The sequence below is a fragment of the Arthrobacter sp. AK01 genome, assembly GCF_021109375.1.
GTDB lineage: Bacteria > Actinomycetota > Actinomycetes > Actinomycetales > Micrococcaceae > Arthrobacter.
The window spans coordinates 1-57,671 of record NZ_JAJOHP010000018.1; the positions used below are offsets into that span (position 1 = coordinate 1).

Genomic DNA, 57,671 nt, shown 5'->3' on the forward strand with positions numbered 1-57,671 from the left:
CCCCCCCCCCGCGGGGGCGCCGGCGGGCCCCCGGGGGGGGGGGGGGGGGCCCCCCCCCGCTGTCCTACCCCGTTTCGTCGGTTGTGCCCCCCCCCCCCCCGCGGCCGGGGCCCACCCCCCCCCCCCCCCCCCGCTTCAGAAGCTCTTCAGTTGAAGACATCCTTTGTCAGCCTGTACGGCAGATTAGGCGTCTGCGACCTTGCGGCCCTTGTATTCAAGGAACAGCGCGGTGCCGGCAGAGTCAGTAACGACCTTTGCCTGGTGCGGCAGGCTGTAGGTAACCTGACCGTTTTCGATGGTCTTGACCAAGTTGGGGGCAGTTGCCTTCCACTGGGCACGGCGGGCGCGTGTATTTGCGCGAGACATTTTCCGCTTGGGAACAGCCACGGCTATCTCATTTCTCTCTTAGACGAACACTTACTAATCGGTTTGCCGGTCAGTCTTAGCCAGATCAGCTAGGGCAGCCCAGCGAGGGTCAATGACCTCGTGGTGGTGCCCCGGCTCGTCTTCCAGGCGCGCTCCGCATTCGGAACACAGACCCTGGCAGTCTTCCCGGCACACCGGCTGGAACGGCAGCATAGTGACAACTGCGTCCCGCAACACCGGCTCAAGATCGATCAGATCGTACTCGACTCGACGTTGCTCTTCATCGTCTCCTTCACCCGAAAGCTCAACGCCTTCGTAGAAGAAAAGTTCTTGCACATTGACCTCAAGGTCATACGCAAGGGGATCCAGGCATCGACCGCATTCGCCAGTTACTTCGACGTCCACGGTTCCAGATACCAGAATTCCTTCGTGTACGGCCTCAAGACGAAGATCCAGCTCGATATCCGAGCCTTCCTTTACGCCAATGAGCGCCACACCAAGGTCACTTGGCGCAGGTACATGCTCGTTGAGTGTCCGCATGGTCCCTGGACTGCGTCCAAGGTCCTTGACTACCAGCGCCAAGGGCGAACTTGCATCTCGCTTAATGAGAACTCCTGTAGAACATATGACCGACGTACCATCTTAGCCTGATCACGCTTGAGGACTCAAACCGACGCCGGGCGCGCGCAAATGCACGTGGTTTCAGCTTGGGGCACTCCGCATAAGGGCGCGAGGTACCCGTCAAGCTTACCCTTTGCGCGGGTGTTCCGTTGGCGGCTCGCCAGCGAGCAGCCGCTTCAGCACGGATTTGGGGACAAAATCAGAGATATCCCCTCCCAGAACGTTGACCTCTTTGATGAGGGTGGAGGACAGGTGGACGTAGTGTGCTTCCGCCGGGAGGAAGACGGTCTCCACTCCGGCCAACTGGCGGTTCATCGTGGCCATCGGCAACTCGTAGTCGAAATCCGAGGACGAACGGAGGCCCTTGACGATGGCCGAGACGCCCCTGTGCCGGCAGTATTCCGCCAACAGTCCTTCACCCATCGGCTCGACGATTATCCCGCGAAGCGAGGCCAGCGTTTCGCGGGCCATCTCCATCCGGTCTTCGAGGCTGAACCGGTACTTCTTGGCGTAATTGGTGGACACGGCCACAATGACTTCGTCAAACAAGCCCGCGGCCCGGGCAATGACTTCGAGGTGTCCATTGTGGATAGGGTCAAAGGATCCAGGGCAAACCGCGCGTCTCATGAGACGAACCTACCCCATAGCTTCACCGGGATACCATGGCTGACATGGCATCCGCAGGCAGCAGCCCCTCCCTAGATATCAGCGCAGGCACCACCCCGGACGCCGGTCCAGCACCCTGGCAACGGGCTGCCATCGGAGCCAACCTGCTCTCGCCTGAGGGAGGGCTGGGAGTGACCATCTTCGAGGAGATGACCACGCTGGCACTCTCCACCGGCGCCATCAACCTGGGCCAAGGCTTCCCCGATGAAGACGGACCCGACGAGATCAAGGCAGCAGCCCGGACTGCCATTGAATCCGGGGCAAACCAGTACGCACCCGGCAAAGGCGTTCCCGCCCTCAGGGAGGCCATCGCGGCACACCAGCAGCGCTTTTACGGGCTGACCCCGGATCCGGACACTGAAGTCCTTGTCACCACCGGCGCCACGGAAGCGATCGCCGCCACTCTGCTTGCCTTCGCCCAGCCTGGCGACGAAGTACTGACCTTCGAACCCTTCTACGACTCCTACGGGGCCATTATCGGGATGGCAGGTGCCACCCACGTCACCGCTCCCCTTCTGGCCCCGGATTTCCTTCCTGACCTTCCGGCATTGGAAAGCGCCTTCAGCAGCCGCACCAAAATCGTCCTGCTGAACAACCCGCATAACCCCACAGGTGCCGTTTTCCCCGAAGGCGTCCTGTCCAGGATCGTGGAACTGGCCGCCAAATACGGCGCCATCATTGTCAGCGATGAAGTCTACGAGCACCTGACGTTTGGCGTGGCCCACATCCCCATTGCGTCCCTGCCGGGGGCATCGGAACGGACCATCACCATCTCCTCCGCCGGAAAGACCTTCTCCTTCACGGGCTGGAAAATAGGCTGGCTCAGCGGACCGGAACACCTGGTCTCGGCCGTACGTACCGTGAAGCAATTCCTGACTTACAGCTCCGGCACGCCCTTCCAGAGCGCCATTGCCGTGGGCCTCGGCCTTCCCGATGAGTTCTACACGGGTATCGCCACGACGCTCCACCACAAACGCGACATCCTGGCCGAAGGGCTGCGCGCAGCAGGGTTCGGTGTGTACACCCCCAGCGGTACCTACTTCATCAACGTGGACACAGCACCGCTGGGCATCCGTGATTCCGTGGACCTAGCACGGCGCCTGCCGGGCCTTGTTGGCGTGGCAGCCATTCCCGTTCCCGTCTTCTGCCACCCTGAAGGAGCCGAGCGGACACGGAGCCTGCTCCGGTTTGCCTTCTGCAAGAAGACTGATGTCCTGGAAGAAGCCGCCAGCCGCCTGGCAACGCTCAAGGACCGGCTCTGAATCCCGCAGGCTCCGGCCAGCACTACGCCAGGCGCTTCCTCCGGACGACGGGGCAACACGCCACCATCGAACCTGACTCCCTCATTGAGGGCAGCTTCGTCCTCAGCATCGGCGGCGCCGAGCAATCACACGTGAATCTCACGGAACCAAGCGAGATCTTCTACGAGTACTTGCGGAGGATCGGCCATGTGGTGGACCTGGCCGCTGAACCAGGAACATCCATCAGAGCCCTGCATTTGGGCGCAGGCGCGCTCACACTTGCCCGCTATATCGAGGCCACGCGCCCGGGCTCTGAACAGTACGCGGTTGAACTCGAACGCGAACTCCTGGACTTCGTGCTGCAAAAACTGCCCATGCCTGAGGGCACCACACTGCACACCCATATTGGCGACGCACGCGATGCCTTGGCGGAGCTTCCCGCCAAGGTGCTGTTCGACGTCGTGATTCTCGACATCTTTTCCGGGCCTGAGGCCCCGGCGCACATTGCCTGCAGGGAGTTCTACGAAGAAGCTGCGGCGCGGCTGCAGCCCCATGGGGTGTTGATCATCAACGTGGGCGATGAACCTGCGCTGACACTGGTACGCAGCCAGGTGGCGGCCATGCGCGAATCCATGCCTGACGTCGCCGCCTTTGCTGAAACGGGAATGTTCGCAGGCCGTTATCCGGGCAACATCATCCTGGTAGGCACCCGCGGGCAGTGGCCGCCGGAGTGGACAACAGAGCTTCTGGCGCGGGGTCCGCATCCAGCCACCGTCCTCACCGGCATGGACCTGGACCGGATAACCGGCTAGCGGGGTTGCTTGGCCTGTCAGGCCGGTTCAGCGAACCAGAGTTTGGTCTCGCCATACTTCTTGTCCGCGAAGCATTCCAAGGACTCAGGCCACTCTGGTTCGGGGCTGCGTGAACTTCGTTCCACCACAATGACGGCGCCCTCATCCACGTGGGGCGCCAATTTTGCGAGCACCGCGCTCAGGGCCGGTTCGTCCAAGGGGTAGGGCGGATCAAGGAAGACCAGATCCCACACGTCAGCGTCCCCCGCGCGTTCCAGGAAGGATTCCACCTTGGAGCGATGGACCGAGACCTTCCTGCCGCCCAAAAGCTGGTTGACCAAATCGGCATTGCGCTGGCACACGTCGCTTGCCTTGGCATCGAACTCCACGAGATCCACGGTGCGGGCACCCCGGCTGGCGCTTTCAATCCCCAAGGCACCCGAGCCCGCATAAAGGTCCAGGACCCGGGCGTCGTCAATGGCCGCCAAGGATTCCAAACGCGAAAACAGCGCTTCCTTCACCCTGTCCGTGGTGGGCCGGGTAGCGGTTCCGGGGACGCTGGTGAGCGGGTTTCCGCCGCCCACCCCGGCAATGATCCGGCTCACAGGCACACTCCATGAATGGGGTCCACGTGGCTGTGGACGGCCCTTGGATGACTAACCGCGTTCAAGGAACGCCTCCTTTTCGGGGTTCAAGTATTCGTCGATTGCCGCAGCAAGTGCCAGCTGGTGTTGCAGGGCAGGGTCCTCTGCCACAAGGCTTTGGGCATCCGAACGCGCGCGGGCAATGATGTCCTCGTGGTCAAGGACGCGGAGCAACTTGAGCGTGGAGCGCCCACCGGATTGCGAAGCACCCAGGATGTCGCCTTCGCGGCGGAGCTTCAAGTCTTCCTGTGAGAGTTCAAAGCCGTCAGTGGTCGAGGCAACTGCTTCAAGCCGCCGGCGGCTCGGGTGTCCGGGTTCCAGCGTGGTCACCAACAGGCAGGTACCCGGCAGTCCTCCACGGCCCACCCGGCCGCGGAGCTGGTGAAGTTGCGAAATTCCAAAGCGATCGGCGTCCAGGATCACCATCAAAGTGGCGTTATGCACATCCACACCCACCTCAATCACAGTGGTGGAAACGAGCACCTTGGTCTGGTTGGCTGCGAACGATGCCATGGTCTCGGACTTCAGTTGCGGGTCCTGCCGGCCATGGAGCGGAGCCACTGGAACACCCGCCAGCGCCGGCTCCTGCAGCAAACTTTCGACGACGGCCGTCACCGACGCCAGCTCCCGCGCCGACCCTTCGTCTGCGAGGTCGGCGTCGCTGGGTTCCGCTTCGCCCGGGCTGAAGTCACCGTCGTCGTCGTCTCCGATTTTGGGACACACCACGTACACCTGGTGGCCCGATTCGACTTCTTCGCGCGACCGCTTCCAAATGCGGTCCACCCACCCGGGATTCTCCACGAGTCCCACCACGTGCGTGGAAATGGGTGCGCGCCCGGCAGGAAGCTCATCGAGGATGGAGGTCTCAAGGTCACCGAAAACCGTCATCGCCACCGTGCGCGGAATAGGGGTGGCAGTCATGACCAGCAGATGGGGTGGCCTCTGCGCTTTGGCCCGGAGGGCATCACGTTGCTCCACGCCGAAACGGTGTTGTTCATCAACCACGATCAAACCGAGGTCCTGGAAGCTCGTCTTATCGCTCAGCAACGCGTGGGTGCCGATCACGATTCCGGCATTTCCGGAGGCCGCATCCAACATTGCCTGCTTGCGCGCCGCAGTGGGCATGGAGCCCGTCAAGAGTGTCACTTGCACGGAGTCCGGCGACGAGTCCCCGCCGAGCATCCCTGCGCCACCGAAAACATGATCGCCCGCCAACGACCCCAAAGTCCTGCGGATGGACTGGAAGTGTTGGGCCGCCAACACCTCGGTAGGCGCCAGGAGCGCAGCCTGGCCGCCTGCGTCAACCACCTGCAACATGGCGCGCAAAGCAACAATGGTCTTGCCGGAACCCACTTCGCCCTGCAGCAGCCGGTTCATGGGTGCGTCCCTGGCAAGTTCTTCAGCAAGTGTCTTTCCGACGGCGGATTGGCCGGCGGTCAGCGTAAAGGGCACGTTCTGATCAAACTTGTTGAGCAAACCACCCACTCTGGGCCGGCGTGCGGTGGCTTCCTCCGCTGCAAGCTGAGCGCGGCGGCGGGCCAGGGCCGTTTGCAGCACGAGGGCTTCCTGGTACCGAAAGCGCTCCTGGGCCCGTTGCCAATCCTTGGAGGTCTCAGGTGAATGGATCAAGCGGTACGCCTCAGCGACGCTGAGCAACCCGTCCCTCTGGACGATGCTCGAAGGAAGAGGGTCCGCCAATGCATCAAGGTCCACAGTCTGGAGCAAGGCAGTAATCACTTTGTGGATGGACCAACTGGTCAGCTTGGCCGTTGCCGGATAGACCGGGATGGGCATCGCTGCAAGCTTTTCGGGGTCCACGGAGCCATCCGCCGCCGGATCCTCGTCCAGCAGCAGGAAGTCCGGGTTGGTCAGGCCGAGCGCTCCGCCATAGCGGCTTACCTTGCCCGAGAACATTGCGCGTCGGCCGGGAAGGAGTTCTGCCTTGGCCCGGAATCCATTGAAGAAGCTGACCTTCAAAGTGCCAGGAACGCCGCTTCCCCCGGCCTCGTCCGTCACCACCACGTCCGTGATGGAACCACGGCGGGCCCGCATTTGGCGCGTGCTGTTGGACAGGACACGTGCAATGAGGGTGACTTCTTCATCCAGCGGCAGATTGCTGATAGGGGTCAGCTCACCGCGGCTCAGATACCGGCGCGGAAAGTAGTTCAGCAGGGCACCTGTGGTCTTGAGGTCCAGGTGCTTTTCGATGACCGCTGCCGAACGCTTGCCGATTCTCCGCTCGAGGGGTAGTTCCAGCTCAGTAATCATGCCGTGACTGGCCTGTAATGCTGGGCTCGTGATCCTCGGCTGGATCCTGTGCAGCCGAATCCTGCGTGTTGCCGCGGGCCAGGGCCAACTGGCTGACGGCGATGTCCGTGGGCTCGCCCAGCGAGCGGATAAGGGCTACTGCCGGCTCCGGGTCAGGGACGTGGACATGGACCCTCCACCGGTAGCTGACTTCCACCGTCGATTCGTCGTCGTCATCCTGGTTTTGGGCACCTCCCACCTGGCTCATGATGACCGAATCGCCCATCTCATCCAACCGCTGCCGCAAAATAGCTGCATTCAACGGAGAGAGGTTGATGGTACACATGACTTCCACGCCGTCATCGGCCGGCATGTGCTCATGGATGTGGGGATCCTGCAGTTTGTAGCCATGGAGGCCGTCCAGGAGTTCGTCCTGGAGCTCCTCACCCAGGACCGCTGACCGGAGGCAGTCCAGGACAAGCAGCATGCCAACGCCACCAGCGTCAACGACGTGGGCTTCGTGCAGTTGTGCGAGCTCGTCCTCAGTGCGAACCACGGCCTGGAAGGCAGCTTCCACTACGGCATCGAGTGCCAGGCCCAGTGCATGGTTGCTGTCGTCGGCGTTGTGGGATGCGTCCACGGCCTGTGCAGCATGGGCAGCTGCCTCCAGGACCGAGAGCATGGTCCCGGCTACAGGTTCGCTCAACGCGGACCAGGCCCGGATCTGGGCCCTGTTCAGGGCAGTGGCGAGAAGCGGCGCGCTAAGGCGTGATTTGCCAGCCAACGGCTCAGCGGCGGCACACAGGAAGACAGCAAAGAGAGTGCCCGAGTTTCCCCGGGCCTGCTCCATGGCTGCCTGCCCGGCACGCGACAAAACCGCGCCGACGTCGTGTCCGGTTTCGCTCGTTTCCGGCCCATCGCCGTCAAGGGCGGATACAGCCGCCCGAACCGTGAGATACAGGTTGGTGCCGGTATCACCGTCAGCCACCGGAAAGATGTTGATCGCATTGAGGCGGTCGCTGTGGTTGCCAAGAACCACTTCCGCCTTGCCGAGCCAACGTTTCATGGCGTGCGCATTCGCGGCGATCTTAGTCTGCAAAGTGATCCCATCCAACGGTGTCAGCAGCTTGCCCGGCAACCCGGACGCCGCTGCCTGGCGGCCCGACAACGGCTTGAACTGAGCCTATCGCAGTGAACCCCTGCGGCAGCTGAATTCCTGCTGGGAACGTAGCGAGCAATCCGTGGTCCTCTCCCCCGCCGAGGACCCAAGGCATGGCGTCCCGGCCCAGCAATGCTGCTGCCGGTTCCAAGGGCAGCGCGTGGATCCTTAAGGCCTCCGGATCAAAATCCAGGACCACCTGACTTGCCGCAGCCAACCTGCTGCCGTCGCGGAGAAGGCCGTCTGAAATATCCAACATTGCGGTGGCACCGCCCTGCGCAGCCAGTGGTCCGGCGGCAAGTGGTGGCTGCGGACGGCACTGGTTGTCCACCAATCCGCGCAGCTCCGGCGTCAGGCTTTCCAAGGGGACATTACTTTCCAGCAGCGCCCAGCCGGCCCCTGCACGTCCCAACGTCCCTGCGACCGCGACGACGTCACCCGGCGTGGCCCCGGACCTCAGCACCGGTGCCATTCCGCCCAGTGTTCCCATGACGGCTACAGTCACCGTAAGTTCACGCCCCCTTCCGAGGTCTCCCCCGGCGACAGAGCAGTCAGGAGCGCCCAAGCCGATAATCGCCGCCGTGAGGCCATCGGCGAACGCCTCCACCCATTCCACCGGCGTCGATGGTGGCATGGTCAGGCTCACTACCAGGGACGTAGCCCGGCCGCCCATGGCATTGATGTCACTGAGGTTTTGCGCTGCAGCCTTCCAGCCGACGTCGAACCCGGTGGTCCGGTAACCGTTGTTCCACTCCAGCCTGAAGTCCTGGTCCTGGGTTTGGGTATCGATGGAGATCAGCGTTCGGCCGTCCGGGGCCGCGATCAGGGCAGCATCGTCTCCCGGACCCAACAAGACGCCGGGACTACGGTTCAGGCGCGGAAAAATCCTGGCAAGGAGCTCGGATTCCGAAAGGTCTTGGACGGTCAACTGTTCTGCGGGCACTGCACTCAACTGTTCTGCGGGCACTGCACTACGCTATCGCGATCCGCTGACAGAATAACGCCGCGCCCCCATCTCCAGGGGAGGATCTTCAATGTGACCACGGATACACGAAATCCGGTGGACAGTGCCCGCGGGATAGGCTGGATGGATGCATCAAATGACCCTCCGCCGGACTGCGCTGGCTGTTTCCGTGGCCTCAGCTTCCGTCCTCGCTTTGTCGGCTTGTTCACCCGCAGTTGACGTCACGGCTGCTACAGACGCCGCCAATCCTGCCTGTGCCCCCATGATGGTCGCCCTGCCGGACCAGATCGGGGATGCAGCACTCCGCAAGACCAACAGCCAGGCCACCGCGGCATGGGGTGACCCTTCGCAGGTCATCCTCCGGTGCGGCGTGAACGTACCGGGTCCCACCACAGACCGTTGCGTCAGTGTCAATGACATCGACTGGGTCATCAAGGAAGGCGATCCGGTCTACACCCTGACCACTTTCGGCCGCGAGCCCGCCACCGAGATCCTGATTGATCCGGCCAAGTTGGAGACCGCCAACATCAGCTCCGCAACAGTCCTGACCGAACTCGCAGCAGCCGTCGGCAAGATCAAGGCCACGGGAAAGTGCGTAGGCCAGGAAGACCTGCAGAACCTGCCCACCAGCAAGTAGCAGCAGTTCCGCAGGCCGCCTGGCTGCTAGCGAAGACCCGTCTTGCGGGTCAGTGCCAGATAAATCAGTTCATCGATCAACTCGCCGTAGGCGAGGCCTGATGCCGCCCACATTTGCGGGTACATGCTCTTGGGTGTGAAGCCCGGCATGGTATTGATCTCATTGATGATCAGTTCACCGGCAGGGGTGTAGAAGAAGTCCACCCGGCTGAGGCCCTCGGCTCCCACGGCGTCGAAAGCCACGGCGGCAAGTTCGCGCACACGGCTGATCGCTTCGTCCGGCATGTCGGCCGGGCAGCTCAGCGCAGCGGCGCCGTCCTCCACGTACTTGGCCGCGAAGTCATAGAACTGGTGCTCGCCGGCGGCCACCGCAATTTCACCGGGCATTGACGTCCGGGGTGCCTCCGTGCCGCGTCCTTGCAGGACTGCGCATTCGATCTCGCGGCCAACAATTCCGGCTTCGATGACCAGCTTCAGGTCATGGCGGCGGGCTTCTTCAATGGCGGAGTCGAGACCCTCCATCGAATCGACCTTGGAGATTCCCATGGACGACCCCGCCCGGGCCGGCTTGACGAAGACAGGGAATCCGAGCTTGTCGACGCGCTTCCGGACGGCCTCCGCATCCGTCAGCCATTCACGGTCCGTGACGGCAATGTACGGTCCAACGCCCAGTCCGGCAGATTCGAACACCACCTTCATGAAGTGCTTGTCCATGCCAACAGCCGACGCCAGGACACCTGCGCCCACATAGCGGGTATCGGAGAGTTCCAGGAGGCCTTGGATGGTCCCGTCTTCTCCCCAGGGCCCGTGAAGAAGGGGAAACACAACGTCCACGGAACCCAATTCCTGCGGAACGGCATTGGGCTCGGTCACGATGAGCTGGTGTTCGCCACCAACTTCGGCCAAGGTGACGGTCTTGCCCGAAGGCGCCACCTCGGGAAGCGCTGTGGAACTCAACGACCATTGGCTGGTATCTCCCGAAGCAAGGACCCATTGTCCCGACTTGGCGATTCCAATGGGTATGACCTCGTATTTGTCCTTGTCGATGGCCCCCATGACACCGGCCGCGGTGACGCAGCTGACGGCGTGTTCGCTGGAGCGCCCGCCAAAGAGAATTGCTACGCGGGGGCGGCCCGCAGGGGTGGAGTTATCTGTCACCATCAGTAGTCGCCTTCGGACTTCAGGGCCCGGGCCAGCAAGCGTGGTCCCAGGTCGTCAACGGACATTCTGCCTTCCAGCACCGCTACCACGGCCGCTGTGATGGGCATTTCAACGTTCAGTTTGCCAGCCAGCTCGTGCACGGCCGGGCCGGATTTGATGCCTTCGGCAGTCTGCGTCATCTGCTCGGCCACCTGCTCCAGGCTGAGACCCTCGCCGAGCAAACGGCCAGCGGTGTGGTTGCGTGACAGGGCCGAAGAACATGTTGCCACCAAATCGCCAAGCCCGGCCAGTCCGGCCATGGTGTGGGCTTCTCCGCCAAGGGCCAGCGCAAGCCGGGAGGTCTCAGCGAGTCCTCGCGTAATCACCGAAGCCTTGGTGTTGTCACCCATTTGCCGGCCCTCGCAAATGCCCACGGCAAGCGCGATCACATTCTTGACGATCCCGCCGATCTCAACACCCACCACGTCGGTGCTGGTGTATGGACGGAAATAGGGAGCGGTGCAGCACAGGGCAATCGCAGCGGCCGTATCGGCGTCGCTGCAGGCAACCACGGACGCTGTGGGTTGCTCCCGGGCGATCTCCATCGCGAGGTTGGGGCCTGAAACCACTGCCACCCTGGAGGCAGGAAGCCCCAGCTCCTGGGCAATGACTTCACTCATCCGGGCGTCAGTGCCCAGTTCCAAACCCTTCATCAGGGATACGACCACGGCATCTGGGGCCAGCAACGGCTTCCACTCACCCAGTTGCGGGCGCAGTGATTGGGCCGGCACCGCCAGGACCACCAGGGTGGCGCCTTTGAGGACCTCGGCCACATCCGTGGATGCGGAGACGGAGCCTGGAAGCTCGATGTCTTTCAAGTACTGCTCGTTGCGATGCAGGGAATTGATCTGCTCCACGACTTCTGGGCGACGGCCCCAGATCCGGATGCTTCGTTCGGTACCCGTGGCTGCTGCAGCGTCCGCCAGGATCTTGGCAAACGTGGTGCCCCATGATCCGGCACCCAAAACCGCCACAACGTCCGGCGCTTGGACAGTGCCTTGGAGAATGGTCATTTACCTTCCTCAGGTTCCGGCGCCTCTGATCCACGTTCAACGAAGCGGCCGTGCTTGGACTGTTTGTGGACAGCCGGATCCCAGCGTTCAGCTGGGGCGGCCTCGTTGCGCAGTGTGGCCAGAAGTCCAGTGATGGCTGCCATGATGACTTCTGTGGCCTCGGTCAGGGTGGCGCGGTCCATCGGCCGGTCGCTGAAGGCGCTGAGGTCCACCGGCTTCCCGATCAGGACACGTACGGTTTTGCGCGGGAGAATGTGAAAACGCTTGGCATAGCGCGGGAAGACTTCGTGGGCACCCCAGTGCGCCATAGGCACCACAGGGGCACCTGTTTGCAGGGCAAGCCGGGCAGCCCCGGTGTGTCCCTTCATAGGCCAAAGGTCGGGGTCGCGGGTCAGGGTTCCCTCGGGATAGATGATGATGGCACCGCCGGCATCCACCACCTCTTTGGCAACTTGAAGCGAACGGTTCGCTCCCGCCGTCGAGCGTTCAACCGGAATCTGCCGGGTGGCATGCAGCAGGGCTCCCAGGACAGGGACCTTGAAGAGGCCGGTCTTCGCCAGGAAGTGCGGCGGACGCTTCTGGTTGTACACCATGTGTCCGATCACGATGGGATCGATCTCGGTGCAGTGGTTCGGCACAGCGATGAAACCACCCCGTGGAAGGTTCTCGATTCCCTCCCACTTCTTGGCCATCAGGATGTTCATCAACGGACGCGCGAGGCCCGCCAGGAAAATGAACGTGGCACGGCTCTTGGCCGATTCCTTCAAAGGATCCCCCGCTACTTGGTGGTGGTGATATCGAAATCGGCGCCGAGGCCGGCCAGCTTCTCGGTAAAACGCTCGTAACCGCGGTTGATGATGTCGATGCCTGTGACCCTGGAGGTTCCGGTGGCGGCAAGAGCCGCTATGAGGTGGCTGAAACCGCCGCGAAGATCAGGAATGTCGATGTCGGTGCCACGGAGGGGTGTAGGGCCCGAGATCACGGCTGAGTGAAGGAAGTTCCGCTGCCCGAAGCGGCAGGGCACGCTGCCCAAGCACTCACGGTGCACCTGGATGTTGGCACCCATCCGGGCCAGGGCATCAGTAAATCCGAACCGGTTCTCATAAACGGTCTCGTGGACGATCGACACACCCTCGGCCTGCGTCAAGGCCACCACCAGGGGCTGCTGCCAGTCCGTCATGAAGCCGGGGTGAACATCCGTCTCAAGGACGAGCGGGGAGAGCTTGCCGCCTTGATGGTAGAAGCGGATGCCGTCGTCGCCGATGTCCATCCCGCCGCCTACTTTGCGGTACGTGTTCAAGAACGTCATCATGTCGCGCTGGGACGCACCTTCGACGAAGATGTCACCCCGGGTGACCAAGGCAGCTGATGCCCAGGAAGCGGACTCATTGCGGTCCGGGAGTGCGCGGTGGTTGTACCCGCGCAGGTCCTTGACGCCCTCAATCCTGATGGTCCGGTCAGTCTGGACGCTGATGATGGCGCCCATTTTCTGCAGGACCGCAATGAGGTCGATGATCTCGGGCTCAGTGGCGGCCCCAATGAGTTCGGTAATGCCCTCCGCGCGCGTTGCGCTGAGCAGGACCTGTTCGGTGGCGCCAACCGAGGGATACGGCAGGGAGATCTTGGCTCCGTGCAGACCATGCGGGGCGGAGATGTGGATACCACCAGGGCGCTTTTCCACTACTGCACCGAACTGGCGCAGAACATTCAAGTGGTAGTCAATGGGCCGGTCGCCAATCTTGCAGCCACCCAGATCCGGGATGAAGGCCTCGCCAATGGCGTGGATCAGGGGTCCACACAACAGGATGGGAATCCTGGAATCGCCGGCATGGGCATCAATGGCTGTGCTGGAGGCCGTCTTGGCATCCTTTGGATCCAAGGTGAGATCACCCGTTACCGGGTCCTTCGCGACGGTCACGCCGTGCAACTGCAGCAGGCTGGTGACAACCTCTACATCCTTGATTTCCGGCACGTTCCTCAGCACCGATGGTTCACTGCCCAGCAACGCCGCCACCATGGCCTTGGGCACCAGGTTCTTGGCACCGCGAACGGTCACTCGTCCTGTTAACGGGACGCCACCGCGGATTGTCAGAACACTACTCATCTATACCGGTTTCCTCACGACTACTCGCCCCCCAAACTTACAAAGGCTCCAGCTAAGCATAGAAGCTCGCGTTACCGAACCGAAATGGACGCACCCTGCGGCAAAGGTCTCAGGTATCAGTTGAACGTTGACGAAAAAGGACCGGCGGGCAGTCCCCAAGGGTGCCCACCGGTCCGATAGCCACAGAGCTGCGGCCTCACAACAACAAGCTATCCAGCGTCAACCTTCGCGGGAAGCGTCTTCGGCTTGAAGGAAGGACGCGTGGCCTCGTAGGCGGTGATGTCCTCTTCGTGCTGCAGCGTCAGGCCGATGTCGTCGAGGCCTTCCAGGAGGCGCCAACGGGTGTAGTCATCGATGTCGAACGGCGCCACAATGTTGCCGCACTCCACGGTCTTGCTGACCAAGTCAACCTTGACCTCTGTGCCCGGATGATTTTCCAGGACCTTCCAGATCAGTTCGACGTCGTCCTGTGCCACCTGGGCTGCGAGGAGCCCCTGCTTTCCGGAGTTACCCCGGAAAATATCGGCGAAACGGGAGGACAGGACGGCTTTGAAGCCATAGTCCTTCAGGGCCCAGACCGCGTGCTCGCGGGACGATCCCGTGCCGAAATCGGGTCCGGCCACCAGCACGGAGCCGGCGTTGAACGGAGCTTGGTTGAGGATGAAGGACTCGTCCTTGCGCCACGCGGCAAACAGGGCGTCTTCGAAGCCTGTGCGCGTGATGCGCTTGAGGTAGACGGCGGGGATGATCTGGTCGGTGTCCACGTTGCTCTGGCGCAGCGGAACTCCGATGCCGGTGTGGGTAGTGAATGCTTCCATGATGATCCTCCTAGACTGCGATTCCGGTCAGGGTGCCTGCAGCAGCGGACTCAAGGTCCGACGGCGAGCTCAGCGTGCCACGGACGGCCGTGGCTGCGGCCACTACAGGAGAGACCAGGTGGGTTCGGCCACCCTTGCCCTGGCGACCCTCAAAGTTGCGGTTGGACGTTGATGCGCACCGTTCACCCGGCTCAAGCTGGTCAGGGTTCATGCCCAGGCACATGGAGCAGCCGGCAAAGCGCCATTCAGCACCGAATTCCTTGAAGACCTTGTCCAGGCCTTCAGCTTCGGCTTCCAGGCGGACACGGGCTGAGCCGGGAACAACCAGCATGCGGATGTTGGGGTCCTTTTCACGGCCGCGGATGATGTCCGCGGCAACGCGGAGGTCCTCAATCCGGGAGTTGGTGCAGGACCCCAGGAAGACCGTGTCCACACGGATGTCCTTCATGGGAGTGCCGGCTTCCAGGCCCATGTACTGGAGTGCGCGCTCGGCGGCGGCCTTGGCGTTCTCGTCACCGAAATCTTCCGGGGAGGGAACCTTCGCTGAAAGGGAGACGCCCTGGCCGGGGTTGGTACCCCAGGTCACGAATGGCTCCAGTGTGTCCGCGTCCAGGTCCACCTCAACATCAAAGGTGGCGTCGGCGTCGGTGTGGAGCGTGTTCCAATACTCGACGGCTGCATCCCAATCAGCGCCTTCGGGCGCATGCGGGCGGCCCTGCATGTAGTCGTACGTGGTCTGGTCCGGAGCCACCATACCGGCGCGGGCACCGGCTTCGATGGACATGTTGCAGATGGTCATGCGGGCATCCATGGACAGCGCCCGAATGGCGGAGCCACGGTATTCGAGCACGTACCCCTGGCCACCACCGGTGCCGATCTTGGCGATGACGGCAAGGATGATGTCCTTGGCCGTGACCCCGGGACGCAGGGTGCCTTCAACGTTGATGGCCATGGTCTTGAACGGCTTCAAGGACAGTGTCTGCGTGGCCATGACGTGCTCCACCTCGGAGGTGCCAATACCCATGGCCAGCGCACCAAAGGCGCCGTGGGTAGAGGTGTGGGAATCGCCACATACCACCGTCATGCCCGGCTGGGTCAGTCCCAGCTGCGGGCCCACGACGTGCACAATGCCCTGTTCCTTGTCACCCAGGGAGTGGAGGCGGACGCCGAATTCCTTGCAGTTGGCGCGCAGGGTTTCAATCTGGGTGCGGCTGGTCAGATCGGCAATGGGCTTATCGATATCCAGCGTGGGAGTGTTGTGGTCCTCAGTGGCAATGGTGAGGTCAACGCGGCGTAAGGGCCGGCCTGCCAGCCGGAGGCCTTCAAATGCCTGCGGGGACGTCACTTCATGGACGAGGTGCAGGTCGATGAAGAGAAGGTCGGGCTGGGCATTGGCTCCTTCGCCCTCGCCTTTGCGCACGACGTGCGCATCCCAGACTTTCTCGGCCAGTGTCTTTCCCACGGCCTTGCTCCCTTCACTGCGGTTGGATGGAGGCCATCCACTTGAACTGTTCTTCATCTACTGAAGCAGCAGGCTCGTGAAATAGGCCAGTGAAACAACTTGCATCTCAGATAATGAGACGGCAATATCATTACATGGACAATTCTAGTGGAGTCGGTGTCATTGATAAAGCGGCCCAGGTACTCGATGCACTCGAGGCCGGGCCCACGACACTCGCGCAACTTGTAGCGGCCACGGGCCTTGCCCGTCCCACGGTTCACCGGCTCGCGCTGGCACTGGTTCATCACCGGCTGGTGAGCCGCGACATCCAGGGACGTTTTGTCCTCGGCAGCCGTCTGGTGGAGCTCGCATCCGCCGCCGGTGAAGACCGCCTCATCGCCTCGGCAGGCCCGGTCCTCATCCAGCTGCGTGACGCAACCGGTGAAAGCGCCCAGATCTTCCGCCGGCAGGGCGACTGGCGTGTTTGCGTGGCCTCGGCAGAACGCCCCATCGGCCTGCGCGACACCATTCCGGTAGGCACCCAACTCTCCATGAAGGCCGGCTCCGCCGCCCAGGTACTGCTGGCCTGGGAAGATCACGACCGCCTCCTGGAGGGGCTGCAGAACGCCCGCTTTACGCCCACCGTCCTGGCAGGAGTACGACGCCGGGGCTGGGGTCAGAGCCTCGGCGAACGCGAGCCTGGGGTCGCCTCGGTTTCCGCTCCCGTTCGAGGCCCGTCCGGCAGGGTCATCGCGGCCGTGTCCATTTCAGGTCCGATCGAGCGCCTCACCCGCCAGCCGGGCCGACTGCATGCCGAAGTGGTCTGTAACGCCGCCCGGGTGCTGACCGAGGCCCTCCGAAAGAACAACGACTAGGTTCACCATGAACAGCTACGCGGTGTTCCTTCGCGGCATTAATGTGGGCGGCATCAACATCAAGATGGCTGACCTCAGGACAGCGCTTAATGACTATCCGTTTGCCAAGGTCAAAACCCTGCTGGCCAGCGGAAACGTTGTGCTGCAGAGTGCTCTCAGCGCCGAGGACGTCAAGGCCCGGTTCGAAGAGTGCCTCCGGAAGACGTTCGGCTACGACGCATGGGTGGTGGTGCTCACGGCCGCCAGGGTTGCCGAACTGGTCCACGCCTGCCCCTACCCTGCCGACGACAAATCCACGCATAGCTACGTCACACTTGCTTCCGATACCGCAATGCTTGACGACCTTTTCGAGGCCGGCGCGGCCCTTGGCGGGGTGGAACAAGTGCGCCTGGGCCCCGAAGCCTCCGCCTGGCTGGCACCGGCAGGCGGAACCTTGGACAGCCCGTTCAGCAAGCTCTCCGCCAAGGCACGCTACAAAGCCAGCACCACTACCAGGAACCTTCGCACGCTCATCAAAGTCCGGGACGCCGCAGCAGCACTCTAGGCCGAACGTGCCGCTTTCAACGCCGCATTGAAGGCCTTCAAGCGCGTGATCTCCACGTCGACAGGCTCCACAATGCGCTGCTCGGCAACACGTGCCACTGCGGACTTCAAACGTTTCGCTGCCCCTGATGCCCGCGCCCTCGCAGCCCAACCGCCTACGATGCGGCCAGCAATGGCCAGCACAATGCCCAGCAGTACTCCCCCGGCCACCATCAATGTCGGCCAGGGCCAGCCCTCCGTCCGTGGCACCTCCGGCACAGGCATCTGGAAGTACCCAAGGGCAGCCAGGACGCCGAGCCAGCCCAGCCCGCCAACGGCGAGGAGTAGTGCCAGCCATTGGAGGGTATTGAACAGCACCCACCATAAGGGACGCTTCATCGCTTTCAGGTCCGTTCCGGCAATGGCCTGATCCAAAGCATCAGACAGTTGTTCCCTGCCATCACGTGCCACACTCCGAATGGCTGCCCGCCAGGGTCCCGGCGCTCCGGTGGATGCCTCGTCCACAAAATCCCGGACAGCCGCATCCGTCCGCGCGCGCTCCGGTGCGCCGGCAGGCGGTAATGAGGTCCGGCTGAGCTCAGGCCTGGTATCCGGCTTGCCCAGGTTCAGTCGCCGAAGCGGGTCCGGTCGAAAGCGCAACAGCCACCGGGTCACAGGCCAACCCGTCCTGCGGGCCGATTCCCTCCGGAACGACCGCTGCACGGCGTCCACCACGACAGGTACGTTGGCCGCCGTCGCCAGTTCAGATGCGAGCCGGGATTTTGCCCGTCCGTTGATGCCCCGGGCTTCACCTTCGCCGGAGGCACGAGCGAGTTCCGCGGCGGCCTTGGCTACATCGGCTGCAAGGCGCTGGGTTGTTGCCTCCCGCTGTACTACGACGTTCCTGATGGCCCCGCGGACGGCCGGGACGCCGTCGCCAGTTACGGCCGACGCGCCCAGAACGCGGACCTTTCCCAGTCCATCACGCTGAAGGATTCCCTCCAGTGACTCCATGACGGCGGAGGCGTCGGCGGCGCTGAGCTTGTCCACCTGGTTCAGGACAACCAAGGTAACGGCGCCGTGGGAGGCCATGGGCCGAAGGAAGTCATTGTGCACGGCGGCGTCGGCGTACTTTTGCGGATCCAGGACCCAAACCAGGACATCCACCATGCCAACCATGCGTTCGGTGATCTCACGGTTTTCCACCCGGGTGGAGTCGAAGTCGGGCAGGTCCAGGAGCACCAGGCCAGTGCCCTCATCAGCCAACCCCGGAACCGGCGGCAGTGTGTGGCGTTCCTTGACGTCCAACCAATCGAGCAGCGGCCCGCTGCCGTCTTCACCCCAGATTCCTGCCAACGGCGCGGATGTCGTGGGTCGTCGGGCCGTCGCGGTGGCGAGCCCGCTTCCAGACACGGCGTTGAACAAGGACGATTTTCCGCTGCCGGTTGCACCGAAAAAGCCCACCACAGTGTGTCCGGCGGACAATGACCGCCGCGCCGTTGCCCGATCCAGGACGTCATAGACAGACTGCAGGTCCGCGTCCGGGAGCACGCCTTCGGCGAGTTCGCGGGCTGTGTTCAGCGATTCGAGGCGGCGCTGCAACTGGGAAGATTCACGGACCTGGCTGTGGCGGCTCATGCGGCTCCCGCCAGGCGGCCGAGTGCCTTGGCGTGCCGGGCCAGGTCATTACCGGAGCTTGGATGGGCGGCCTCAAGCCTGTTCAGGAACCGCTGTTTCTCATCGTCCAGAAGCCTTTGGCACTGCGTGTGCAGGTCATCCCGTGCCTGTTGGGCAAGGCGCCGCACCGCGTCCTCGCCGAACACTGCCTCCAACAGCTTCTGGCCAACCACAGCCGTTCCACCTGCGATGCCGATCTCCAAACCACTCAGGCCGGCCGTCATGGAGAACACCACCACCATCAGCGCTGCGCCAAGCCCGTTGACGCCAAAGGACAACCACCGGGCTTGGGTTCGCTTTCCTTGGCCCTGTGTACGGATCATCTCCATCAGACCCACCTGCCAGGACCGGATCGCAGCAGCAGCCTTTGCATCAAAGTCGTCGCTGGTTCCGGACAGGTCATGGGCGCCGAGGAGTTGTCGGCCTGCGGGGTCCGAACGCCATCGCCTGTCCACGTTCTCTGCTGCGTTGGCAGCTTCATCCAGGATGACGGCCTGCAGCCCGGTTTCGATGGCGGTCTCAACCTTCACCGCCGGGGCGGGTTCGCCGCGGAAGAAAGCCCCCACACGGTCCCGGAAGCGGCCAATGTTCTGCTCGACAGCCCTAAAGAACTCGCCGGTGCCTACGAAATCCTGCCACCTGGCCAGCACTTCCCCGCGCAGCAATGCTCCATCCTTGGTCGCATCAAGAATGCGCAAAAGTGCCTGCTCATACTCCGCGGTGCACACTGTCTGGAGTTCATGCGCAGCGGCATCCTGTTCCGCGGCAGCGTTGGCAATTCCTTCCAAACGGACGCTGACTGCCTTGACGGCACCGTTGAATGTCCTGCGGGCCACGTCCGCCCTTCCCGCCGCATTGGCGGCGAGGGCGGCCAACCACTGCCCCAGTGGCGCCACCGATTCCGTGGGGAGCATCCCGAGCCCGTCCAGGTCGCTTTCCGGAACGACGAAGAGCTTCGCTGCCCCGAGCCCCTGCCGGTCAAGCATTGACTGAAGGTCGGCCTTGACTTCGTCTTCAGCGGCAGCCGGCACCCGGTCCAGCACCACGGCTACGGTGATATCCCGCGAAGCCGCGTCCAGGAGCAGGCGCCAGGGTACGGCGTCGGCGTAGCGGTTCGCTGTGGTGACGAAAACCCAGAGGTCAGCGGCAGCAAGCAGCTGTCCAGCCAGCCTGCGGTTGTCATCGGAAATCGAGTCGACGTCAGGCGCGTCCAGGAGGGCGATTCCCTGGGGCACCGCAGCATGGGCGACCAGCACCAACGACGTGATGGCCTGCGCATCGGGGGCGGCACCTGCCTGGTTTGCCGGCAAAGGACTCGTTGAGACAGTGCCCTTGATGCGGTCCAGGCTCGGAAGAATCCTGTGGCCTTCAAACCACCCCGCATCCCCGGGATGGTGGAGCAAGATGGGCTGGCGCGTGGTTGGCCTGATGGCGCCCGCCCGGGTCACCGGGTAACCCACCAGCGCGTTGACCAACGTGGATTTGCCCGCACCCGTTGAACCTCCGACGACGGCCAACAGCGGAGCCTCCAGGCTTCTGTAGCGGGGAATCACGTAGTCGTCGAGCTGCGCAAGGGACTCGCGAATCCATTGGCGGGCTTCCTCGGCTTCCGGCACGGCGAGCGGAAGGGTGGTGGCCGCCAGTTCAGCACGGGCCGACTCCAAAGTTTCGACGGCGGCCGCCGCACCTTGGGCTACGGATTGGTGCCGGCTCGATGCCGGGTCTTGGTTTGCGGTCACAGCATCATCATGCCAGCCGGATCCACCTTGCAAGCGCGAGGCTGGCACAGCAGGTGGAAAACGGGCAAAAAGAAATCCCCCGGAACGTGAGTTCCGGGGGATTCGGTGGTGACCCCAGCGGGATTCGAACCCGCGTTACCGCCGTGAGAGGGCGGCGTACTAGGCCGCTATACGATGGGGCCTTGCACTTTTTATCACCGTTTCCGGCGATCAAGCTGAATGAGTATTTCATACTTTCAGCCTCGCTCCAAATCGCTTCAGCGGCTTGGAGGTTCCGAATTTCCAGCGTGTTGACGCGGATTTTCAGAGCTGGGATACCAGGACTCGAACCTAGAATGACGGTACCAGAAACCGTAGTGTTGCCAATTACACCATATCCCAAAGTGACTTTCGGACCGGAGTTCCGCGCTTCGGTTTCCCTCAGCTTTTCCCTCCGTGCCCCTCAGCACGAGTAATGACTCTACCGGAGTCTTGCCACCTGCACAAATCGAGAAGCCGTTACCTGCATCACATGAATCTCACGCCGCAGTAGGGGCTTTAGCGAGCAGCCGCGACAGTGAGTCCACCTGGCGTCCTGTGAACTCTTCCACCACTTCCCCGGTCCTGTTGAGCCAGACGCCAATGAGTCCGGCCGCCGTCGCACCATCGGCGTCGAGCAGCCTGTTGTCACCGACGTAGAGGGTCTCCTCCGCGGCGGTACCCAGCAGGCGGACACCCTCAAGGTAGATGGCAGGCTCCGGCTTGGCCGCGCCCACAGTGTCTGTGCCCACGAGGACCTTGATCCTGGAAAGGCCCGCACCGTCCAGCTTGGCGCGCTGGTAGTCATGAACGTTGTTGCTGACGGCTCCATAGGGAATGCCGGCGGCATCGAGTGCGTCCAGGACCTGTTCGACGTCGTCGAAAGCCCTCACGTACGCCGTCTGGCGTTGGTGGTACTCGCTCACCCACGCCTGTGATTCGTCACCATCGCCAAGCTCCACGCCAAAATGGCCAAGGGCAGCCCGGCCGCGAAGCAGTCGCTGCTCGTTGAAGGTCAGCTCGCCAGCCAGGTAACGGTCGTAGAAGTGCGTGGTTTCGTGGGTGAAAATGCGCCCGAACTTCACCCACCCGGCCTGGTCGAGGCCGGGCAGGAGATGTTCACTGACATCACGCAACGCTGTCGTCATGGCGTACTCAAGGTCCACCAAGGTGTCGTCGATGTCGAAGAGGACACCGCGGATGGTGCCGAATGAGCTTGCAATAGCCATGACGTGGCTGCTCTTAGCCGCGGAACGCGCGAACGCGGCCCAGGGACGAGTCCTTACCCAGGATCACCATGGACTCAAACAACGGCGGGGAAATGCGGCGGCCCGAGATGGCGGTGCGGACAGGCCCGAACGCTGCACGCGGCTTGATGCCCAGGTCCTCGACCAGCGCCTGCTTCAGGGCGCTCTGGATGTTCTCGGCCGTCCATTCTTCGATGGGCTCCAGGGCCGCCAGGGCAGCGTCAAGGACTTCCTCAAGGTTGGCCGGCAGGCCCTTACGCGCGTCATCGGCAACGTCGATCGCGTCGTCGGCCTTGAACAGGAAGGCCAGCATCTCGGGAGCCTCGCCCAGAAGGGTGATGCGTTCCTGGACCAGCGGGGCTGCCTCTGCGAGGATCTCTTCCTGCCGCGGAGTGAGGATCTCACCTACGAAACCTGCTGTACGAAGGTACGGGACCAACCGCTCTTTGAAGTCTTCCGGCGAGAGCATCCGGACGTGGGTTCCATTGATGGCTTCGGCCTTCTTGATGTCGAAGCGGGCAGGGTTGCCCAGGACATCGTGGATGTCGAAGTTCGCCACGAGCTGCTCCACCGTGAAGATGTCCTCATCCGCGCTCAGGGACCAGCCCAGCAGCGAGAGGTAATTGAGCAGGCCCTCGGGAATGAACCCACGTTCGCGGTGCAGGAACAGGCTGGACTCCGGGTCACGCTTGGAAAGCTTCTTGTTGCCCTGGCCCATGACATACGGCAGGTGGCCGAACTCCGGCATGTACTCGGCCACACCGATGGCGTAGAGCGCGCGGTACAGTGCGATCTGGCGCGGGGTGGAGCTCAGCAGGTCCTCGCCGCGCAGGACGTGGGTGATACCCATCAACGCGTCATCCACCGGGTTCACCAGGGTGTAGAGCGGGGCACCGTTTGCGCGGACCACGGCAAAGTCGGGGACGGAGCCGGCTTTGAAGGTGATCTCGCCGCGGACGAGGTCGTTGAACGTGAGGTCCTCGTCCGGCATGCGCAGACGCAGGACGGCCTCGCGGCCTTCGGCCTTGAACTGTGCCAGCTGCTCCTCCGTCAGGTGGCGGTCGAAGCCGTCGTAGCCCAGCTTCGGGTCGCGGCCGGCAGCCTTGTGGCGGGCTTCGATCTCATCAGGCGTGGAGTAGGACTCGTAAACGTGTCCTCCGGCCTTGAGCTTGGCGATGACGTCCTGGTAGATGTCGCCCCGCTGCGACTGGCGGTAAGGCTCGTGCGGTCCGCCAACCTCCACGCCCTCATCCCAGTTGATGCCGAGCCACTTGAGCGCATCCAGAAGCTGGTGGTAGCTCTCCTCGCTGTCACGGGCAGAGTCCGTGTCCTCGATACGGAAGATCAGCTTTCCACCGGTGTGGCGCGCATAGGCCCAGTTGAACAGGGCGGTGCGGATCAGGCCAACGTGCGGTGTTCCCGTCGGTGACGGGCAAAAACGGACGCGGACCGGAGTCTCGGCGTTAACGGCAGGGATGGCGCTGGGGGCAGCGTTCGACGCAGAAGCAGTAGTCATAGTGGTTCCAACTTTACCGCTTGGCGCAGCTTGGGTTTCCCGGTCGAAAGTGCTCGACGGCGGCACTTACCTTTCGTGTCAACGGCGCGGGCCGCCGTCGGCGTGTGGCATTTTGAGGTTTAGCCGGGAGCCTAGCGGCGAACCACCGGGTTGGAGAGGCGGCCGATGCCCTCAATCTCCACTTCGAAGCGGTCGCCCTCGCTGACCAGGCCAACACCGGCCGGGGTGCCGGTCATGATGACGTCACCCGGAAGGAGGGTGAAGGCATGCGAAACGATCGAGACGAGTTCGCGTACGCCTCGGATCATCTGGTTGGTGCTGCCGTCCTGGCGGAGTTCACCGTTGAGGCGGCCTTGGATGGAGAGGTCCTCGTGGTCGAGTTCGGTTTCGATCCACGGACCCAGCGGCGCAGAGGTGTCGAAGCCCTTGGCACGGGCCCATTGAAGGTCCGTTTTCTGCACATCGCGGGCGGTGAGGTCATTGCCACAGGTATAGCCGAAGATGACGTCGTCCGCCCGCTCTTCGGGGACGTCCTTGCAGATGCGGCCAATGACCACGCACAGCTCGGCTTCGAAGGAGACTTCCTCCGAGAACTCGGGAAGGATGATGGGGTCGTTCGGCCCGATCACCGAAGTATTGGGCTTCAGGAACAACAACGGCTGCTGGGGAACTTCATTTCCCAGTTCCGCTGCGTGCTCGGCGAAGTTCCGGCCGACACCAATCACCTTGCTGCGGGGAATGATGGGCGCCAGGAGCCGCACGTCCTCGAGCTTGTGCTTCACATGGGTACGTTCGACGCCGTTGAAGAACGGGTCACCATTGATGACAGTGATTTCCTCACTGCCGGGCTCACCTTCGACAACGCCGTAAAGGGGATCAGAATCAACTACAAACCGGGCGATACGCATGGGCTCAAGCCTACCGTCCGGGCTTAGCTCCGGAGGTAATCCACTTGGGCCGCAACCGAAGTCTCAGCGGCCCACCTGACGGAGGGGTCGACGTCGGGATAGACGGCATCGGTGACCGCAGGGATCGAGGCGTCCGCGCCCAACTGGTTCAGCGCCGCCCTGATTTGATCAAGCCGTTGTTCCCGGTGTTCGCGGTATTCACGGCATTTCGCGTCCAGGGCTGGAAGCACGGGTCCATGGGCTGGGAGGAGCGTTGCGGGGCCGAGCGCTTCCAAGCGGTCCAAGCTGGCAAGGTAGTCGCCCAGCCTGCCATCCGGGTAGTCCAGCACCGTGGTGCCGCGGCCCAGGATGGTGTCCCCCGTCAGTACTGAGCCATGGGGACCGTCGGCGGGGAGATGGAAGCACACTGAGTCGGAAGTGTGGCCCGGGGTTGCCACGACGCGGATTTCGATGCCGCCTGCGTTCAGGACTTCGCCATCGTGGAGTGGCTCGCCGCCAAGGCAGTGTTCCGGGGATACAGCCCGGACCGGGGCTCCCGTTAGTTCGTGGAAGCGCGCGGAGGCTTCCGTGTGGTCTGCGTGCCGGTGCGTGATGAGCACGACGTCCACTGCGCCGGCCGCCGCCAACTCCGCCAGGTGCTGCTCGTCTTCCGGACCCGGGTCAACTACAGCCACGTGGCCCGATCCCGGGGCTCCGATGACGTAGGAATTGGTGCCGTCCAGGCTCATCGGTCCTGGGTTCGGGGCCAAACGGAAGCGGGTGAGGTCACTGCTGCGCTGCAGGGAAGAGTCGTTGGAGGTCGCTATTGATTCGGAAGTCACTGTCCCATCTTGGCACCGATGCGACGCTCTCTCACCAATCACCCCCATCCAGCCATCCCCCTCTCACCAACCACCCTCAAAAGGCCCGACGCCGTCACCCGGCCGTAGTGCCGTCGTCGCCGATTAGCTCGCCTCCGACAGGAGGTGAGAGAGCGGTCACAAGAAAGCCGCGGAAGGTGAGAGAGCATCCCGACGCAGAACGGCGGCCCTTCCGCTTGTCACCAAGGGAAAGGACCGCCGTCGTGCGTTTCGGTTGTGGCAGGAAATACTGAGACTTAGACCAGGCGCGTCAGCCAGCCGTGTCGGTCCTCGACGGTTCCGGTCTGGATGCCCAGGAGCTGCTCGCGGATAGCCATGGTGGTCTCGCCCGCCTTGGCGTCCTCGGAGCCGATGAATTCCGTTGCGTCCTTGAGGACACCGATCGGCGTGATCACAGCCGCGGTGCCGCAAGCGAAGACCTCGGTGATCTCGCCGGAGGCAACGCCATCACGCCACTCATCAAGGGTGATCTTGCGCTCGGTGACTTCGCGGCCCATGTCCTTGGCCACCTGGATGACGGACATCCGGGTAACGCCTTCCAGGATGGTGCCGCTGAGCGCGGGAGTGACAAGCGAGCCGTCCTTCATGACGAAGAAGACGTTCATGCCGCCGAGTTCTTCCACGGCGTCGTCGTTGAAGTGGTCCAGGAACAAGACCTGCTTGCAACCGTTCGCTTCGGCTTCCTGCTGTGCGATCAAGGAGGCTGCGTAGTTGCCACCGCACTTCGCTGCGCCCGTACCGCCGCGGCCTGCGCGTGCGTATTCACGGGAGATCCAGATGGAGACCGGCTTGAGTTCGCCGCCGAAGTAGTTGCCGGCGGGAGAAGCGATGACGCGGAAGGATACTTCGCGGGCGGCACGCACACCCAGGAACGCCTCGGTAGCGATCATGAACGGACGCAGGTAAAGGGCTTCGCCGTCGCCGGAAGGAACCCATCCCTTGTCAGCCTGCACGAGTTCGCGGATGGCGCCGAGGAAGTACTCCTCCGGAAGTTCCGGAAGGGCAAGGCGGCGGGCCGACTTGTTCAGGCGCGCAGCGTTGGCTTCGGGGCGGAACGTCCAGACGGAGCCGTCAGCGTGGCGGTAGGCCTTGAGGCCCTCGAAGATTTCCTGGCCGTAATGCAGGACAGCAGCCGAGGGGTCCAGGGAAATGGGTCCGTAAGGCTCGATCCGGGCATTCTGCCAACCGCCATTGCCATCGGCGTCAACTTTGTAGTCGACGACGGCGGTGTGGTCGGTGAAGTAGTCGCCGAAGCCTGGGTTCGCCAGGACGGCTGCACGCTCCTCAGCAGATTTCGGTGTTTCCGAAAGCTGCTGGCTGAATTCGACGCCATGGGCAGTCTGAGTCATGTTTCCTCCACAGTCAGCTACCTGGCAGGGTGAACCGGGTCCCAAAGGGTGTGGTTCAGCGATGGACCAGGGAAGCAGGTAAATAATTCAAGACAAGCTTACGCCTGAGAATTGGGCCTAAAGTGCGGCCGCGATAGCGTCGCCAATGGCAGCTGTGCTGCGTGGCTCGCCGGTGCGGCTCTCGACGTCGGCGATCACTGCCGCCTCGATCTTGCGGGCCGCCGTGGTGTAGCCAAGGTGGTCCAGGAGAAGCACTGCGGAGAGGATGGCCGCGGTGGGATCGGCTTTCTGCTGACCGGCGATGTCCGGAGCGGAGCCGTGGACGGGTTCAAACATGGACGGCGCTGTGCGGTCCATGTTGATATTGCCCGATGCCGCCAGGCCGATGCCACCGGTAATGGCAGCAGCGAGGTCGGTAAGGATGTCGCCGAACAGGTTGTCGGTGACGATGACATCAAAGCGGGAGGGGTCGGTCACCATGAAAATGGTGGCAGCATCGATGTGCAGGTAATCGTGGGTGACCTCGGGGAATTCCTGGGCCACGGCCTCGACGGTCCGCTTCCACAGGTGCCCGGCGTAAACCAGGACATTGTGCTTATGGACGAGTGTGACGTGCTTGCGCGGACGCTCGCTGGCGCGGCGGAACGCATCGCGCACCACGCGCTCAACGCCATGGGCGGTATTGAGCGAAACCTCGGTTGCAACCTCGTGCGGGGTGCCGCCACGCAGCGTGCCGCCGTTGCCGACATAAGGACCCTCGGTACCTTCGCGGACCACGATGAAGTCGATGGTGCCGGGGTTCGCCAAAGGGCTGCCGACCGTTCCGTACAGACGGGACGGGCGCAGGTTCACGTAGTGGTCCAGGCTGAAGCGGAGCTTGAGCAGCATCTCGCGTTCGATGATGCCGGAGGGGATTCGCGTATCGCCGGGGGCCGCACCCACTGCGCCGAAAAGAATGGCGTCGCGCGTGCGCAGGTCCGCCAGGACCTCGTCCGGAAGGGTCTCGCCAGTCTCCAGCCAGTGCTGGGCACCGAGCTTGTAGTTGGTCAGCTCAAGGGCGACGCCCTCCACGGCGACAGCCTTTTCGAGGACCTTGACGGCTTCGGCGATGACCTCTGGGCCAATGCCGTCGCCAGGGATGACAGCGAGATTGATGGACGTTGCACTCATAGCTCTATCTAGCCAAGCAATCCACATGCTGGTCAAAATCGTCTCATTCTGCGAACACGCAACAGCGCGAAGTCAGACCACGGCATGATGTCCGGGCAGGGAACAAGCGCATAGAGTCTAAGCGTGGATAGAAGGCACGCAGTTTACGAATGGTTCCGCATCAACCGCTTCACAGTGGATATGACGGCCACCTCGCTGCTGATACTCCTTTTCGGTCCGGTCTACCTGCTCGCCTCCCGGCCCGGGCTCTTTGTCCTTTCGTGCAGCCTCCTGCTTCCGCTGGCCTGGCGGCGGACGCGCCCGGCCGTGGCGGCCGGCGTCGTCATTCTTGTATGCCTTATTCAGTGGGCAGTAGGCGCCGAACCGGTGGCGGGCCAGATCGCAGTCCCGCTTGTCATCTATGCAACCGCAGCCTACGGGCCGGCCTGGGCGAGCCGCACGGTGCTGGTGGCCGGCATGCTGGGTGGCATCATGCTGACTACTCGCGAATACTCCAGTACTGCCGAGTCGGGGATCATGGGGCTCACCATCGGAGCGCTCTACACGGTCCTGATTTGGATGCTGGTCCTGGTGAGCTGGACCCTGGGCGATCTGACCCGGGTACGCCGGCTCCAACTCCAGGCCCTCGAGGACCGGACACGGCGGATGGAAGTGGAACAGGTCCAGGAGCGGAAACTGGCCGCCGCCGACGAACGCTCCCATATCGCCCGGGAAATGCACGACATCGTGGCCCACTCACTCTCAGTGATCATCACCCAGGCGGACGGCGCCCGTTATGCAGCCGCCGCGAAGCCCGAGCTCGCTACCGAAGCACTGGCAACCATTGCCGCGACAGGCAGGGACTCGCTGGGTGAGATGCGACGGCTCCTGGGAGTCCTCCGCTCCGATGACGACTCCCCCACGCGCCCGCAACCCCGGCTGTCCGACCTGGACGAACTGCTCCTCGGCTTCCGAGCCGCTACCTTGCAGGTGGCTTTCGAACAGAGTGGTGTCCCCCGCCGGGCCCTCCCCGCTGGCGCGGAACTCACTGCCTACCGGATCATCCAGGAGGCCCTCACCAACGTCATGAAGCATGCTGGACCGAGGGCGACGGCGGGCGTCACCCTGACATGGCAGGCACGTGGACTTCAACTGGATATCGTCGACGACGGCCGCGGCGCCGCTGCGGATCCGCCAGCAGCCGGTGGCGGCAACGGCTTGCGGGGAATGGGAGAGCGGGTCTCCCTCTACGATGGTTCCTTGACCGCAGGTCCGGAACAGGGCGGCGGTTTCCGTGTGTCCGCTTTTATCCCCTACTCGGAGGCCTAAGCCATGCCAGAAGTTCCTGCGCCCATCAGGGTCGCACTCGTTGATGACCAGCATTTGGTCCGTTCGGGCTTTGGCATGCTGATCAATTCACAGCCCGACCTTGAAGTGGTCGCCGAGGCGGGAAACGGGATCGAGGCTGTCCAGGCCCTTGCCGCCACCGCTGCCGATGTGGTCCTGATGGATGTTCGTATGCCCGGGATGGATGGCATCGAGGCAACCCGCCGCATCCTGGAGCAGGCAGCGGCGCAACCTTCTGGATCCCAACGCGCGGACATCAAAATCGTCGTCCTGACCACGTTCGATCTCGATGAGTACGCCCTGGCTGCTATCCAGGCCGGCGCCAGCGGATTCCTCCTGAAGGATGCGCCACCCGAAGAACTCCTTGAAGCAATCCGGACCGTTTACCGTGGGGACGCCGTGATCGCTCCCTCCACCACCCGGCGTTTGCTTGACCATGTGGCGCCGCTGCTGCGGACGCAGACCCCTGAACAGAGCGAGCACGCCGCTGCCGTAGAGCGGCTGACGACCCGCGAGCGTGAAGTGTTCCAACTGATCGCGCAGGGACAGTCGAATCCCGAGATTGCGGCGGGCCTTTTCCTATCCGAGGCAACAGTGAAGACCCATGTGGGCCACATCCTGGCCAAGCTTGGCGCCCGGGACCGTGTGCAGGTAGTGGTGATTGCGTACGAGACAGGGATTGTGGCGCCGGGGATCTGAGAGCTCAGACCACGGTATGAGCACCCCTGCCAGATAATGGACCCCAGGCCCGATCCCGGCGCGACGCACCAAAACATAGCGTGGAACCATGACAACATTCACGCCTCTCCCCCACCCGTCAGGAACCGACCACCCCACGGGATCGGACGCCGACCAGGCGCGTCCCGCCGTCGAGGCCTTCACCCTGTCCAAGAGTTACGGACGGGCCGATACCCGCGTGACGGCCCTGAACGAAGTGTCGGTGAGCTTCGATGCCGGGAAGTTCACCGCGATCATGGGGCCCTCCGGTTCGGGAAAGTCCACCCTGATGCATTGCCTCGCCGGGCTTGATACCGCGGATTCCGGACGGATTGTGCTGGGCGGCACGGATTTGACGGGGCTGAACGATCGCCAGCTCACCGCCCTTCGCCGGGAGCGGATCGGCTTCGTCTTCCAGGCGTTCAACTTGGTGCCCACCTTGACGGCCGAGCAGAACATCACGCTTCCGCTTGCCTTGGCGGGAACCACCGCCGACGCCGGATGGCTGGATACCGTTGTCAGTACCCTCGGCCTGAAGGACCGCCTGAAGCACCGACCCCATGAGCTTTCCGGGGGTCAGCAGCAGCGCGTGGCCGTAGCCCGCGCGCTGCTGACGCGTCCCGACGTCGTGTTTGGCGATGAGCCCACCGGCAACCTCGATTCCAAGGCCGGCGGCGAAGTCCTTGCGCTGCTCCGTCGAAGCAGCCAGGAAATGGGCCAAACCATCATCATGGTCACCCACGATCCCGTGGCCGCCAGCTACGCCGACCGCGTGGTGTTGATGAGCGACGGCGGCCTGGTGGGCGAGATTCACGATCCGACGGCAGATTCCGTCCTGGCCGCCCTCGGCAAGTTGGGGGCCTGAGGCATGTTGCGTGTTGCCCTTTCCCAAGTGACGACGCATTTCCGGCGGTTCGTCGCCATCGGACTGGCTGTGATGCTGTCCGTGATGTTCCTCTCCGCCACGCTGATGGTGGGTGCAAGCACGAATGCGTCCCTGGGCGCCAGCATAGGAGAGGCCTATCGCAACGCTGACCTCGTTGCTACGTCAAAGAACGGTGAAGCGTTCACCCAGGCCGCAGTGGATGCAGCCGCGTCCTCCCCCGCAGTGGATGATAGCTACGCCGAACGTTCCACTTATGTCACGTTCGAGGCCGGCGGCGGCGAGCAATACGGGCGGCTGCGAAATGCAGCCCCCGCGTCGCTTGAAGGCGCGGTCCTGTCGTCCGGATCCATGCCGGTCAAGGCTTCGGAGGCTGTTATTGACGTCAAGACGGCTGAACATCTGGGCCTCGCCGTTGGGAGCACACTCGAGCTGCACGGGCCCGGACCTGTCAAGAATGCCACAGTGACCATCACGGGCCTGACCCAGGCCACGAATGATCCCTTCTCATCATCGGCGGCGCAGTTGGTAGCGTCCGAATCGGTCCTCAACGCGGTCCAGGATGCCGGGGCCGGGTTCACCGGGGTGCAGTTCTCGCTCAAGTCCGGGGAGGATGTCGCCGCCGCCAAGGAGTACATCACCCATCGAATGGAAGCTGCGGGGGCCGTTGAGCCCGTGCTGGAAACGGCACAGGAGAAGGTTACGTCCACGGTGGCCATGCTCAGCGCAGGACAGGACCAACTGACCGTGGTGCTGCTTGCGTTCGCCGGCGTAGCCATCCTTGTCTCGACGTTGGTGGTGGCCAATACTTTCTCCGTGCTGGTGGCCCAACGGACCAGGGAGCTGGCACTCCTGCGGTGCCTCGGCGCCGGCCGGGCACAGATCCGCGGATCAGTCATGCTTGAGGCCCTGGTGGTCGGCTTCCTTTCCTCGGTGCTGGGCGTCCTTGCCGCGACCGGCCTGATGACCGGGTTGATTGCATGGGCAAGGTCCCAGCCTGAGCAGGCCTTCGCGACGTTGGCTGTACCGCCCTCGGCTATTGTTGCCGGCCTTGTTGCCGGAACATTGTTGACCGTAGTCGCTGCGCTGGTGCCCGCCAAGGCGGCCACCGCCGTCGCACCCCTTGCCGCCTTGCGGCCCAGCGATGACGCCTCCGTCCGGAACAAACGCGGAAAGGTCCGGCTGGTCCTGGGCCTGGTGGCCTTGGCCGGAGGAACCGCGCTGCTGGTGTACGGCAGCGTGAACGTGTCACTGGGGGTGGCACTGCTGGGTGGTGCCGCCTCGTTCGTAGGGATCCTGCTCTGCTCCACCCTATTCATCCCCACAGTCGTTGCAGTGGCCGGTCGCCTGGCCGCTCCGGCTGGCGTCCCGGGCAAGCTTGCCGCCGTCAACGCCACCCGCAACCCCGCTCGGACCTCGGCTACCGCGGCTGCGCTTCTGATCGGCGTCACGCTTGTGTCCCTGATGATGACCGGTGCAGCGACCTCGAGGCAGGCGTTCAACGACACCTTGGCAGAGAACTATCCCGTGGACCTGTCCACGCAGACAGCAGTGGACGGCTCGGGCGAGCCCAACCAGGCTTTGGAAAGGATCAGGACCCTCGACGGCGTCAGCGCCGCGGTCCTGCTCCAGCCTGTGGGAACACTGAGCGACACCACCACCCCTGACGGCGGCACGACGATCTACGGCCTCTCCGCCGCTGATGCTGCATCCGTGCTCCGCGACAACAACCTGAAGCCGGCCCCGGGCACCGTGTACCTTCCTGAAGATTCTCCGAAGGGGCCCGCCACGATCACGACGGCGGCCGGCAGCGTTTCACTCGACGCGAAGGTTTTGCGGACCCGCCACGTCCCGGCCTTCGTAGAAAGCACCAGCATCTCCGCCGCCCCGTTGCCGGAAACCCCTGCCATGGTGTGGGTGAAACTGGACGATACTGTGTCCACGGACCGGGTGCAGGCTATCCAGAAGGAAGTCGCAGCAGCCTTGGGCGTTCAGGAGCGTACTGTCAGCGGGGCCGCGATCGAGCGGGTGACGTTCAACAGCATCATTGACGTGCTCCTGCTGGTGGTCACCGGGCTGCTTGGTGTCGCGGTGGTGATCGCGTTGATCGGCGTGGCCAACACGTTATCGCTTTCGGTCCTTGAACGGACCAGGGAGAACTCGCTCCTCAGGGCGCTGGGACTCACCAAGGGCCAGCTGCGCGGAATGCTGGCCATCGAGGCAGTGCTCGTAGCAGGCGTGGCCGCCATCATGGGTGCGGGCATGGGCGTCGTCTACGGATGGCTGGGGGCGCAGGCAACCCTGGGCGGCGTGGCGACAGTTGTGCCCGCCGTGCCGTGGCTGCAGCTGGCGGCGGTCTTTGGGGTGGCCGTGGTGGCCGGACTCCTCGCATCCGTGATCCCGGCCCGACGCGCTGCACGTCTGTCTCCGGTTGAGGGGTTGGCCACCGCGTAGGGCCCGCACGCCCTCCCACCTCATCCGGCTTAAAGAGAAACGCTCTCTCACTTCCAACGGTCATACGGCCGGGAAGTGAGAGAGCGTTTCGCGTTTGACTGCAGGCAGTGAGAGAGCGCCCTGAGCCTTAAGCTTCGACGGGTTCCTCGTACCTCGGGAAGACCGGCGCGGGGGCCGGCAACTGCGTTCCCGCCACGATCGGAGTCGCGATGGCGGCGAACTGCCGGGCTTCGCCTTCGGACTGGCCCAGGACTCCAAGCAGCTTGGCCGACGACGACGGCATGACCGGCTGGGCGAGGATCGCCACAATCCGGACTACTTCCAACGTGACGTAAAGGACCGTGTTCATGCGCTCGACGTCGGTCTTGCGAAGCACCCATGGCGCCTGATCGGCGAAGTACGCATTCGTGTCACCCAGCACTGTCCAGATGGCCTCAAGGGCACGGCTGAACTCCTGCTTGTCGAACGCGGCACGGGCAGTCGTCAGCAACTCCCCTGCCTGCGCCAGCAATGCCTTGTCTTCTGCCGTGAACTCCCCGGGCACTGGAACTGTTCCCTCGCAGTTCTTCGCCACCATGGACAACGAACGTTGGGCAAGATTGCCGAAGTTGTTGGCCAGGTCCGAGTTCATGCGGCCCACGATGGCTTCATGGTTGTAGTTGCCGTCCGCGCCGAAGGGGACTTCGCGGAGGAAGAAGTAGCGGCACTGGTCCAAACCATACTGGGCAACGAAATCCTGCGGTGCCACCACGTTGCCCAAGGACTTGGACATCTTCACACCGTTGTTGGTGAGGAAGCCGTGGATCATGACGCGCTGGGGCAATTCAAGGCCGGCGCTCATGAGGAACGCGGGCCAGTAGATCGCGTGGAAGCGTGAAATATCCTTGCCAATGACGTGAACGTCGGCCGGCCAGAATTTCTTGAAGGACTCAGACTCAACGTCCGGGTAACCCACGCCCGTCAGGTAGTTGGTCAGGGCGTCAACCCACACATACATGACGTGCTTCTCATCGCCCGGAACCGGAACACCCCAGTCGAAAGTGGTGCGGCTGATGGACAGGTCCTCGAGCCCGCGCTTGACGAAGCTGATGACCTCGTTGAAGCGGGACTGCGGCGCACCGAACTCAGGCTGTTCTTCGTACAGGGCAAGGAGCTTGTCCTGGTAGTTGGAGAGCCGGAAGAAGTAGCTTTCCTCAGCCGTCCAGGTCACCAAGGTGTCCGTCTCCTTGGAGTAACGGAGACCGTCTTCCTTCACTACGGTGTCGTCCTCGACGTAGTACGCCTCGTCACGGACGGAGTACCAGCCCTCGTACTTGGACAGGTAGATGTCGCCGTTGGCTTCCATCTTCTTCCAAATGGCCTGCGAGGCGGCGTAGTGGTCCTGGTCGGTGGTGCGGATAAAGCGGTCGTGTGAGATCCCCAGGTCCTGGCTCATCTGCTTGAACGCAGCCGAGTTGCGGTCCGCGAGTTGCTTGGCAGTGATGCCTTCCTTCTCGGCCGACTGCTGCATCTTGAGTCCGTGCTCGTCCGTCCCGGTCATGAAGAACACTTCATGACCGTCCAGGCGCTTGAAGCGCGCCATCGCATCAGTCGCAATGACCTCGTAGGCGTGGCCGATGTGCGGTACGCCATTGGGGTAGCTGATTGCGGTGGTGATGTAGAACGGGGATTTCTCTGGAGACGTCACTCTAAGAAGTTACCTTTTTTTGGGATGAAATAGCTTTAGTTAAGTTCGGTCAGCGTATCGCTGAGCCGTACCAGCTCGTGGTCGTGGGAGGCCACCAGGACAGCGATGCCATCGCTGGTGGTGTCCTTCAGGATTCCGATGATGCGGTTGGCTGCGGCCCGGTCGAGGCTCGCAGTGGGCTCATCCACTACCAGCACGCGGGTACCAAGGATCAGGGCGCGGGCAATGGCCACACGCTGGCGCTCACCGCCGGAGAGCTGGGCGGGACGGTGACGCATGCGTCGCCCGAGGCCCACCAGGTCCAGGAGGTCCTTGGCCATCTCCGTCCGCTGTTCCACTTCCCCATCCGGCACGGCGGGAAGCAAGACGTTTTCCAGGGCACTCATGCCGTCGATCAAAGCGCCACCCTGGTCCACGTAGCCGATGAGTGCACGGCGACGGTCTGCGATCTCGTCGTCACCCATGGTGTCCAGCGGCAGGCCTTCCCAAAAGACCTTGCCCGACGTCGGAAGCGTCAATCCGGCGCTCACGGTCAGGATGCTGGTCTTTCCGGAGCCGCTTCGGCCGGCGATGCAGTGCATCTCGCCGGCGTGCAGCGTGAGGTTGAAGTCATCGACGACGTCGACTTCCTCAGCACCGCCCTTGTCGCCACCGTAGTGGATGGTGACCCGGCTCAGTTCCAAGGGAGTAGCGTGGTCCGCGGCCTTCACAATGGTGTTGGCGCGGGTTTGCAGCGACTCGTCCGTGGACTCCGGGGTGGCCGTCAGCTCGGGGTTGAGGTTGTCAGTCATTTGACTACTTTCGTTGCAATCGGAATCCAGCAAATTACGGCCAGCAGACCGGCCAGTCCGGCCCAGAGAGCCGCGTAGGGTGCCAGGAGCAGTCCCAGCCCGAGGGCGCCCAGGACACCCAGGGGAAGAGCCACGGTGCCTACCAGTGCGTTTTCAAAGAAGCGGACCTGTCCAAGCATGTCCGGGTTCCAGCCCATGGCCCGCAGGGTACCGAGGTATTCCCGCTTGGCGTGGAGTTCGAAACGCCCGGTGACCAGCGTCAGCAGCAAGCCGACAACCACGCCGAAGATGGCCAGGATGACGCTCGGCAGGGCAATGCTCGCAGCGGCCAGCCCACTCAAGGCACTGGCTCCTGCTGCCCGGGGGATGTCGATCAGCAAGGCGATCAACGCACCCACTGCAGCACCGAACACGCCCACTGCCACTGCCAGCGAAATCGAGTTGAACCTGTTGGTGGTCAGTTGCCTGTTGGCGAATGTCAGCGGCGAGTCCACTGTCACGAGGCGGTCATCGAGCTGCGGTTCCTGATCAATCACCACGCGATGACGCAACTGCTGGGCGGCCAGCAGCGCTGCACCGACGTAGATGACCAGCATGGTCACTGACACGATGACCGTGGCGAGGTTCCAGCTCAGCAGGCTGAGAATGACGCCTGCTGCAGCAAGGGCTGCGGCACCGACGGCAAACTCCTCAAGGACCCAGGATCGGATGCGTTTCTGCGTCCAACCCATCGCCCGGAGAATTCCGGCTTCGCTCCGGCGCTGCCGGATGTAGCTCACTGTGGACGCGCCTGTCAGGAGCGTCGCGCCAAGAAGCGTCAGGAAGAGCAAAGTGATGTTGGTACCGGTCAGGGAACCGGAAACTGCGTCGGCCGCATCCTGGCGGACCCACGACTGCTGGACAGTACCCAGCGGCGACTCCTTGCCGGCGTCGTCCTTGCTGTACCCGGGGACGAAGATGTTGGCGTCTTCACGTGCGGAACCGGCCACGACAGTGGCTTCGAGGCCGAGCTCGCGGATTTGCGTCGCAAGCTTCTCCACCTCCGGCTGCGCCGTCTTCCAGTTGCCGGTGGCGGATGCCTTGACCCGGATGGCGTCAATGACGTCGGCGTTGGTGTCGTAACCCCGCGCTGCTGCGAGACCGTAGTAATCGGTGATGGCACCGGCGGACTGGCTGACCAGGCCTGTTGCACTCAGGGAGGGCTTCAGTTCCGTGCCTTCGACGTCTTTACCTTCAGCGTCCTTGCTGAGCGTCATGGGAGTGGGATCGTAGCCGCCAAGGGGCAACTTGTTGACGTCCCCGGCTGCGGACTGGACATCGGCCGGGTCGAAGGTGCCGTACACCATGGGCAGCGGCGCGGCCGGCTTCTTGCCCGTTTCCAGGTCTTCCCGGTAGGAACGCTCGTCAACCGGCTTGCGTTGGGTCTGGTCCACAGCCGCGCCGAAGGACGACTTCTCGGGCAAGCGGTTGACAGTGACCCAGTCCCCCGGCGTCGCGCTCTTCTCAGATGCTCCGTTGGAGGCCTCGTCGCCTTCCTTGTACTGGGGCGCCGCAGCAAATGCCGTGCTCCACGTAGCCGGGTTGTACAGTCCCTGGCTGAAGGAGGCTGTGCTCCCCAGAAGCTTGCTGTGGTCCGTGGATCCCGGCCATTCGAGGGCGAACGGGGACTTGGAGACGAACGGAAGGTAGTCCTTGTCCAAGGAGCGCGTTACGGTGCCTACCTCGTTGACCACCTTGCCGCTTGCGTCAAGTTCCTCGATTTTCACCGAGTACTGCAGGTCAAGGGATGTGCCCGAGCGGACAATCAGCGGAATGGCCTGGGAATCATCGGTCAGCAAACCGTCACGTTTGGCCTGCTGGTACTGCGTCATCAGCGGCGCCCAGTACTTGAGCTTGACGCCCAGGAAGTCCGGTCCTTCTTCCAGCTGGTCCATGCTCAGGCCTGTAGTGAACAGGCTCTCGAAGTGGCGCCCGATGGCACCCGCATCACGGGCATCGGCCGGCGGAGCCTTCTCAAGCGGAGCCAGGAAGTCGCCTGCGGAGCCCAGCAGCGCCCTCTCAGCGGCCGGGTCCACTGCGACGACGGACTCAGTCACCTCAGGGGCCAGGGGCAGTGCCACGGAGAGATTGAAGAGGTTGTGCTCAGAGCCAAGGGCTGGAGCGGGGAACTTGATGCCGGTCTCGCCATCAGCGCCGGCAATCCTGACGTTGGTGCCGCCCGCAGCCTGCTCCTGGACCAAGCGGCCCTTGCCCAAGGTGCCCTCGGCGCTGGTCTTGAACAGCGTCTGCTGGTTAACTCCGTCAGAGCTCGTAGCCGAGGCGGTCAAACGGTACTTCTTGGGGCTATCGGACAACACCGATTCCGCAGCAGGCCACTTGCTGGAATCCATGGCGGAAGGATCCCCTGCTGTCACAGCTCCGGCAAGGCCGGCGTTGTACCCGAGGTAGTCCATGGCATTGAGGCGGGGAGCCTCCAGGTTCTGCGATACGCGGGAGACGAGGCTGATGGGTGCGGCCACGGCTGTCTGGCCCATGGTCCGGATCTTCTCCAGCTGCTCAAAGCTGATGCCGCCCTGGCCGTTGGCGATTTCCGGCTGGATCAGGGCACCGCCGTCGCCGTCTTGGGCCTGGTCAGGCTTGGCCTGGACCAGGATGTCGTAGAGACCCCGCGAGTTCTCGTCCACTGTCCGGTTCAAAGCAGCCTGCGACTGGCTTTGGACGAGGACTGACAAGCACATAGCGACGATCAAAATGGCCGCGGTCAGCAGCAGCACACGGCTTCTGATGAACCTTTGGACGGCGTTCATTGGGCTCCCTGAGACCTTGATTGCGGGCGCGCACACAGAGTCCGTGTTTCCTCAAAAGACACAAGGGAATACCGGGCTGTATGTGCAAAAGTTGTGGCCGGCCTGCTGCCGGGTCCGAATCACGGACTCAGCCATTGTAAGCAGACCGGCCACTCCTGCGTGCCAAAGGTGTGTCGCCGGCACGCGAACTTAGCGGGTGGAAATCAGATCCAGTCCTAGTCCTCCAGGTCCACTTCCCGGACCATGTCTGCGCCGATACCGGCCTTGATGGCCTCCAGGACCTGCTGCGGGACTGAACTGTCGATGGTCAGGAGCGCAAGAACCTGGCCGCCTTCAGTCTGGCGGGCCACCTGCATGCCGCCGATGTTGATGTTGTTCATGCCCAGGATGTGTCCGATGGTACCGATCACGCCGGGACGGTCTGCGTAGGCCACAACAACCAAGTGCTCGCTGATGGGGATTTCGACGTCGTATCCGTTGACGCCCACCAGCTTCTCCACCTGCTTGGGACCCGTAAGGGTACCGGCAACAGAGATCTGGGAACCATCGCTGAGTGCGCCACGGATGGTCAGGACGTTGCGGTAGTCCTCAGCGTCGGGAGTGGTGATGAGGCGGGTGTTGATGCCGCGCTGTTCGGCGATGACCGGAGCGTTCACGTAGGAGACCTGCTCGGTGACGACGTCGGCGAATACGCCCTTCAGTGCGGCCAGTTCAAGAACCTTGACGTCCAGTGCCGCAATTTCGCCAGCGACCTCGACGTCGATCTGCGTCAAGGATGCGTGGGTCAGCGCAGTGAAGATCCGGCCCAGCTTTTCGATCAGCGGGATGCCCGGGCGCACGTCGGGGGCGATGACGCCGCCGGCAACGTTGACTGCGTCCGGAACAAGTTCGCCGGCAAGCGCCAGGCGGACCGACTTGGCAACAGAGACGCCAGCCTTCTCCTGGGCTTCGTCGGTGGACGCTCCAAGGTGCGGGGTGACAATGACGTTGTCCAGCTCGAAGAACGGGAGGTCGGTGCTCGGCTCCTTGACGAAGACATCCACGCCGGCACCGGCAATCTGGCCTTCCTTCAGCGCAACATAGAGAGCCTCTTCGTCCACCAAACCGCCACGGGCAACGTTGATGACGTACGCAGATTCCTTCATCTTGCGGAATGCGTCAGCGCCCAGCATGCCCACCGTCTCCGGCGTCTTGGGCATATGGATGGTGATGAAGTCGGAATTCTGCAGAAGTTCATCCAGCGTTACCAGCTTGACGCCCAACTGGGCCGCGCGGGCCGCCGTGATGTAGGGGTCGTAGGCAAGAATCTCGGTTTCGAAGCCCTGCAGGCGCGCTGCCACCAAGGCGCCGATGCGGCCCAGGCCGATGATGCCGATCTTCTTCTCGAAGAGCTCGATGCCGGTGTACTTGGAGCGCTTCCACTCGCCGTTCTTCAGCGCGGAGCTGGCCTGCGGGATGTGGCGGGCCAGGCTCAGGATGTGGCCCACGGTGAGTTCTGCGGCCGAGACGATGTTGGACGTGGGGGCGTTGACCACCATGACGCCGGCCTGCGTGGCGGACTTGATGTCCACGTTGTCCAGTCCGACGCCTGCACGGGCGATGACCTTGAGGTTCTTGGCCGCAGCAATGGCTTCGGCGTCCACCTGCGTGGCCGAACGAACCAGGATGGCATCGACGTCGGCGATTGCGGACAGCAGCTGGGAACGGTCGGCGCCGTCGGTCTGTCGGATTTCAAAGTCCGGGCCCAATGCCTCGACTGTGGCGGGCGAAAGTTCCTCTGCGAGGAGGACGACGGGTTTGCTGGCTGACACGGGGTGGCACCTTACTTTGGACAACTTTGGGACAGAACTGGACAAGGAGCGGATGCGTGGCCCGGGCACGGCGCCGGGACCAGCCCAGAATATCGAATCCGGGCGGGGATTCCGTTGCCGGCGAGGGATGTTACGGCCGGACCGGTAGCTGTTGTGAAGAAGTTCACAGCCAGGGTGGCTGGGCTATTCGGTGGAGAAACGACGGGTAAAACGGCGACGCCCGCCCGGCTGTGTTGGCCGGACGGGCGTCGTGCAGGGCATGCGCCACTGGGCTCATGCTCCCAAGGATCAGCGGGCTGCGGAACCTTCAACGTAGTCGGCGTCCTGCTGCTGCCAGGAGAAGAGGGAGCGCAGTTCGCGGCCGACCTCTTCGATGGGGTGCTGCTCTGCCTTGGCACGCAGTTCCTTGAACTCGGCGCCGCCGTTGTCCTGATCGTCGATGAAGCGCTTGGCGAACGCGCCGCTCTGGATGTCCGCGAGGACAGCCTTCATGTTTTCCTTCACCTCGGGGGTGATGACGCGCGGGCCGGAGACGTAGTCGCCGTACTCAGCGGTGTCGGAAACGCTCCAGCGCTGCTTGGCGATGCCACCCTCCCACATGAGGTCCACAATGAGCTTGAGCTCGTGGAGAACCTCGAAGTAGGCGATCTGCGGCTGGTAGCCGGCTTCGGTCAGGGTTTCGAAGCCGTACTGGACGAGCTGGGAAACGCCGCCGCAAAGGACGGACTGCTCGCCGAAGAGGTCGGTTTCGGTCTCTTCGGTGAAGGTGGTCTTGATGACGCCGGCGCGGGTGCCGCCGATGGCCTTGGCGTAGGACTTCGCCAGGTCCCATGCGGAACCGGAAGCGTCCTGCTCAACAGCGATGATGTCCGGGATACCGCGGCCGGCTTCGAATTCGCGGCGCACGGTGTGGCCCGGAGCCTTCGGAGCGATCAGGATGACGTCAACGCCGGCCGGAGCCTCGATGTAGCCGAAGCGGATGTTGAAGCCGTGTGCAAAGGCAAGCGCCTTGCCCTCGGTCAGCTTGTCCTTGATGGAATCGTTGAAGATCGAGCGCTGGTGCTGGTCCGGTGCCAGGATCATGATGACGTCTGCCCATTCGGCAGCGTCCGCAACGTTCTTGACCGTGAAGCCTGCATCCTCTGCCTTGGCGGCCGACTTGGAGCCGTCCTTCAGTGCGATAACAACCTCGACGCCGGAATCGCGCAGGTTGAGCGCGTGGGCGTGGCCCTGGGAACCGTAGCCAACGATGGCTACCTTGCGGCCCTGGATGATCGACAGGTCTGCGTCGTCGTCATAGAACATTTCAGTCACTTGCGTAACTCCTCTTGAGTGGTTTTCTTAGATATTGATTGTGGTGCTGCGGTACTGGACGCACTGCTCACGCGGAGCGGAGCGCCCTGTCACTCATGGAGCGGGATCCCCGTCCAACGGCCAAGGTGCCGGACTGCACGATTTCACGGATGCCGAACGGCTCGAGCACTGAGAGCAGTGCAGCGAGCTTCTCGGGGGTACCGGTTGCCTCAATCACCAACGAGTCGGTGGACACGTCGACGACGGCGGCACGGAACAAGTCTGCAGCTTGGGTAACCTGCAGGCGTGTCGCGGCATCCGCACGTACCTTGACCAGGATGTGGTCGCGTTGTACGGAAGATTCTGAAGTCAGCTCCACAATCTTGATCACGTTGACCAACTTGTTGAGCTGCTTGGTGACCTGCTCAATGAGGTCGCCGTCGGCGTCGACGACAACCGTCATGCGGGACATGCCGGGGACTTCGGTGGGTCCCACAGCCAGGGAATTGATATTGAATGCGCGCCGGGCGAAGAGGCTGGCCACGCGGGTCAGCACGCCGGGCTTGTCTTCTACCAGAACGGACAGTGTGTGGCGGGTCATGCCTAGTCCTCCTCTTCCCATTCCGGGGTCATGTTGCGGGCAACCTGGATCTGGTCATTGCTGACGCCCGAAGGCACCATGGGCCACACCATCGAGTTGGGGCTGACGACGAAGTCGATGACCACCGGGCGGTCATTGATCTCGAGGGCCTTCTGGATGGTGGCGTCGATGTCTTCGTCACGCTCACACCGCAGTGCGGCGCAACCGTAGGCATCGGCCAGTTTCACGAAGTCCGGAATCCGGATGGTGTCATGGCCTGTGTTCAGGTCCGTGTTCGAGTAGCGGCCCTCGTAGAACAACGTCTGCCATTGGCGGACCATGCCCAGCGAGGAGTTATTGATGATGGCCACCTTGATGGGGATGTTGTTGATGGCACAGGTGGCCAGTTCCTGATTGGTCATCTGGAAGCAGCCGTCACCGTCGATGGCCCAGACCACGCGGTCCGGTTCGCCGACTTTGGCACCCATGGCTGCCGGAACCGAGTATCCCATGGTTCCTGCGCCACCTGAATTCAGCCAGGCGTGGGGCCGTTCGTACTTGATGAACTGGGCGGCCCACATCTGGTGCTGGCCGACGCCGGCAACGTAGATGCCTTCGGGACCGGTGAGCTCACCGATGCGCTTGATCACGCGCTGCGGAGCCGTGAGCCCGTCTTCAGGCTCCGTCCAACCCAGCGGATATGTGTCCCGCAGGTTGCCCAGGAAGGCCCACCAGGAATCCAGGTCCGGGGTCCCGCTGAGTTCAAACTGCGTTTTTACGGCTTCGGTGAGCTCCGGAATGATTTCCTTGACCGAGCCAACAATCGGGACATCGGCTGTACGGTTCTTGGAAATTTCCGCGGGATCAATATCTGCGTGGATGACCTTGGCGAAGGGGGCGAAGGTCTTCAATACACCCGTGACCCGGTCATCAAACCGGGCACCAAGGGTGATCAGCAAGTCGGCCTGCTGCAAGGCAGTCACGGCGGATACTGAGCCGTGCATGCCGGGCATGCCAACGTGCTGGGGATGGGAATCAGGGAATGCGCCACGTGCCATCAACGTGGTGACCACAGGGGCGCCGGTAGCCAGCGCGAGTTCCATCAGCTCGGCCGAGGCGTGGCCCTTGACTACGCCGCCGCCCACGTACAGGACCGGCTTGCTTGCTGCGGCGATCAACTTGGCAGCTTCGCGGACCTGCTTATTGTGGCCGCGGACCACTGGACGGTAGCCCGGCAGGTCAACCTTCGGCGGCCAGGAGAACGTCATCTGGCCCACCTGGGCGTCCTTGGCAATGTCTACCAGCACAGGACCGGGACGGCCCGTGGATGCGAGGTGGAAAGCTTCTGCCATGACGTGCGGAATGTCGTTGGGGTCCGTCACGAGGAAAGAGTGCTTGGTGATGGGCATCGTGATACCCACGATGTCCGCTTCCTGGAAGGCATCGGTACCGATGACTCCGCTGGAGACCTGGCCGGTAATGGCCACCATCGGCACGGAGTCCATGTGGGCGTCCATGATGGCGGTAACGAGGTTGGTGGCACCGGGGCCCGAGGTAGCGATGCAAACGCCAACCCGTCCAGTGACCATGGCGTAGCCTTGCGCGGCGTGGCCGGCTCCCTGTTCGTGACGGACCAGGATGTGATTCATGCTGGAAGCCATCAAGGGGTCGTAGGTGGGCAGGATCGCGCCACCGGGCAAACCGAAAATATCGTCCACGCCGAGTTCTTCGAGCGAGCGGACAATTGCTTGCGAGCCGGACATCACCGTTGGGGGTACAACGGTGTTCGGCCCAAGTACAGGAGAGAGAGGCGCAACAGCGTCGACGACGACGGCCTCAGCCGTACGGTCGACCTTTTCCGGAGCTTTGTGGGCTCCAGCGGACTTTGCAGCCATCAGCGAGGGGCTGATCGGCGATCCTTTGCTCATCGGACTCTTCCTTAGTGGATCTTCAATAGATGGGTCTTGCTTAGGGGAATAAAAAAACCCCTCAGCCTTCCGGCTCTTCGAGGGGTTTGCGCGTGACAGTTCGTTACCGGTCGGACTAAGCCACGCGCTTGGTAAGGACGACGACGCCGACGGTAACGAATGTGATCATGCGTTCAGTGTTCCCTCAAAGTGAGATACGTGTCAATTGACCACTACCGTATCTCACTATTTGGACAGCGATGTCCGCCCACCGGACTCCGACTGTCTCATGGCAGCCGGAGTCCACGGTAGGAACTATCCGCAGTACGCCCCAGTGGAGGCACTGTGGACCAACTTGGCGTACTTGGCCAGGACACCCTTGGTGAACTTGGCCGGCAGCGGCTCCCAGCCCACCTTGCGGGCTTCAAGCTCGGCTTCGTCAACCAGGAGGTCGAACGATCGGGCCGCGATGTCTACGCGGATCCGGTCGCCATCCTGCACGAAGGCGATGGGACCGCCGTCGACCGCTTCCGGCGCAACGTGGCCGATGCACAGGCCCGTGGTACCACCCGAGAAACGGCCGTCCGTGAGCAGGAGGACATCCTTGCCCAGGCCCGCGCCCTTGATGGCTCCTGTGATGGCCAGCATCTCCCGCATGCCGGGTCCACCCTTGGGTCCTTCATAGCGGATGACCACAACATCACCCTTATGGATTTCGCCATTGTCCAGCGCGTTCAGTGCGCCTTGCTCACGCTCGAACACACGCGCGGTGCCTTCGAAGACATCGGCGTCGAAACCGGCGCTCTTCACCACGGCTCCTTCCGGGGCCATGGTGCCGTGGAGGATGGTGATGCCGCCGGTCTTGTGGATGGGGTTGTCCAAGGCGCGAAGGATCTTGCCGTCAAGGTCCGGCGGGTTGATCGAGGCGAGGTTTTCGGCAAGGGTCTTGCCGGTGACGGTGAGGCAGTCACCGTGCAGCAGGCCGGCGTCGAGCAGCGCCTTCATGATGACGGGCACGCCGCCGATCTTATCCACGTCAGTCATGACGTACCGGCCGAATGGCTTGAGGTCCCCGAGGTGCGGGATCTTGTCGCCGATGCGGTTGAAGTCATCCAGCGTCAGCTCAACTTCCGCCTCGCGGGCAATGGCCAGGAGGTGCAGCACGGCATTGGTGGAACCACCGAATGCCATGGTGACGGCAATGGCATTTTCGAAGGCCTTCTTGGTCATGATGTCGCGGGCCGTGATGCCCAGGCGCAGCAGGTTGACTACCGCTTCACCGGACTTCCGGGCGAAGTCATCACGACGGCGGTCTGCCGAGGGTGGGGCGGCCGACCCCGGAAGGGACATGCCCAGGGCCTCGCCGATGCATGCCATGGTGTTGGCCGTGTACATGCCGCCGCAGGCGCCCTCGCCGGGACAAATGGCCTTTTCGATCCGGGTAAGGTCCTCCATGCTCATCTTGCCCGCGGCGCAGGCGCCGACGGCTTCGAAAGCGTCGATGAGGGTAACTTCCTTCTCCGAGCCGTCCTCAAGCTTGACCCACCCCGGCATGATGGAGCCGGCGTAGAGGAAGACCGAGGCGAGGTCCAGGCGGGCCGCGGCCATGAGCATGCCGGGAAGCGACTTGTCGCAACCGGCCAGGAGAACCGAGCCGTCGATGCGCTCGGCCTGCATCACGGTTTCCACGGAGTCGGCAATGACCTCGCGGGAAACGAGCGAGAAGTGCATGCCCTCATGGCCCATGGAAATGCCGTCTGAAACGGAAATGGTGCCGAACTGCATCGGGAAGCCACCGCCGGCGTGGACGCCTTCCTTGGCACCCTGCGCGAGGCGGTTGAGGGAGAGGTTGCAGGGGGTGATCTCATTCCATGAACTGGCGACACCAATCTGGGGTTTGGCAAAGTCGTCGTCGCCCATGCCGACCGCGCGGAACATCCCGCGGGCGGGTGCCGCGTGAATGCCGTCGGTCACGACCCGGCTGCGGGGCTTGATGTCCGGCGTGTTGTCTGTCGCAATCTGGGTGGTGTCACTCATGAGCAAAGTCTATGGGTACCTTGGGGCCGCCAGTACTGTTCCCCACCGGTTTATGCATGATCAGCCGAATATTGCGGTCATAACCTGATCCGGACTTTATGTGTCGTGGTGGGAATCGTGGAGTTCCCTGCCGATTGCGGCAGCCTCGTCCTTGAGTATGTCCACGACAAGGGAGATGGTGGCCCGCGCGGCAACCTCCTGGCGCAACAAGGCAACGATGCTCCTGCTGGCTTTCACCTCCGTGAGTGGTCGAAGGACCAAACCTCGTCTGGCACTGGCCCGGGCCGTATAACGCGGGAGAAGGCAGATTCCGTGGCCGGCACCCACGAGGGCCTCAAGCACCCTCAGGTCCGGATACCGTTGACCCCTCGAAGCCTGCCTGCCGGCGTTCAGTTCAATCTGCCGAAGGACGGTGTCAAAAGGGAACCCCTCCGGAACGCCGATCCAGGGGTAGTCAACGACGTCCTCGGGACTTAGCACGGCCTTGGCCGACAGGGGGTGGCCGGCCGGCATCGCGACGTCCAGGGCCTCTTCCAGCAACGGCACCACCATCAGTCCCTGACGAGCGAAAACCTCCGGCCCATCCACGCTGTGGGCAAGGACGATGTCGTAATCCGCCACCAAAGGTGCGAAATGGGCTGTACCCGGGTCCTCGAAATGGGCGTCAAAGGTGAGGCCGTCCACAGCCGCGACCCGATGCAACACACCTGGCAACAGCATCTCGGCGGCGCTGGGGAAGAAGGCCGCCGAAACGCGCGCCTGCCAGCCCTTCCGATAGGTGTCGATGGTGGATTCCGCCCTTGCCATGGCGGTGGCGATGTCTGCAGCAGCGGCGGCCATGGCGTGCCCGGCCTCCGTGAGCTGAACACCCCTGCCCACCTTCTCAACGAGCACAACACCGATTTCCGCCTGCAGGGTTTTCAATTGCTGGGAAACAGCAGAAGCAGTGACATTCATGGCATCAGCCGTTGCGCCAACGCTTTGCCGGTCTGCCAACTCGCGCAGAATCTGCAGCCTTTTGAAGTCCATTCAGCCAGCCTAGGCGACCCGCCGGAATTCCTTTCCACAGCATTTTCCGACCCCCGCACATTCCTAAGCAAACTGATTAAGTTCCGTGGAACAGCAGGTCAAACGCTGGACAGCCCATTAGGAGGCACGTAACGTCAGGAACACCACGAACTGCACCGCTGTGAGCAGAAGGGCATCCACCATGGACTGGTTAATTTGGGTCATTGTCATTGTGTTGGTCATTGCTATTGTCTGGTGGCTGATGAACCGCAACAAAGCACGTAATTCGGTCTCAACCCACGCTCCCGCCGCAATGGAGCCCAGCAACACCTCTCCCCTTCCGGATGCAGCCGCCGCGACAGCAGGTCTAGCCGGCCTGGCCGGAGTAACGAATTTGGGCAAGGCTGCCGCCGAGGGCAGCGGCCCCGCAGGGGAAGAATCAATCAGCGACGAAGCAAGCGACATCAAAGCCAGCAGGGAAGAAGGGGCCAACAGCGCCTCCTCCATCGGCGACGTTGACGACGCGCCGGAGACCCCCTCCCCCGAACCCCACCCGGTGGAAACTCCGGGCTTGACGGTGGAAGAACCTGTCATCGCCGCACCTGTCATTGAGGAGCCGGTGATCGAGGAGCCGGTGGTGGATGAACCCGAAGTGGACACCGACGCGAAGCTGCATGCCGCCGACGCCGGCGACGTTGACGACTGGGATGCAGGTGCTTCACAACCAGCCGCCGCAGCAGACGCAGTCGATGCAGCAGACGCAGTTGATGCAGCAGACGCAGTTGATGCGGCAGACAAGGCCGAATGGGAATCGTCATGGACCGATGAGAGCGGCGCCCCGGTCCATCACCATGAGTACACCGACGCCCACTCCCCCACGCTGCCGGGCGCAGAGTCTGCCGCGGCCGAGGATTCCGCAAGTTCCGGACACCTTGCGGCCGAGCACCCTTATGGAACCGGGTCCTCCAGCGCTTCGGGAGACGGCTACCCCGTAAAGGCCAACGCCGCCGCCATGACCTACCACGATGAAGACGCGGCAGGGTACGACGACGTCACCGCGGACGTTTGGTTCGAGTCGGCCGCACATGCGGAAGCTGCCGGCTTCAGGCCGCCCAGGCGCAACAGGCACTGAAGCGGCAGAATCCGCAGGCATAGGCAACGGACGCAGGCATGGGCAGGCACGCAGTGGCACGGCGCATCTCGCTCATGCCTGCTTCGGCATTCGCCCTGATCCTGGCCCTGGCTTCATGCACTGGCAGTCCATCGTCGCCGGGATCCGCAGCGACCCCGGGGGCGACAGCCCCCTCCTCAACTGCCAGTGCTGGAGGCGGTCAGGGGACGGTGGGCCCCCAGCCCGCCACTGACCTCCTGGGGAAGCTCGACGTCGGGTTGGAGCTCCCTTGGTCCGTCGTCTTCCTGCCGAACGGCACAGCGGTGGTATCCGAGCGCGATTCGGCCCAGGTCAAGGGCATTCGCGATGGCCGGGCCACAACCATAGGTGAGGTTCCCGGCGTCGACCCCGGAGGCGAAGGTGGCCTGCTGGGCCTTGCCGTGTCGCCGACTTACCCCACAGACCGTTGGCTGTATGCCTATTTCACTTCTGCGAGCGACAACCGTATTGCGCGGATGCGGCTCGACGAGGACGCAGGCGGGAGGCTGTCACTCGGCGACCCGGAAGTCATCTTCTCCGGCATATCCAAGGCATCAACCCACAACGGCGGCCGGATCCGCTTTGGCCCCGATGGATTCCTTTACGTAGGCACAGGCGACTCCCAGCGCAGGGAACAGCCGCAGGATACCAATGCCTTGGGCGGCAAGATCCTGCGCCTTACTCCGGAAGGACGTGCCGCCCCGGGAAATCCGTTCGGTGAAAATCCCGTCTACAGCTACGGTCATCGCAACGTCCAGGGCTTGGCATGGGACAGCGAAGGAAGGTTATGGGCCAGCGAGTTTGGTCCGGACGTGGATGACGAACTGAACCTCATAACGCCGGGGGGCAACTATGGATGGCCTGCAGTGACCGGCGCACCCGGCAGGGCCGGACTGATCGACGCCAAGGTCGTGTGGCCTTCAACTTCCGAGGCGTCCCCGAGCGGACTCGAAATCGTGGACGGCGTGGCCTACACAGGCGCCCTGCGAGGTCAACGGCTCTGGGCAGTCCCGCTCAACGCCGGGACGGCTGGTGAACCTGTGGCCTATTTCACAGGTGAATATGGGCGGTTGCGGGATGTGGCCAGAGCTCCGGACGGCACGCTGTGGGTCCTGAGCAACAACAAAAACCCCGACTTCGCGCTGATCCTGCGGGGCTCATCCTGAGGTCCGCAGTCGGTTGGGAGTCGATTTCACACTTCGGTGGAAGTCGTGTAGAGTTACATGTCGTTGCGGAGATCGCCGGGGAATGAAAAGCCCCTGGGTTGATCGAATACAACAGCTGCACCTCTAGCTCAACTGGCAGAGCAATTGACTCTTAATCAATGGGTTCCGGGTTCGAGTCCCGGGGGGTGCACCAAAGAAAGGCCTTGGAGCGAATATTGCTCCAAGGCCTTTTTGCTTTCCCGGGAAACCCCGGAAAGCAATGACATGGCATGCATCACGCTGGCCCCCCAATGGTCATTAGCCCGCAAAAAGTGGTGTAGAGTTATTTGTCGTTGCGGAGCTCGCCGAGGAATGCGAATTACCCGAAGCACCCCCAACGAAATGCTGCACCTCTAGCTCAACTGGCAGAGCAATTGACTCTTAATCAATGGGTTCCGGGTTCGAGTCCCGGGGGGTGCACCAAGAAAAAAGGCTCCGGATCGTCTTCCACGATCCGGAGCCTTTTTTGCTTCTCCGCCAGGGCTTCCCAAGAGGGAAACCATGGCCTTCCTCAGACTTTGGGTACGTCGGTGCCAGTCTCCGGGGACTCCGTTTCCGGAGCCGGCAGCCCCGCCAACCCCCGGACTACTATCCTGAGTTCCTCCCGCAACCGTGCGGTATCAACGGCTACGGGGGACAAGACATCCTGCTCAAGCTTTACAGCTTCCGCGAGGGCTGCGCTCCCGGCCTCGGTAAGGGTGACCACGTGGCTCCTGCGGTCGGAGTCGCTGCGTTGGCGGGTGATGTGCCCATGCAACTCCAGCCGCGCGAGGGTAGTGCCCATTGTCTGGGCCTTGACCCGCGCAACTTCGGCCAGCGCCGCCTGCGTAATTGCACCTTTGGCGGCAAGCACCTGCATGGCAATGACTCCGGCGTGGGTAAGGCCGATGGACTTAAGTTTTTCGTTCCACGAGATTTCCACCAGGCGCGCAGCTGTCGAAAGCAATCGGGTGGTGGGCCATCTCTCCATATCTGGCATGCCGACAGTATATGCGCGGAGGGGGATGAGACGCGGCTTCTGCGCACTAAACTGGGAAATCGCGATCGAAAGCAAGGAGCATATTGTGGCAGAACGACTTATCCCGGGCGACGTCGCCCCGGACTTCACCCTTCCGGACGAATCAGGCAATAGCGTCAGCCTCTCGGACTTCCGTGGGCGAAAAACCATCGTCTATTTCTACCCGGCAGCGTCCACGCCCGGCTGCACCAAGGAAGCGTGCGACTTCCGCGACACTCTTGGTTCCCTGCAGGCCGCCGGCTACGACGTCGTAGGCATCTCCCCCGATCCCGCCAAGGCGCTGGCAAAGTTCTCGGCCGAGGAACAACTGACATTCCCACTCCTCTCCGACGAAGACCACGCCGTCGCGGACGCCTACGCGGCATGGGGCGAGAAGAAGAACTACGGCAAGACCTACATGGGATTGATCCGTTCCACGATCGTTGTCGACCCCGACGGAAAAGTGTCCCTGGCGCAGTACAACGTTCGCGCCACGGGCCACGTTGCCAAGCTGCGCCGGGACCTCAAGCTGGACAAGTAGCGGGTACACTGTAGTCCGGTATATGGCAGGGTCCGCCCAACAGGGCGGCACGCCTGCCGGCCAGCGCGAGTGGTGAAATTGGCAGACACGCAGGATTTAGGTTCCTGTGCCTTCGGGCGTGGGGGTTCAAGTCCCCCCTTGCGCACAGTGTGAAGAAGCACAGTGGTTTTGGGCCACACGGTACACCCCCGGTTGCGGAACTCTGCAGAACCGGGGGTGTCTTTTTCCTCAAGCAGTGGGGATGGTTTCCTGAAAATGCGCTGGGAAGCGCACTCAGGACGTTCAACTAGACTGGAATGCGGTCTGGCCGAAGCCGGCCACAGCACTTCCAACCGGCTTGAGGGGACAAGAGTGGCAAGCATCAAAATGCGGCGCCTGACCGTACAGTTCGGAGCTGCCGTAGCGGTTTTGGGACTGGCAGCGTGCACCGGATCCCCCGGGCCGGCACCGTCTTCGTCAGCAAGCAGTTCCGCCCCCGCGGAGCCCGCGGCCATCTTCAACTTCGGCACGGCCTCCATGCCCTTGGGGTTGGACCCCGCCATGACGGCCGATTCCGAGTCCTACCGGATCACCCGCCAGGTCCTTGAAGGACTGGTCGGCGTCGATGGCGCGACAGGCGAGACCACCCCCCTCCTTGCCACGGAGTGGAAGGACAGCAACAACGGGCTCAGCTACGATTTCACGCTTCGCTCCGAAGTAACATTCCACGACGGCACGCCCTTGGACGCTGCCGCTGTCTGCGCCAACTTCAACCGCTGGTTCACCTTCCCTGCGGACCTCCGAAAGCAAGCACCCGGGATTTCTTTCCAAGGTGTTTTCAAGGCCTACTCCGACGAACCAGTGTTCTCCATCTTCAAAGATTGCAAGGTGGTCTCGGCCAACGATGTCCAAATCAACCTGACCCGGCCCTTCACCGGTTTCCTGCAGGCGTTGACCCTCCCCGCCTTCGCCATCTCCTCCCCGGCGGCCCTTGAAGCACAAAAGGCCAACGTCCTGGACCAAGCCCGCAATGGCCAGGCCGTGTCCGCCTATGCCTCCCATCCCGTAGGAACGGGGCCCTATGAGTTCAGCGCCTGGGACGAGAACAAAGTGTCACTCTCCAGCTATAAGGGTTACTGGGGAAACAGGGGCCAGATAGCCACCATCAACTTCATCCCCTACGATCGCGCTGAAACGCGGCAGCAGGCCCTCCTGGACGGCAAGATCGACGCCTACGACCTCGTGACGTCGGGGACCTTCGACCAGTTGGTCAAAAAGGGTGTCCAGATCATCCAACGCGACCCCTTCTCCGTGATGTACCTCGGCATCAACCAGGCAGTGGCGCCCCTGGAAAAGCTGGAAGTCCGCCAGGCAATCGAAATGGCAGTCGACAAGGAAACGCTGATCCGTCGGTTCTTCATCGACAACACGGCGCAGGCATCACAGTTCGTGCCGCCCAAGCTCAGTGGCTTCAATAACAATGCCCCCTCGCTGGGCTACAACCCGGAGAAGGCCAAGGAGCTGCTGGAAAAGGCGGGCTACAAGGGCGAGGAAATCAAGTTCTACTACCCCTTGAACGCCACCCGCGCCTACATGCCCACTCCCGAGAAGATTTACGCCGAGATCAGCCGGCAATTGGTTGCAGTGGGCTTCAACATCAAGCCCGTGCCGGTGGACTGGGAGGACGGTTACCTGCAACGGGTTCAGTCGGCGGGCGACCGCGGCCTGCACCTTCTGGGCTGGAACGGCTCCTACGCCGACGCCGACAACTTCCTCGGGCCCCTGTTCGGTGAGACCCGGGCTGAGTTCGGATACTCGGACTCGGAAGTCTTCCACAAGATCGAGCGGGCACGTGCCATGCCCAACGGCGACGACCGAAACGCCCAGTACCAGGCAATCAACGCAGAGATCGCGGCGTCGGTCCCTGCCGTCCCGATTGCCTTCCCCATCTCCGCGTTGGCGTTGTCCAACAAGGTGGAAAGCTACCCGGCTTCACCAGTCCTCAACGAAGTTTTCACAAACGTCCGCCTAAAGCCTTGACGATTCCCCGCAATTTCAGTATTGAGTCTGCGCGGGGATATTCTGTGACAGCCAGTGCCGCCGCTAACGGAGATTGATCGTGACCTTCATTTCCAAGACTCAACATGCCGACGTCGTCCTTATTGGCGGCGGAATCATGAGTGCCACCCTCGGTGCGTTCATCAAGCAACTTGAACCCACCTGGACCATCTCGCTGTTCGAACGACTCGACGAAGCGGGGCTTGAGAGCTCCGGGCCGTGGAACAATGCGGGCACCGGGCATGCCGCGCTGTGTGAGCTTAATTACTCCCCCGCAGCCAAAGATGGTTCCGTTGACCCTTCCAAGGCCCTCCACATCAACGAGCAGTTCCAGCTCTCACGCCAGTTCTGGTCCCACTTGGTGGACAGCAATGTCATCGGCTCGCCCAAGGGCTTCATCAACACCGTTCCGCACATGAGCTTCGTCATTGGCGATGACCACTCGAACTTCCTCAAGACCCGGTACGAGGCCCTCAAGCCCAACACGCTGTTCCGCAGCATGGAATACACCGAGGACCAGGACCAGATCGCCAAGTGGGCCCCGTTGATCGTCAAGGGACGGGACCGCAAACAGCGCGTTGCCGCCACCCGCGCAGCTGAAGGTACCGACGTCGACTTCGGCGCCCTGACACGGGAATTGACCACCTACTTGCAGGACGGCGGCGCAGAGGTCAACTACGGCCACGACGTCACCAACATCAGCCGCGCAGCAGGTGGCGGATGGGACTTGTCCATCAAGCACACCAAGTCCGGCGAACACGGCCGTATCCACGCGAAGTTCGTCTTTGTCGGAGCCGGCGGCGGCGCCCTGCACCTGCTTCAGGCCTCCGGCATTCCCGAAAGCAAGGGCTACGGCGGTTTCCCCGTGTCCGGACAGTTCTTCCGCTGCACGGATGATGCCATCACATCCCAGCACAGCGCCAAGGTCTACGGCCAGGCGTCCGTGGGTGCTCCTCCCATGTCGGTCCCCCACCTGGACACCCGGTACGTGGATGGCAAGCGCTCCCTCCTCTTCGGCCCGTACGCCGGCTTCTCCACCAACTTCCTGAAAACGTCCAGCTATCTTGACCTCCCCTTGTCCATCCGTCCGGGAAACATCATCCCGATGCTGGCAGTGGCCAAGGACAACATGGACCTCACGGCATACCTCATCAAGGAGGTCGCCAAGCGTCACGAGGCCAAGGTGGAGGCCCTTCGGGAGTACTACCCCGAGGCCGCCGGCGCCAATTGGGAATTGATCACCGCAGGCCAGCGCGTGCAAATCATCAAGAAGCACCCCCAGAAGGGTGGCGTCCTGCAGTTCGGCACCGAGGTCATCGCTTCCCGCGATGGTTCCATCGGCGCACTGCTTGGGGCTTCCCCGGGAGCATCCACCGCCGTGCCCATCATGATCGAACTGCTGCAGAAGTCCTTCCCCAAGAACTTCAAGGGTTGGCAGTCCAAGCTCAAGGACATGATGCCGGGCTACGGCGTCAAGCTCAACGAGAACGCGGACCTCGCCGCCGAACTGGAAGCAAGCACCGCCCGGTCCTTGCAACTGGAAGTGGCCAGCGCCGTCCAAAGCTAGGCCATACCCGGGGCTGCGGCCGGTTCCCGTCAGACGAATCGTTACGTAGACCCTGGGAGTCAATGCAATGTTCCGCCTGGCCAAGCTTTCTCTGGGAAACCGGGCCCTGATCGCGCTGATCACCGTCTTTGCGGCGGTGTTCGGCGTGATCACCATGGGGTCCCTCAAGCAGGAACTTATTCCGTCCATCGAGTTCCCGCAGATCACTGTGGTCACTTCCATGCCTGGCGCTTCGCCTGAGGTCGTGGACAAGCAATTGAGCCAGCCACTGGAAACAGCACTGAACAGTGTTGAAGGCCTGGAATCCACCACGTCAACGTCCCGCAGCGGCGTATCGCAGATCACCATGGTGTTCACGTACGGATCCAACCTGGACCGGGCCCGAAACCAGATCGATCGGGCCATCTCGAACGCCAAGCGGGTGCTGCCCGCCGACGTCGAACCCCAGTCCATTGCCGGGAACATCAGCGACTTCCCTATCGTCTACCTGGCGGTGTCCTCGGACAAACCGCTCAGCGAGCTCAACGCCGACCTCCTGCGGCTGAGCGTTCCCCGCCTCCAGAAGATCGACGGCGTCCGCGGCGCCGATGTGACAGGCGGGTCCAGCCAGCACATCCTGATCCAGCCCCGTCCAACGGACCTGGCAAGCAGTGGCGCTTCCATCCAGGCCATCAGCAACGCCTTGAAGAACAACGGCACTTTGGTTCCCGTGGGCACCATCGAGGACCAGGGCAAGACGTTGTCCCTCCAACTAGGCAGTCCGGTCGATTCCCTGGACATCATCAAAGGGCTTCCCCTGGCGGGGGCGAAGGGCGCTGCCACCATCGGGGCGGTGGCCGACGTCAGCATTGAGGACGACGCCGCCACCTCCATCACGCGCACCAATGGCAAACCGACCCTGGCGCTGTCCGTCACCAAAAAGCCGGAGGGCGATACCGTCGCGATCTCGCACGCGGTGCGTGACGCGATCGGGCCGATGCAGGACGAACTGGGCAACAACGCCACGTTCACACCGGTCTTCGACCAGGCCCCGTTCATCGAGAAATCAATCAAGGACCTCACGACGGAAGGGCTCCTCGGCCTGGGCTTCGCCGTGGCCGTCATCCTGGTATTCCTGATGTCCGTGCGGTCCACCCTGGTCACGGCCGTCTCCATTCCGCTCTCGCTGCTGATCACGTTCATCGGCATCTCCGCTACCGGATATTCGCTCAACATCCTCACTTTGGGGGCGCTGACCATTGCGATCGGGCGTGTGGTTGACGACTCCATCGTGGTGATTGAGAACATCAAGAGACACCTCAGTTACGGCGAACACAAGCTCACCGCCATCCTGACCTCCATCCGGGAAGTCGCCGGAGCCATCACGGCGTCCACCCTGACCACGGTGGCGGTCTTCCTGCCCATCGCGTTCGTGGGCGACCTCGCCGGGGAACTGTTCCGGCCCTTCGCCCTGACCGTGACCATCGCGCTTCTGTCGTCGCTGTTGGTGTCCCTCACGATCGTTCCCGTGCTGGCCTACTGGTTCCTCTCCTCCACGCCCAAGGGCGCTGAGGCTGCAGCGTCCGCCCAGGCAGCGGCAGAGAAGGCCCGTGAGGCCGAGCAGCGGAGCCGGCTCCAGCGCGGATACCTACCCATCCTGGCGAAAACCCAGAAACACCCGGTCATCACGTTGTCCGCCGCGGCTTTGGTCCTCGTGGCGACCATTGCAGTGTCTCCGCTCCTGGCCACAGACCTGCTGGGCCGCTCAGGTGAGAACAGCATGACCGTGCGCCAGGTCCTGCCAGCAGGCACAAGCCTGCAGGCAACCAGCGATGAAGCCGCAAAGATCGAGGACGCCCTCAAGGGCATTGAGGGAATCAAGGATGTGCAAGTCACCTCCGGAAATGCGCAGACGGGCTTCGCAGCCCTGACATCCACCGGTTCATCCAACTCCACGTTCACGATTGTCACCGACGAGAAAGTGAACCAGACCAAACTCCAGGACAAGGTCCGTTCCAAGCTTGAGGGGGCCGCGGGGAAGGTCACCGTAGGGTCCCAGCAGGGCGGATTCGGAACATCCTCCACCGTGGACATCACCATCCGGGCCGCGAACTCCGCCGATCTCCAAACTGCCAGCGATGCCTTGGTCAAAGCCATGGACGGAGTGCCAGGCAGTTCCGAGGTGGCCACCAACCTGGCCTCCACGCAATCGGTGGTGCAGGTTCGGGTTGACCGGGCCAAGGCCGTGGCCGCCGGCCTGACGGAGGAGCAGGTGGGAGCCTTCCTTGCCTCCACTGTCAGCCCCATCCCTGCCGGCACCGTCAGGATCGACACCAACGACTACCCTGTGCAGATCGGTGAGGGTACGCGCTTTACGAGCATTGCCTCGGTGCGGGCGCTGCAGCTGCCGACCGCACGCGGTTCGGTGGCGCTGGAGTCCATCGCCGCCGTCGAACAGGTGGACGCTCCCGTATCCATCACCAGCAGCAACGGGCAGCGGACCGCGCGGGTAACAGTGACGCCGTCGGGTTCCAACCTGGGCAGCGTTAGCACCGCGGTGCAGGAGCGCCTGGCCAACGTGGAACTGCCGGCAGGGGTTACTGCCACCATCGGTGGGGCAACGACCCAACAGGCGGAGTCGTTCCGGCAGTTGGGGCTGGCACTGCTGGCCGCCATCGCGATCGTCTACGTCATTATGGTCGCGGCCTTCAAATCGCTGATACAGCCGCTGATCCTGCTGGTCTCGGTCCCCTTCGCCGCCACGGGCGCTGTTGGCTTGCTGCTGTTAACCGGAGTTCCGCTGGGCCTCCCCTCACTGATCGGCATGCTGATGCTTGTGGGCATCGTCGTGACCAACGCGATCGTCCTGATCGACCTCATCAACCAGTACCGCAGGCCGCACGACGGCAGCCCGGGCATGAACGTGGCGGACGCCATTACCCACGGCGCCCGCCAACGTCTCCGCCCTATCCTGATGACGGCGCTGGCCACCGTGTTTGCGCTGACCCCCATGGCACTTGGACTTACGGGCGGCGGTGGGTTCATCTCACAGCCTCTGGCCATCGTGGTGATCGGCGGGCTGGTGTCCTCTACGGCGTTGAC

Annotated in this window: 46 protein-coding genes and 5 tRNA genes (1 of these 51 running past the window's edge); 18 read left to right on the plus strand and 33 right to left on the minus strand. The window is 62.9% G+C overall.

Annotation, left to right across the window (positions count from 1 at the left end; translation table 11 throughout):
- Window positions 1–183 precede the first annotated feature (183 nt).
- The 3 genes from rpmF to coaD form a co-directional block, all read right to left on the minus strand.
- On the minus strand, window positions 184–387 hold the full coding sequence (rpmF, locus tag LN996_RS08285) for a 50S ribosomal protein L32 (RefSeq protein ID WP_011775139.1): 204 nt from the start codon (window positions 385–387) through the stop codon (window positions 184–186).
- A 33-nt stretch (window positions 388–420) separates the two neighbouring features.
- Complete coding sequence (locus LN996_RS08290) at window positions 421–948, minus strand: DUF177 domain-containing protein (protein WP_231339933.1); 528 nt, start codon at window positions 946–948, stop codon at window positions 421–423.
- A gap of 165 nt (window positions 949–1,113) precedes the next feature.
- A complete protein-coding gene (gene coaD, locus LN996_RS08295) occupies window positions 1,114–1,614 on the minus strand; it encodes a pantetheine-phosphate adenylyltransferase (RefSeq protein ID WP_231339934.1) in 501 nt (166 codons plus the stop codon).
- Between the two features lie 35 nt (window positions 1,615–1,649).
- On the opposite strand from coaD, the gene LN996_RS08300 reads away from it, so the two are divergent.
- Complete coding sequence (locus LN996_RS08300) at window positions 1,650–2,915, plus strand: aminotransferase class I/II-fold pyridoxal phosphate-dependent enzyme (protein ID WP_231339935.1); 1,266 nt, start codon at window positions 1,650–1,652, stop codon at window positions 2,913–2,915.
- 131 nt (window positions 2,916–3,046) lie between these two features.
- The gene (locus LN996_RS08305) at window positions 3,047–3,706 is read left to right on the plus strand and encodes a spermidine synthase (RefSeq protein WP_231339936.1); all 660 of its coding nucleotides are present in this window, start codon (window positions 3,047–3,049) and stop codon (window positions 3,704–3,706) included.
- 17 nt (window positions 3,707–3,723) lie between these two features.
- Here the strand turns inward: LN996_RS08305 and rsmD are convergent, their stop codons facing one another.
- The 4 genes from rsmD to LN996_RS08325 are packed head-to-tail and all read right to left on the minus strand — an operon-like array spanning window position 3,724 to window position 8,702.
- On the minus strand, window positions 3,724–4,290 hold the full coding sequence (rsmD, locus tag LN996_RS08310; RefSeq protein ID WP_231339937.1) for a 16S rRNA (guanine(966)-N(2))-methyltransferase RsmD: 567 nt from the start codon (window positions 4,288–4,290) through the stop codon (window positions 3,724–3,726).
- A gap of 51 nt (window positions 4,291–4,341) precedes the next feature.
- The gene (locus tag LN996_RS08315) at window positions 4,342–6,597 is read right to left on the minus strand and encodes an ATP-dependent DNA helicase RecG (protein WP_231339938.1); all 2,256 of its coding nucleotides are present in this window, start codon (window positions 6,595–6,597) and stop codon (window positions 4,342–4,344) included.
- Complete coding sequence (locus LN996_RS08320; protein WP_231339939.1) at window positions 6,587–7,642, minus strand: DAK2 domain-containing protein; 1,056 nt, start codon at window positions 7,640–7,642, stop codon at window positions 6,587–6,589. Before LN996_RS08320 ends, LN996_RS08315 begins: the two co-directional genes overlap by 11 nt.
- Window positions 7,643–7,664: 22 nt before the next feature.
- Complete coding sequence (locus tag LN996_RS08325) at window positions 7,665–8,702, minus strand: thiamine-phosphate kinase (protein WP_231339940.1); 1,038 nt, start codon at window positions 8,700–8,702, stop codon at window positions 7,665–7,667.
- Window positions 8,703–8,826: 124 nt separating this feature from the next.
- On the opposite strand from LN996_RS08325, the gene LN996_RS08330 reads away from it, so the two are divergent.
- A complete protein-coding gene (locus tag LN996_RS08330) occupies window positions 8,827–9,336 on the plus strand; it encodes a DUF3515 domain-containing protein (RefSeq protein WP_231339941.1) in 510 nt (169 codons plus the stop codon).
- Between the two features lie 26 nt (window positions 9,337–9,362).
- On the opposite strand, the gene LN996_RS08335 is transcribed toward LN996_RS08330, so the two are convergent.
- From LN996_RS08335 to leuC, 6 genes are all read right to left on the minus strand, one after another.
- The gene (locus LN996_RS08335) at window positions 9,363–10,496 is read right to left on the minus strand and encodes a D-alanine--D-alanine ligase family protein (protein ID WP_231339942.1); all 1,134 of its coding nucleotides are present in this window, start codon (window positions 10,494–10,496) and stop codon (window positions 9,363–9,365) included.
- Entirely contained in the window at window positions 10,496–11,548 is a 1,053-nt protein-coding gene (locus LN996_RS08340) for an NAD(P)H-dependent glycerol-3-phosphate dehydrogenase (protein ID WP_231339943.1), read from the minus strand. Before LN996_RS08340 ends, LN996_RS08335 begins: the two co-directional genes overlap by 1 nt.
- Complete coding sequence (locus LN996_RS08345; RefSeq protein ID WP_231339944.1) at window positions 11,545–12,315, minus strand: 1-acyl-sn-glycerol-3-phosphate acyltransferase; 771 nt, start codon at window positions 12,313–12,315, stop codon at window positions 11,545–11,547. The genes LN996_RS08340 and LN996_RS08345 overlap by 4 nt, the downstream gene beginning before the upstream one ends.
- Before the next feature lie 11 nt (window positions 12,316–12,326).
- Window positions 12,327–13,652, minus strand: a complete 1,326-nt coding sequence (gene murA / locus LN996_RS08350; RefSeq protein ID WP_159702251.1) for a UDP-N-acetylglucosamine 1-carboxyvinyltransferase — start codon at window positions 13,650–13,652, stop codon at window positions 12,327–12,329.
- 209 nt (window positions 13,653–13,861) lie between these two features.
- Entirely contained in the window at window positions 13,862–14,470 is a 609-nt protein-coding gene (leuD, locus tag LN996_RS08355; RefSeq protein WP_231339945.1) for a 3-isopropylmalate dehydratase small subunit, read from the minus strand.
- Between the two features lie 10 nt (window positions 14,471–14,480).
- Window positions 14,481–15,932, minus strand: a complete 1,452-nt coding sequence (leuC, locus tag LN996_RS08360; RefSeq protein ID WP_231339946.1) for a 3-isopropylmalate dehydratase large subunit — start codon at window positions 15,930–15,932, stop codon at window positions 14,481–14,483.
- A 134-nt stretch (window positions 15,933–16,066) separates the two neighbouring features.
- Between leuC and LN996_RS08365 the strand changes: the two genes are divergently transcribed.
- Complete coding sequence (locus LN996_RS08365; protein WP_014922101.1) at window positions 16,067–16,786, plus strand: IclR family transcriptional regulator; 720 nt, start codon at window positions 16,067–16,069, stop codon at window positions 16,784–16,786.
- A gap of 7 nt (window positions 16,787–16,793) precedes the next feature.
- Complete coding sequence (locus tag LN996_RS08370) at window positions 16,794–17,330, plus strand: DUF1697 domain-containing protein (RefSeq protein WP_231339947.1); 537 nt, start codon at window positions 16,794–16,796, stop codon at window positions 17,328–17,330.
- Here LN996_RS08370 and LN996_RS08375 read toward each other — a convergent pair.
- The 10 genes from LN996_RS08375 to LN996_RS08420 all read right to left on the minus strand — a co-directional run bounded on the left by LN996_RS08375 (window position 17,327) and on the right by LN996_RS08420 (window position 27,792).
- Window positions 17,327–18,946: a GTPase gene (locus LN996_RS08375; RefSeq protein WP_231339948.1), complete on the minus strand. Its 1,620-nt coding sequence runs from the start codon at window positions 18,944–18,946 to the stop codon at window positions 17,327–17,329. The genes LN996_RS08370 and LN996_RS08375 overlap by 4 nt on opposite strands.
- Window positions 18,943–20,724 (minus strand): dynamin family protein, encoded by a 1,782-nt coding sequence (locus LN996_RS08380; RefSeq protein ID WP_231339949.1) that lies wholly within the window; start codon window positions 20,722–20,724, stop codon window positions 18,943–18,945. The genes LN996_RS08375 and LN996_RS08380 overlap by 4 nt, the downstream gene beginning before the upstream one ends.
- Window positions 20,725–20,830: 106 nt before the next feature.
- Window positions 20,831–20,906 (minus strand) — tRNA-Glu (locus tag LN996_RS08385).
- Between the two features lie 127 nt (window positions 20,907–21,033).
- Window positions 21,034–21,105: transfer RNA gene (locus LN996_RS08390), tRNA-Gln, on the minus strand.
- Window positions 21,106–21,242: 137 nt separating this feature from the next.
- Window positions 21,243–21,971 carry an HAD family hydrolase gene (locus tag LN996_RS08395; protein ID WP_231339950.1) on the minus strand — a complete coding sequence of 243 codons (729 nt, stop codon included), beginning with the start codon at window positions 21,969–21,971 and terminating at the stop codon, window positions 21,243–21,245.
- A 13-nt stretch (window positions 21,972–21,984) separates the two neighbouring features.
- Window positions 21,985–23,505, minus strand: a complete 1,521-nt coding sequence (gene gltX / locus LN996_RS08400; protein WP_231339951.1) for a glutamate--tRNA ligase — start codon at window positions 23,503–23,505, stop codon at window positions 21,985–21,987.
- A gap of 131 nt (window positions 23,506–23,636) precedes the next feature.
- Window positions 23,637–24,413, minus strand: a complete 777-nt coding sequence (locus tag LN996_RS08405) for a fumarylacetoacetate hydrolase family protein (RefSeq protein ID WP_090818840.1) — start codon at window positions 24,411–24,413, stop codon at window positions 23,637–23,639.
- A 23-nt stretch (window positions 24,414–24,436) separates the two neighbouring features.
- Window positions 24,437–25,234: an MBL fold metallo-hydrolase gene (locus tag LN996_RS08410; protein WP_231339952.1), complete on the minus strand. Its 798-nt coding sequence runs from the start codon at window positions 25,232–25,234 to the stop codon at window positions 24,437–24,439.
- Window positions 25,235–25,509: 275 nt separating this feature from the next.
- Complete coding sequence (locus LN996_RS08415; RefSeq protein ID WP_231339953.1) at window positions 25,510–26,622, minus strand: branched-chain amino acid aminotransferase; 1,113 nt, start codon at window positions 26,620–26,622, stop codon at window positions 25,510–25,512.
- A 117-nt stretch (window positions 26,623–26,739) separates the two neighbouring features.
- Entirely contained in the window at window positions 26,740–27,792 is a 1,053-nt protein-coding gene (locus tag LN996_RS08420; RefSeq protein WP_231339954.1) for a 3-isopropylmalate dehydrogenase, read from the minus strand.
- Window positions 27,793–27,915: 123 nt separating this feature from the next.
- Between LN996_RS08420 and LN996_RS08425 the strand changes: the two genes are divergently transcribed.
- The 4 genes from LN996_RS08425 (at window position 27,916) to LN996_RS08440 (ending at window position 33,172) form a co-directional block, all read left to right on the plus strand.
- Window positions 27,916–29,100 carry a sensor histidine kinase gene (locus tag LN996_RS08425; protein ID WP_231339955.1) on the plus strand — a complete coding sequence of 395 codons (1,185 nt, stop codon included), beginning with the start codon at window positions 27,916–27,918 and terminating at the stop codon, window positions 29,098–29,100.
- Window positions 29,101–29,103: 3 nt separating this feature from the next.
- Entirely contained in the window at window positions 29,104–29,817 is a 714-nt protein-coding gene (locus tag LN996_RS08430) for a response regulator transcription factor (protein WP_231339956.1), read from the plus strand.
- A gap of 88 nt (window positions 29,818–29,905) precedes the next feature.
- On the plus strand, window positions 29,906–30,700 hold the full coding sequence (locus LN996_RS08435) for an ABC transporter ATP-binding protein (RefSeq protein ID WP_231339957.1): 795 nt from the start codon (window positions 29,906–29,908) through the stop codon (window positions 30,698–30,700).
- Window positions 30,701–30,727: 27 nt separating this feature from the next.
- Window positions 30,728–33,172 carry an ABC transporter permease gene (locus tag LN996_RS08440; protein ID WP_231339958.1) on the plus strand — a complete coding sequence of 815 codons (2,445 nt, stop codon included), beginning with the start codon at window positions 30,728–30,730 and terminating at the stop codon, window positions 33,170–33,172.
- 127 nt (window positions 33,173–33,299) lie between these two features.
- Here the strand turns inward: LN996_RS08440 and metG are convergent, their stop codons facing one another.
- The 9 genes from metG to LN996_RS08485 form a co-directional block, all read right to left on the minus strand.
- Complete coding sequence (gene metG / locus LN996_RS08445; protein ID WP_231339959.1) at window positions 33,300–34,859, minus strand: methionine--tRNA ligase; 1,560 nt, start codon at window positions 34,857–34,859, stop codon at window positions 33,300–33,302.
- A 35-nt stretch (window positions 34,860–34,894) separates the two neighbouring features.
- Entirely contained in the window at window positions 34,895–35,650 is a 756-nt protein-coding gene (locus LN996_RS08450; RefSeq protein WP_159702203.1) for an ABC transporter ATP-binding protein, read from the minus strand.
- Entirely contained in the window at window positions 35,647–38,457 is a 2,811-nt protein-coding gene (locus tag LN996_RS08455; RefSeq protein WP_231339960.1) for an FtsX-like permease family protein, read from the minus strand. Before LN996_RS08455 ends, LN996_RS08450 begins: the two co-directional genes overlap by 4 nt.
- A gap of 215 nt (window positions 38,458–38,672) precedes the next feature.
- Window positions 38,673–40,268 (minus strand): phosphoglycerate dehydrogenase, encoded by a 1,596-nt coding sequence (gene serA / locus LN996_RS08460; RefSeq protein ID WP_159702197.1) that lies wholly within the window; start codon window positions 40,266–40,268, stop codon window positions 38,673–38,675.
- A 288-nt stretch (window positions 40,269–40,556) separates the two neighbouring features.
- Window positions 40,557–41,582, minus strand: coding sequence for a ketol-acid reductoisomerase (gene ilvC, locus LN996_RS08465; protein WP_159702194.1), 1,026 nt, complete (start codon window positions 41,580–41,582; stop codon window positions 40,557–40,559).
- 67 nt (window positions 41,583–41,649) lie between these two features.
- On the minus strand, window positions 41,650–42,162 hold the full coding sequence (gene ilvN, locus LN996_RS08470) for an acetolactate synthase small subunit (RefSeq protein ID WP_021470923.1): 513 nt from the start codon (window positions 42,160–42,162) through the stop codon (window positions 41,650–41,652).
- A 2-nt stretch (window positions 42,163–42,164) separates the two neighbouring features.
- Window positions 42,165–44,069 (minus strand): acetolactate synthase large subunit, encoded by a 1,905-nt coding sequence (locus LN996_RS08475; RefSeq protein ID WP_231339961.1) that lies wholly within the window; start codon window positions 44,067–44,069, stop codon window positions 42,165–42,167.
- A 294-nt stretch (window positions 44,070–44,363) separates the two neighbouring features.
- Complete coding sequence (gene ilvD, locus LN996_RS08480) at window positions 44,364–46,085, minus strand: dihydroxy-acid dehydratase (RefSeq protein ID WP_231339962.1); 1,722 nt, start codon at window positions 46,083–46,085, stop codon at window positions 44,364–44,366.
- A 96-nt stretch (window positions 46,086–46,181) separates the two neighbouring features.
- A complete protein-coding gene (locus LN996_RS08485; protein ID WP_231339963.1) occupies window positions 46,182–47,114 on the minus strand; it encodes a LysR family transcriptional regulator in 933 nt (310 codons plus the stop codon).
- Between the two features lie 181 nt (window positions 47,115–47,295).
- Here LN996_RS08485 and LN996_RS08490 point away from each other — a divergent pair, with 181 nt between their 5' ends.
- From LN996_RS08490 to LN996_RS08505, 4 genes are all read left to right on the plus strand, one after another.
- Window positions 47,296–48,225, plus strand: a complete 930-nt coding sequence (locus LN996_RS08490; RefSeq protein WP_231339964.1) for a hypothetical protein — start codon at window positions 47,296–47,298, stop codon at window positions 48,223–48,225.
- A gap of 38 nt (window positions 48,226–48,263) precedes the next feature.
- Window positions 48,264–49,409: a sorbosone dehydrogenase family protein gene (locus tag LN996_RS08495; protein ID WP_231339965.1), complete on the plus strand. Its 1,146-nt coding sequence runs from the start codon at window positions 48,264–48,266 to the stop codon at window positions 49,407–49,409.
- A 117-nt stretch (window positions 49,410–49,526) separates the two neighbouring features.
- A tRNA-Lys gene (locus LN996_RS08500) sits at window positions 49,527–49,602 on the plus strand.
- 193 nt (window positions 49,603–49,795) lie between these two features.
- Window positions 49,796–49,871 (plus strand) — tRNA-Lys (locus LN996_RS08505).
- Window positions 49,872–49,959: 88 nt separating this feature from the next.
- Here the strand turns inward: LN996_RS08505 and LN996_RS08510 are convergent.
- Window positions 49,960–50,427, minus strand: coding sequence for a MarR family winged helix-turn-helix transcriptional regulator (locus tag LN996_RS08510; protein WP_231339966.1), 468 nt, complete (start codon window positions 50,425–50,427; stop codon window positions 49,960–49,962).
- A gap of 85 nt (window positions 50,428–50,512) precedes the next feature.
- Between LN996_RS08510 and bcp the strand changes: the two genes are divergently transcribed.
- The 5 genes from bcp to LN996_RS08535 all read left to right on the plus strand — a co-directional run.
- On the plus strand, window positions 50,513–50,986 hold the full coding sequence (gene bcp / locus LN996_RS08515; protein WP_231339967.1) for a thioredoxin-dependent thiol peroxidase: 474 nt from the start codon (window positions 50,513–50,515) through the stop codon (window positions 50,984–50,986).
- Window positions 50,987–51,049: 63 nt separating this feature from the next.
- Window positions 51,050–51,131, plus strand: a tRNA-Leu gene (locus LN996_RS08520).
- 221 nt (window positions 51,132–51,352) lie between these two features.
- The gene (locus LN996_RS08525; RefSeq protein WP_231339989.1) at window positions 51,353–53,005 is read left to right on the plus strand and encodes an ABC transporter substrate-binding protein; all 1,653 of its coding nucleotides are present in this window, start codon (window positions 51,353–51,355) and stop codon (window positions 53,003–53,005) included.
- 79 nt (window positions 53,006–53,084) lie between these two features.
- Window positions 53,085–54,590, plus strand: a complete 1,506-nt coding sequence (locus tag LN996_RS08530; protein ID WP_231339968.1) for a malate:quinone oxidoreductase — start codon at window positions 53,085–53,087, stop codon at window positions 54,588–54,590.
- 67 nt (window positions 54,591–54,657) lie between these two features.
- Window positions 54,658–57,671 carry the 5' portion of an efflux RND transporter permease subunit gene (locus LN996_RS08535; RefSeq protein WP_231339969.1) on the plus strand. 202 nt of this gene lie beyond the right edge of the window, so only the first 3,014 of its 3,216 coding nucleotides appear in the window; it begins with the start codon at window positions 54,658–54,660; its stop codon lies off the right edge, out of view.

Coding starts and splice junctions, on each gene's coding strand:
- coaD (WP_231339934.1), bottom strand. CDS start 1,614: ATGAGACGCGCGGTTTGCCCTGGATCCTTTGACCCTATCCACAATGGA.
- LN996_RS08300 (WP_231339935.1), top strand. CDS start 1,650: ATGGCTGACATGGCATCCGCAGGCAGCAGCCCCTCCCTAGATATCAGC.
- LN996_RS08315 (WP_231339938.1), bottom strand. CDS start 6,597: ATGATTACTGAGCTGGAACTACCCCTCGAGCGGAGAATCGGCAAGCGT.
- LN996_RS08320 (WP_231339939.1), bottom strand. CDS start 7,642: ATGAAACGTTGGCTCGGCAAGGCGGAAGTGGTTCTTGGCAACCACAGC.
- LN996_RS08330 (WP_231339941.1), top strand. CDS start 8,827: ATGCATCAAATGACCCTCCGCCGGACTGCGCTGGCTGTTTCCGTGGCC.
- LN996_RS08335 (WP_231339942.1), bottom strand. CDS start 10,496: ATGGTGACAGATAACTCCACCCCTGCGGGCCGCCCCCGCGTAGCAATT.
- LN996_RS08340 (WP_231339943.1), bottom strand. CDS start 11,548: ATGACCATTCTCCAAGGCACTGTCCAAGCGCCGGACGTTGTGGCGGTT.
- murA (WP_159702251.1), bottom strand. CDS start 13,652: ATGAGTAGTGTTCTGACAATCCGCGGTGGCGTCCCGTTAACAGGACGA.
- leuD (WP_231339945.1), bottom strand. CDS start 14,470: ATGGAAGCATTCACTACCCACACCGGCATCGGAGTTCCGCTGCGCCAG.
- LN996_RS08365 (WP_014922101.1), top strand. CDS start 16,067: ATGGACAATTCTAGTGGAGTCGGTGTCATTGATAAAGCGGCCCAGGTA.
- LN996_RS08370 (WP_231339947.1), top strand. CDS start 16,794: ATGAACAGCTACGCGGTGTTCCTTCGCGGCATTAATGTGGGCGGCATC.
- LN996_RS08375 (WP_231339948.1), bottom strand. CDS start 18,946: ATGAGCCGCCACAGCCAGGTCCGTGAATCTTCCCAGTTGCAGCGCCGC.
- LN996_RS08395 (WP_231339950.1), bottom strand. CDS start 21,971: ATGGCTATTGCAAGCTCATTCGGCACCATCCGCGGTGTCCTCTTCGAC.
- gltX (WP_231339951.1), bottom strand. CDS start 23,505: ATGACTACTGCTTCTGCGTCGAACGCTGCCCCCAGCGCCATCCCTGCC.
- LN996_RS08405 (WP_090818840.1), bottom strand. CDS start 24,413: ATGCGTATCGCCCGGTTTGTAGTTGATTCTGATCCCCTTTACGGCGTT.
- LN996_RS08415 (WP_231339953.1), bottom strand. CDS start 26,622: ATGACTCAGACTGCCCATGGCGTCGAATTCAGCCAGCAGCTTTCGGAA.
- LN996_RS08420 (WP_231339954.1), bottom strand. CDS start 27,792: ATGAGTGCAACGTCCATCAATCTCGCTGTCATCCCTGGCGACGGCATT.
- LN996_RS08430 (WP_231339956.1), top strand. CDS start 29,104: ATGCCAGAAGTTCCTGCGCCCATCAGGGTCGCACTCGTTGATGACCAG.
- LN996_RS08435 (WP_231339957.1), top strand. CDS start 29,906: ATGACAACATTCACGCCTCTCCCCCACCCGTCAGGAACCGACCACCCC.
- LN996_RS08450 (WP_159702203.1), bottom strand. CDS start 35,650: ATGACTGACAACCTCAACCCCGAGCTGACGGCCACCCCGGAGTCCACG.
- LN996_RS08455 (WP_231339960.1), bottom strand. CDS start 38,457: ATGAACGCCGTCCAAAGGTTCATCAGAAGCCGTGTGCTGCTGCTGACC.
- ilvN (WP_021470923.1), bottom strand. CDS start 42,162: ATGACCCGCCACACACTGTCCGTTCTGGTAGAAGACAAGCCCGGCGTG.
- LN996_RS08475 (WP_231339961.1), bottom strand. CDS start 44,069: ATGAGCAAAGGATCGCCGATCAGCCCCTCGCTGATGGCTGCAAAGTCC.
- ilvD (WP_231339962.1), bottom strand. CDS start 46,085: ATGAGTGACACCACCCAGATTGCGACAGACAACACGCCGGACATCAAG.
- LN996_RS08485 (WP_231339963.1), bottom strand. CDS start 47,114: ATGGACTTCAAAAGGCTGCAGATTCTGCGCGAGTTGGCAGACCGGCAA.
- LN996_RS08490 (WP_231339964.1), top strand. CDS start 47,296: ATGGACTGGTTAATTTGGGTCATTGTCATTGTGTTGGTCATTGCTATT.
- LN996_RS08495 (WP_231339965.1), top strand. CDS start 48,264: ATGGGCAGGCACGCAGTGGCACGGCGCATCTCGCTCATGCCTGCTTCG.
- LN996_RS08510 (WP_231339966.1), bottom strand. CDS start 50,427: ATGCCAGATATGGAGAGATGGCCCACCACCCGATTGCTTTCGACAGCT.
- LN996_RS08525 (WP_231339989.1), top strand. CDS start 51,353: ATGCGGCGCCTGACCGTACAGTTCGGAGCTGCCGTAGCGGTTTTGGGA.